Origin of the sequence: Streptococcus gallinaceus (genome assembly GCF_024170225.1) — a bacterium.
Classification (GTDB): domain Bacteria; phylum Bacillota; class Bacilli; order Lactobacillales; family Streptococcaceae; genus Streptococcus; species Streptococcus gallinaceus.
In genome coordinates this window covers 1-57,671 of the sequence record NZ_JALJXU010000009.1, presented here as the reverse complement: position 1 = coordinate 57,671, position 57,671 = coordinate 1, and the positions used below count along the sequence as shown (strand labels likewise).

Genomic DNA, 57,671 nt, shown 5'->3' with positions numbered 1-57,671 from the left:
TTGCGGATTACACGTCAAAAATTGGTCAAGATATCAAAGAAATGAAAATCGCTCTTCCCAAAGAATATTTGGGAGAGGGTATTGATCCAAAAATCAAGGAAAATATCCTAGCAGCGGCCAAGCATTTTGAAAAACTAGGAGCTGTGGTTGAAGAAGTTAGCCTGCCACATAGCAAGTATGGCGTTGCGGTTTACTACATCATCGCCTCATCTGAAGCCTCCTCTAACTTGCAACGCTTTGACGGTATCCGCTATGGTTTCCGTGCTGAGGATGCGACGAATCTAGAAGAAATCTACGTTAATACGCGTAGCCAAGGTTTTGGTGAAGAGGTCAAACGCCGTATCATGCTTGGAACCTTCAGCTTGTCATCTGGTTACTACGATGCTTACTTCAAGAAAGCTGGTCAGGTGCGTACCCTCATTATTCAAGATTTTGAGAAGATCTTCGCGGACTATGACTTGATTTTGGGACCAACAGCACCGACAGTTGCCTTTGATTTAGATAGCCTGACTCACGATCCTGTTGCCATGTACTTGGCGGATCTCTTGACCATTCCAGTCAATTTGGCGGGTCTTCCCGGTATTTCCTTGCCATCAGGATTTGTGGATGGCTTGCCAGTTGGCTTGCAGTTGATTGGTCCAAAATACTCAGAAGAGATCATTTATCAAGCAGCGGCAGCATTTGAAGCCACAACAGATTACCATAAGCAACAACCGATTATTTTTGGAGGTGCCAACTAATGAACTTTGAAACCATTATTGGACTTGAAGTCCACGTTGAATTAAACACCAATTCGAAAATTTTCTCACCAACGCCAGCTCATTTCAGTGATGACCCAAATAGCAACACAAACGTTGTTGACTGGTCATTCCCGGGTGTTTTGCCTGTGATGAACAAGGGTGTTATTGATGCAGGAATTAAGGCTGCGCTTGCTCTGAATATGGATATTCACAAGCACATGCACTTTGACCGCAAAAACTATTTCTACCCAGATAATCCCAAAGCTTACCAAATTTCTCAATTTGATGAGCCGATTGGTTACGATGGCTGGATTGACATCACGCTTGAAGATGGTTCGACTAAAAAAATCCGCATTGAGCGTGCCCATTTGGAAGAAGATGCGGGTAAAAATACTCACAGTACAGACGGTTATTCCTATGTTGACCTCAACCGTCAAGGTGTGCCATTGATTGAAATTGTATCTGAAGCAGATATGCGTAGTCCAGAAGAGGCCTATGCCTACCTGACGGCTCTTAAAGAAATCATCCAGTACACAGGCATCTCTGATGTGAAGATGGAAGAGGGATCTATGCGTGTGGATGCGAATATTTCTCTTCGTCCTTATGGTCAAGAAGCCTTTGGTACCAAGACAGAGTTGAAAAATCTCAACTCATTTAGCAATGTCCGCAAAGGTCTCGAGTTTGAAGTGGAGCGCCAAGCGAAAATCCTTCGTAGTGGTGGACAAATTCAACAAGAAACGCGTCGTTACGATGAAGCCAATAAGGGAACTATCCTCATGCGTGTCAAAGAAGGGGCAGCTGACTACCGTTACTTCCCAGAGCCTGACCTACCGCTTTATGTGATTGACGATGTTTGGATTGAGGACATGCGTCAGGAATTACCAGAATTTCCAAAAGCACGTCGTGTGCGCTATGTGGCAGACCTCGGTCTGTCAGCCTATGATGCAGGTCAATTGACAGCGACCAAGAACTTGTCAGACTTTTTTGAAAAAGCAGTGGCACTTGGTGGCGATGCCAAACTCGTATCTAACTGGCTCCAAGGTGAGGTTGCTCAGTATCTCAATGCGGAGTCAACTAGTCTTGAAAACATCGCCCTAACACCAGAAAACTTGGTGGAAATGATTGCCATTATCCAAGACGGTACCATCTCTTCTAAGATTGCCAAGAAAGTCTTCGTTCACTTGGCGAAAAACGGTGGTTCTGCGCGTGAGTACGTGGAAAAAGCAGGACTTGTTCAAGTCTCTGACCCAGCGGTCCTTATCCCAATTATCCACCAAGTCTTTGCAGACAATGAGGCAGCTGTTGCCGACTTCAAGTCAGGTAAACGCAACGCCGACAAGGCCTTTACAGGCTTCCTCATGAAAGCCACAAAAGGACAAGCCAACCCTCAAGTCGCACAACAATTGTTGGCACAAGAATTGGCTAAACTATTGGATTAAACAAACAATGATAAAAAGAGTGATTGAGCTAGATTTATGTAACTCGAATCACTCTTTTTAGTTATTTCCAATTATATATTCTTCAAATGACTTGTTCGAAAACCGGACAAGCTATTTTTATGTTTGCCTGACTGTTAGGTTAGGTGCTATTTATTTACTGGTCCCACGCAGCGTTAGTTTGGTTGCTAGCTGGATCATACGAGGAATGGTAGGGCTATCTGCGGATAAGATAGCATCTAGACTGGTTAGGGCGCTAGCACCCATTTCCTCCGTAAAAACGGTCACGCAGGACAGAGCAGGATAAACTTGCTTGGCAACGGCTGTATCATTAAAGGCAATGAGGCTAACTTGCTCAGGGACTTGGATACCTGCTTCCTGGAGGGCCCGAAGGGCACCGATGGCCATGGTATCGCTAGCAATGAAAAAGGCTTGTGGAAGTTGGCTTTTTTTTAGGGCTTGGGTCATGAGTTGGTAGCCGCTATCGCTGGTAAATTGCCCGATGAAGACATGTTCGGGCTTGTAGAGTTTTTTGCTGGTCAGGTAGGATTGAAAAGTTTCAAAACGCGGGTCGAGCAGGGGCTGGGACTTGTCCTCTGTCCATTCTTGTCCAATGAGCAGTCCAATCTCTGTCTGTCCCTGTTGGATAAAATAATCAAGGACATTGCGCGTGGTATGCTGAAAGTCAGTCGTAATACAGGTGTGCCCATTGTTCAAGGTATCACTATCGACGAAGACTAGATGCGATGAGATACTTTCAAAAATAGCAATTTGGTGCGGACTGTATTTTCCGATAGCAATGATGCCGTCGACCCCATGGGCATCGCTCAGCGGATGGTCATGAAAAATTCGGACTAAATCATAGCCCAGTTCCAAAGCACGTCGTTCAATGCCAATCCGAATGGAATAATAATAAAGGTCGTTGAGCTCTTCATTTTGCGTGTACCATTGAATGATGGCAATTTTTTTCCGATGTGGATAGGCGAGGATATTTTTCTTGTGGCGGGTATAGCCAAGCTGGTCGGCTATTTGGAAAATTCGCTCGCGAGTAGGAGCACTGACGGACATGCTTTCGTCCTTATTGAGTACGCGCGATACGGTAGCAATGGAGACGCCGGCTAATGTTGCGATTTCTTTGATAGTGGCCATATTGTTTTCCTTTTTTATCTAGTAAAACTAGTATAGCATAGTTGGTAAAACTTTAGTAAAAATATTGACAAGAATACTAGAAAAAAATACAATGAAATAAAAACGGTTACAAAAAGGAGAAGTCCATGAATACAACAGAATTGAATCAAGCATTTCAAGCAATTTTTGCTGAACAAGCAGATGCAACTTTTTTCTCACCAGGTCGGATCAATCTGATTGGAGAACATACGGACTATAACGGCGGGCATGTTTTTCCAGCGGCCATTACGCTAGGGATCTATGGTGCGGCTCGTAAGCGTGATGATCGGACTCTTCGTTTTTACTCAGGAAATTTTGAAGACCTAGGTGTCATTGACGTTTCTCTAGATGAATTGGTGTATAAGAAGGAAGATAACTGGGCTAACTATGCGAAAGGTGTCTTGAAATTCTTGCAGGAAGCAGGTCATGTGATTGACAAAGGGATGGATATCTATATCTTTGGGAATATTCCAAATGGTTCTGGTCTGTCGTCATCGGCTTCCTTGGAGTTGCTGATTGGGCTTATAGCAGAAGAGTTGTTTGACTTGAAGCTGGACCGTCTGGACTTGGTCAAAATCGGCAAGCAAACGGAAAATCATTTTATCGGAGTAAATTCTGGTATTATGGACCAATTTGCTATCGGGATGGGTGCGGACAAGCAGGCCATTTACCTAGATACCAATACTTTGGAATATGAGCTGGTTCCGCTTGATTTGGGCGACAATGTCATCGTCATCATGAATACAAATAAGCGTCGTGAATTGGCGGATTCCAAGTACAATGAACGCCGTGCGGAATGCGAAAAAGCAGTTGAGGAGTTAAATGCGGTCTTGGATATTGAGACTCTGGGTCAACTAGATGCGCAGGACTTTGACGAATACGCTTATCTCATCAAGGATGAAAATCGTCTCAAACGCGCCCGCCATGCAGTTCTTGAAAACCAACGGACACTTCAAGCCAAAGCAGCCTTGTTGGCTGGAGAGTTAGAGAAATTTGGCCGTTTGGTCAATGCCTCTCATGTTTCCTTGGAGCATGATTATGAAGTGACAGGTTTGGAGCTAGATACCCTAGCTCATACCGCTTGGGAGCAAGAAGGTGTATTGGGAGCTCGCATGACAGGAGCAGGATTTGGCGGTTGTGGCATTGCCATCGTTGCCAAAGACAAGGTGGACAATTTCATCGAGCAAGTTGGTCAGAAGTACAGCCAAGTGGTCGGTTATGCGCCAAGTTTTTATATCGCTGAAATCGCAGCAGGTTCACGTGTTCTTTCACGAAACTAGATAGGAAATCAGATGACAGAGACACTTATTGGAAAATTTATTGAGCAGATTATCGAGCATAGTGACTTTACAGAGCTGGATAGTATTTACCTGAAAAATCGAGTCATGGCTCTGGTCGGTGAAGAGGGGGTAGAGTGTCAGACACAGGCTACAAGCCTCATTGACCTCAAGGATGAACTCTTAACTCTTGCTGTTAAAAATGGGAAATCGGGCGAGCTACTAGAAGAACAGGATATCGTCGGAGCTCAGCTCATGGATTTTGTGACACCAAGTCCTAGTCAGGTCAATCAGCGTTTTTGGGATACCTACCAAGCTCATCCTGAGCAGGCCATTGCTGACTTTTATGCCCTCAGCAAACGCAATGACTATGTCAAGGTCAAGGCCATTGAGCGCAATATCTATTTTCCAGCGGAGACAGAGTATGGTGACTTGGAGATTACCATCAACCTATCCAAGCCTGAAAAGGATCCCAAAGCCATTGCAGCAGCCAAGTTGGCCAAGTCGTCTAGCTATCCTGCCTGCCAGCTTTGTATGGAAAATGAAGGCTACCAAGGTCGTATCAATCATCCAGCACGTGCCAATCATCGTGTCATTCGTTATCAGATGGAAGGGGAAACATGGGGCTTTCAATATTCACCCTATGCCTACTTTAATGAGCATTGTATCTTCTTTTACGGTCAGCATGAGCCGATGCAGATTAGTCCAGTGACTTTCAAGCGTCTCTTGGACATCGTTGAGCAGTTTCCAGGTTATTTTGCGGGTTCCAATGCCGACTTGCCGATTGTCGGTGGATCGATTTTGACACATGAGCATTACCAAGGAGGACGGCATACCTTTGCCATGGAAAAGGCAGAGCTGGACAGAGAGTTTACCTTTGCAGGATTTGAGCAAGTGCGAGCAGGGATTGTTAAATGGCCCATGTCTGTCTTACGCCTGACCAGTGTTTCTAAGCAGGACTTGCTGGGCTTGTCAGAAAAAATTCTGACGGCATGGCAGACTTACTCAGACCCAGCAGTCGGTATTTTAGCGTACTCAAACGGACAAGTCCATCATACCATCACCCCGATTGCTCGTCGAAAGGGAGACTTGTTTGAATTAGACTTGGTTTTGAGAGACAATCAAACTTCGGAAGAATTTCCAGATGGTATTTATCATCCCCACCAAGATGTTCAGCACATCAAGAAAGAAAATATCGGGCTGATTGAGGTGATGGGGCTGGCTATTTTACCGCCTCGTCTTAAGGAGGAATTGGCTGTTGTGGCAGATTATTTGCTAGGCAAGGTGGATGCTGTGGCAGATTATCATCAAGAATGGGCTGATGATCTCAAAGCAGCTCATCCAGAAGTAACGGAAGCGACGGTTGCTAGTACCGTTCAGACAGCAGTGGGGCAGGTATTTAGTCGTGTGCTAGAGGATGCGGGTGTCTATAAACGAACAGAAGAAGGGCAAGCCGCCTTCATGCGTTTTGTAGATAGCATTGGTCTTGTTTGATGAGGTAGAAAAAGAACCTAGGGCGTCTGTCCTAGGTTCTCTACTGTTGCAATTTAGGTAGAACTGTTGGTTGACTGAAATGCTAACCCGTTCATTTTAGGAAAAACGTAAAAAAGTGAACAAACCGAAATTCATTGTTCGGAAAGTCTGAATAATTCCCTTTTAAGATGGAAAATTTGTTATAATAGAGACTGCAAATAAAGAAAAGTTAGAAGAAAAAATGAGAAAATATCAGGAAATTTTCAATGATTTGAAAGAAAAAATTATCCAACACGTTTATCCAGTAAACAGTTTATTGCCGACGGAAGAACGGTTGCAAGAGCAATACCAAGCCAGTCGGGCAACCATTCGCAAATCCTTGGAGATGCTGACCGAGCAGGGATTTATCCGACGCCAACAAGGACGTGGCACTCTAGTTATCCAAAGTGAACAGTTGAACTTTCCGCTTTCTGGTCTCAACAGTTACCGCGAAGTGAGTACCAGTATGAATCTCAATGTACATACTCAAATGATTTCGTTGGAAAAGAAAAAGGTGACGTCTTCCTTGGCCAAGCAGTCTGGTTTTAGAACAGGTCAAGAGGTTTGGAAGATTATTCGTATTCGGTACTTGGAAGGCAAACCTGCTATCGTGGATACGGATTATTTCCGGACGGACTTGGTGCCAGAAATGCCTCGAGAAGCTGTTGAAGACTCGATTTATGCTTATGTTGAAGAAGAATTGGGACTGTCTATTGCTTATGCTCGCAAAGAAATTACAGTTGAGCATACGAGTCTTCAAGAAAAAATTTGGTTGGATACGCGAGATGAGAGTTTGGTCTTGATAAAATCAGAAGTCTTTTTAGAAGATGGACCGCAATTTCAATATACGGAAAGCCGACACCGCTTGGATAAGTTCAAATTTATTGATTATGCCCGTCGGAAGAAGTTAAAGAGGGATGCGAATGAAGGAGACAACTAAAGGAACAATCTATACCTTGATTGCCGGTACGGCTTGGGGGATTTCAGGGGTAAGCGGTCAAGTGCTGATTGCAAATGGGATCAGTGTCATTCAGATTACCAGTCTACGTTTGCTGATTGCGGGTTTGTTTTTGTTAGTATTGGCACAAATGACCGCTCCAGACAATCTAAAACGAACCCTTCGTGACAAGCGTGCCTTGCTTCATATTTTTATCTTTGGTATGCTGGGAATGGCGTTTAACCAACTGGCCTATCTGGTTGCCATCCAGCACACGAATGCAGGAACGGCAACGGTTCTCCAGTACCTTTGTCCAGTCTTGGTACTGGCTTATACCTGTCTTCACAATCGACAACGGCCGACACTGGTGGAGGTACTGGCTATTTTATTAGCAATTGGTGGTACGGTCTTGATTGCGACTCACGGGCAAGTAACGAGTCTGGCGGTAACTCCACTGGGGTTATTCTGGGGAATCTTCTCCGCTCTGACCTATGCCATTTATATTATTTTGCCAGTTCGCTTGATTCGCGAATTTGGCAGTTTGACCGTCATGGGACTTGGAATGTTATCTGGTGGATTGGTGATGACACTTGGCTTTCAAACTTGGAATTACAGCCTGCCTTTGACGACAAGTAATCTTTTGGCCCTAGTAGGGATAGTCGGTATTGGAACCATTTTTGCCTACACAGTTTTCTTGGAAGGTGTGAGTAAGGTTGGCTCTGCAAAAGGAAGTCTACTCGCTTCTATTGAGCCAGTAGCATCGGTTTTCTTTTCAGTCTTACTGGTGCATGAACTGTTTTATCCCATGGATTTAGTGGGAATGTTATTGATTTTACTCGCCGTTATGGGAATATCCACCAAGGATTTTCTCTTGCAAAAACGGCAGGTGAACGGAGAGAGAAATGATTAAAGAATTTTGTGCGGAAAATCATACAGATATAGCTGCAGCCATTGCTGCTGGGGCTAAGCGGATTGAATTGTGTGATAATTTGGCTGTCGGGGGAACGACTCCCAGCCCTGGGGTCGTGTCTTATGTCTGTCGCTTGGGGGAAGCGCATCAGGTGTCGGTTATGACCATGATTCGGCCCAGAGGTGGGAATTTTGTCTATACCAAAGACGAAATAGGCATCATGATGGAAGATATTGCCATGGCGCGTGCTTGTGGTACGGATGGTGTCGTTTTTGGTGCTTTAAGGCCTGATCATCAGCTGGATAAAAGTAGCATGGAAGCCCTGATTGAGGCTTCTGAAGGTCTCGAAATCGTCTGCCACATGGCATTTGATTTGCTGACGCCAGCGGACCAATTGGAGGCCATTGATTGGTTAGCTAGCCGAGGCGTGACCCGGATTTTGACCCATGGCGGTCCGGCGGGTACTCGCATTGAGGACAACTTCCATTGGTTGGCGCAATTGGTCAATCATGCACAAGGGAACATTGCTATTCTAGCTGGCGGCGGAGTGAGTTTAGAAAACTACCAAGAAGTCATGGCAAAAACGGGCGTGGCAGAAGTGCACGGCACAAAGATTTGTAAACTATAAAAGTCTCTAAGTTATTTCTTAGAGACTTTTTCTTTCAATGACATATTAGGTAGGTTAACGTGGTATTTGATGACGAGGAGACGGATGACCAGCGCAATGGTGAAGAGGGCTATGTAGACAGGGATTCGTGGCAAATGAAAGTCCAAAACCAAAATATGATAGGCGATACCAGCAAGGAATGCAAGAACTGCGTAGACATCTTCCTTGAGGACGATAGGTGTTTCATTGACCAAGAGATCGCGTAAAATACCGCCACCGACACCTGTTAAAGTGGCAAGGATGCCGGAAGTCATAAAGTTTAAGTGCAATTCAACGCCTGCGCTTGCACCAATGAGGGCAAAAATGGCTAAGCCGATGGCATCGAAAACCAGATTGGTAATAGCTAGAAAACGATACATCTGCTGATGTTGTAATTTGTCGGTTTTTCTCGTGATGACAAAGAGATACATAATCAAGGCCACGGCAATGGCAAGATAGATAGAAGTTGGATCTGTTAGCGCAGCGGGAATGCGAGCAGTCATCATATCGCGAATGATTCCGCCGCCGACAGCGGTTAAAATTCCTAGAAGTGTAATACCGAAAATATCTAGATTTTTATTGAAGCCCTTGACCACGCCAGAGACGGCGAAGGCGATGGTGCCGATGTAGTTACAAATTAAAAGAAACAATTCAAATTCCATGTCATCCTCCCTGTGACATATTAACATAAAATGAAAGGCTTTTCAAGATGGCGTGAAAGTTTGTGAAAAAGATAACTTAGCACTAATTGATAGGCAAGCTTAATAGAGTGAAAAGTCAGCTGGGGCAAGGTTTTTTAGAATTTTTGGACAAGAAATGTTCAGACCAATTATTTGCTATTTGTGAATCTTTGGTCTATCATAGTACAGAAAGAGAAATACATTGGAGGAAAATATGGTATCTATTTCAAAAGAGCAACACTTGGATATGTTTTTGAAAATGCAACAAATCCGCGATGTTGATATGAAACTTAATAAATTGGTTCGTCGTGGCTTTGTCCAAGGGATGACTCACTTCTCAGTTGGTGAAGAGGCAGCTTCAGTTGGTGCAATCGCTGACTTGACAGACCAAGATATTATCTTCTCAAACCACCGTGGTCATGGTCAGACAATCGCTAAAGGAATTGACATCAACGCGATGATGGCTGAGCTTGCTGGTAAAGCAACTGGTTCATCAAAAGGTCGTGGTGGGTCTATGCACTTGGCCAACCTTGAAAAAGGAAACTACGGAACAAATGGTATTGTTGGTGGTGGTTATGCCCTCGCAGTTGGTGCAGCCCTTACTCAGCAATACACTGGCACAAACAACATTGTTATCGCCTTTTCAGGTGACTCTGCAACCAACGAAGGTTCATTCCACGAATCTGTAAACTTGGCTGCTGTTTGGAATTTACCAGTTATTTTCTTCATCATCAATAACCGTTACGGTATCTCAACAGATATTAGCTACTCAACAAAAATTCCTCACCTTTACACTCGTGCAGATGCTTACGGCATTCCAGGTCACTATGTTGAAGACGGAAATGACGTTGTTGCCGTTTATGAAAAAATGCATGAAGTGATTGAGTATGTTCGTGCTGGCAATGGTCCTGCTATCGTTGAGGTAGAATCATACCGTTGGTTTGGTCACTCAACAGCGGATGCTGGTGTGTACCGTACAAAAGAAGAAGTGGACAGCTGGAAAGCCAAAGATCCACTTAAAAAATACCGCGCTTACTTGACTGAAAACAAGATCGTTACAGCTGCAGAGTTGGATGCGATTGAAGCACAAGTCGCTGAAGAAGTTGAAGCATCAGTGAAATTTGCTCAAGAAAGCCCAGATCCAGACATCTCAGTAGCTTACGAAGACGTATTTGTAGATTAAGATGTGAAGACGTTAAAAGCACACAGTAAAAATAGGCGGCCAAGCAGAAGTTTATCAAAACTTCGTTGCGAGACCCCCGCAATGACAACTAGGTAAAAGCCAAGTCATGAAACGTAGGCTTTTGCCAGATGTCAACTGCGTTAGAACTAAGAGGGTAGATTTTACCCAGTGCTTAGTCTGAACTCGATTGAATAAAACAATCAACGCAGGAATCACTCCGGCGGATGCCATTGGTTGACCTGCCTACTTGCGACTACAATTTCGTATTTTATAGGATGACAAATCTAAAATCGGTATTTTATTAGAGGAGAATAGTTAAATGACTGAAACAAAAGTAATGGCCTTGCGTGAAGCCATCAATCTTGCTCAGAGCGAGGAAATGCGTAAGGATGAAACAGTATTCTTGATGGGTGAAGATGTCGGTATCTACGGTGGTGACTTCGGTACTTCTGTTGGTATGTTGGCAGAATTTGGCGAAAAACGCGTTCGCGACACTCCTATCTCTGAAGCGGCTATCGCTGGTTCAGCAGTTGGTGCAGCCCAAACAGGTCTTCGTCCAATCGTAGACTTGACATTCATGGATTTCGTTACGATTGCACTTGATGCCATTGTTAACCAAGCTGCCAAAACAAACTATATGTTTGGTGGTGGTTTGAAAACACCAGTAACTTTCCGTGTTGCATCAGGTTCAGGTATCGGATCAGCAGCTCAACACTCACAATCACTTGAAGCGTGGTTGACACATATTCCAGGTATCAAGGTCGTTGCACCTGGTACAGTAAATGATGCAAAAGGTCTCTTGAAATCTTCAATCCAAGACAATAACCCAGTTATTTTCTTGGAACCAAAAGCGCTTTATGGTAAAAAAGAAGAAGTCAACCAAGACCCAGACTTCTACATCCCACTTGGTAAAGGGGAAATCAAGCGCGAAGGTACAGACGTAACCATCGTATCATACGGTCGTATGTTGGAACGCGTCTTGCAAGCAGCTGAAGAAGTTGCTGCAGAAGGTATCAGCGTTGAAGTGGTGGACCCACGTACCTTGATTCCGCTTGATAAAGAAATCATCATCAACTCTGTTAAGAAAACTGGTAAAGTTATCTTGGTTAATGATGCCTACAAAACAGGTGGATTTATCGGCGAAATCGCATCAATCATCACTGAAAGTGAAGCATTTGATTACTTGGATGCACCAGTTGTTCGTATCGCATCTGATGATGTCCCTGTTCCTTATGCCAATATCCTTGAAAATGCAGTCTTGCCAAACGTAGAAAAAATCAAAGCTGCAATCTACAAACAAGTGAACCGTGGCTAATTGATAGCCGCCCAAAAACATGCGAGAGCTTGTTCAGTAGCAATCGTCATCGTTTTTAAAAGGTTATCCGTTTCAATCTGGCAGGGCGTCAATCCTGCTAGATTTTACATGTTTTAGAAAGAAGGAAAATTCATGGCAGTAGAAATCATCATGCCAAAGCTCGGTGTTGATATGCAAGAAGGCGAAATTATCGAGTGGAAAAAACAAGAAGGCGATGTTGTCAATGAAGGCGACGTTATCTTGGAAATGATGTCTGACAAAACCAGCATGGAATTGGAAGCTGAAGAGTCAGGTGTCTTGATTAAAATCGTTCGCGGCAATGGCGAAGTTGTGCCTGTTACCGAAGTTATTGGTTACATCGGTGCAGAAGGTGAAACAGTTGATGTGGCTGCAGCAGCAAGTCCAGCACCAGCAGCGGCTCCTGTTCAAGAAGCAGCACCTGCGCCAGTTGCTCCAGTAGCAGCTGAAGTAAAACCAGCCGTAGCACCTCAAGGTGGTGGAAAAGTTCGCGCAACACCAGCAGCTCGCAAAGCGGCAAAAGACTTGGGTCTTGACCTAGGAAGCGTTCCAGGAACAGGTGCCAATGGTCGTGTGCACAAGGTTGACGTAGAAGACTTCAAGAATGCACAACCAAAAGCAACACCACTTGCTCGTAAAATGGCTGTAGATAACGGAATTGACTTGGCTGCTATTGCAGGGACAGGTCATTCTGGTAAGGTTACTAAGGAAGATATCCTTGCTCACCTTGCAGCGCAAGCTCCAGCACAAACGGAAGCAGCAGCTAAGACAGCTGAAAAACCTGCTAAAGAATTGCCAGAAGGCGTGGAAATCATCAAGATGTCTGCTATGCGTAAGGCAATTTCAAAAGGAATGGTCAACTCTTACCTTACAGCTCCAACCTTTACGCTCAACTACGATATTGACATGACAAACCTCATGGCACTTCGTAAACAAATTCTTGAGCCAATCATGAACAAAACAGGTCTCAAAGTAACCTTTACAGACTTGATTGGACTTGCTGTTACACGTACATTGATGAAAGAAGAACATCGTTACATGAACGCTTCACTTATCAATGACGCACAAGAAATCGAATTGCACAAATTTGTCAACCTTGGTATCGCCGTAGGTCTTGATGAAGGACTTGTCGTACCAGTTGTTCACGGTGCAGATAAGATGAGCTTGTCAGACTTCGTGGTTGCTTCAAAAGATGTTATCAAAAAAGCACAATCAGGTAAGTTGAAAGGTGCTGAAATGTCTGGTTCAACATTCTCTATCACAAACTTGGGAATGTTTGGTACTAAGACATTCAACCCAATCATCAACCAACCAAACTCAGCAATTTTGGGTGTAGCTTCAACTGTTCAAACACCAGTTGTGGTTGACGGAGAAGTGAAAATTCGCCCAATCATGGCACTTTGCTTGACCATTGACCACCGTATCATCGACGGTATGAACGGTGCCAAATTCATGGTGGATCTCAAAAACTTACTTGAAAATCCATTAGAATTGCTTATCTGAGTGAAATAATTTATATAAATAAGCGAACAAAGTGAGCAAATCAGATTCTTGTCGCTGTGTCTCAAAAATAAGTCATAGAACCAAAGGTTCGCTGATGTCCCCACCACCTTAGACAAGAATCAAAAAGAGTTTTGAAAGGAAAAATTAACATGGCTGTAGAAATTATTATGCCTAAACTTGGCGTTGACATGCAAGAAGGAGAAATCATCGAGTGGAAAAAACAAGAAGGTGATGTTGTCAACGAAGGCGACGTTATCTTGGAAATGATGTCTGATAAGACAAGCATGGAATTGGAAGCAGAAGACTCAGGTGTCTTGCTAAAAATCGTTCGCGGTAACGGCGAAGTTGTTCCTGTCACAGAAGTGATTGGTTACATCGGTGCTGAAGGCGAAGTGGTCGGCGAATCAGCTGCACCAGCTGCTGCTCAAGTAACTCAAGCAACTGCTGACTTGAAAGCTGCTGGACTTGAAGTTCCATCTACACCAGCTGCAGCGGCACAAGCTCCAAAAGCAGACTTGGCTGCAAATGAATACGACATGATTGTTGTCGGTGGTGGTCCTGCTGGTTACTACGCTGCCATTAAAGGTGCTCAACTTGGTGGTAAAGTTGCTATTGTTGAAAAATCTGAATTTGGTGGTACCTGCTTGAATGTGGGTTGTATCCCAACAAAAACTTACCTTAAAAATGCTGAAATCCTAGACGGTATCAAACATGCAGCAGGTCGCGGGATCAACTTGGCATCGACAAACTACACTATCGATATGGATAAAACTGTTGACTTCAAAAACACTGTTGTTAAGACTTTGACAGGCGGTGTTCAAGGTCTCCTTAAAGCCAATAAAGTCACTATCTTCAATGGTCTTGGTCAAGTAAATCCTGACAAGACTGTAACCATCGGTTCTGAAACAATCAAAGGTCGTAGCGTAATTCTTGCAACAGGCTCAAAAGTTTCTCGCATCAACATCCCAGGTATCGAGTCTAAACTTGTCTTGACATCAGATGATATCCTTGATCTTCGTGAAATGCCAAAATCACTTGCTGTTATGGGTGGTGGTGTCGTTGGTATCGAGCTTGGTCTTGTCTGGGCATCATACGGTGTTGACGTAACGGTTATCGAAATGGCTGACCGCATCATCCCTGCAATGGATAAAGAAGTGTCACTTGAACTTCAAAAAATTCTTGCTAAGAAAGGTATGAAGATCAAAACATCAGTTGGTGTTTCTGAAATCGTTGAAGCAAACAACCAATTGACATTGAAACTCAACAACGGCGAAGAAGTTGTAGCTGAAAAAGCCCTTCTTTCAATCGGTCGTGTACCACAAATGAATGGACTTGAAAATCTGAACCTTGAAATGGACCGCAACCGTATCAAGGTTAACGAATACCAAGAAACATCAATCCCAGGTATTTACGCACCAGGTGATGTCAACGGTACGAAAATGCTTGCCCACGCAGCTTACCGTATGGGTGAAGTTGCTGCTGAAAATGCCATGAAAGGCAACCACCGCAAGGCTAACCTTGAATTCACTCCGGCTGCTGTTTACACACACCCTGAAGTGGCTATGGTTGGTTTGACAGAAGAACAAGCGCGTGAACAATACGGCAATATCCTTATCGGTAAAAACAGCTTTACTGGTAACGGTCGTGCCATTGCTTCAAACGAAGCACAAGGTTTTGTAAAAGTTATCGCTGATGCTAAATACCACGAAATTCTTGGTGTACACATCATTGGTCCAGCTGCTGCTGAAATGATTAACGAAGCTGCAACTATCATGGAAAATGAATTGACAGTTGATGAATTGCTCTTGTCAATCCACGGACACCCAACGTTCTCTGAAGTGATGTACGAAGCATTTGCTGACGTATTGGGTGAAGCCATCCACAACCCACCAAAACGTAAATAATCTATTTGTTAAAAGAAGCCTTAGGGCTTCTTTTTTGTTTTAATTTTAGCTAAATAGTCTGATAATTTTAATATAATATTGACTTTTGAAATCGCTTTTGTTAAAGTAAATATAGTTCATGAACAAAATGTTTGAAAGGAGGAAGTGGTGAGAAAGGATAGATGGTTGTTCATTTTGCTCGGTGGGTTGCTGTTGCTTTCCTTGAGTGTCGGATCGAGCTCGGCCTTTTCTTGGGTCGGTCTTTTTAGTGGGGATAAGGGGGCGCTGAGAGTTTTCTTAGAGGCAAGGCTTCCTAGGACAATCTCCATCGTCCTATCCGCAGGCTCGGTCAGTTTATCGGGACTCTTGATGCAGACCGTCACACAAAACCGATATGCAGGGCCGTCTACCACGGGAACGGTAGAAGCTGCACAGCTGGGAATGTTGGTCTCTCTCTTCTTCTTTCCCCAGGCTAATTTATTTCAAAAAATGACCTTTGCCTTTGTGGCAGCAATGGGGGCAAGTCTGCTCTTTTTGACCTTTGTCCGTAAGTGTTCTTTTCATGAAAAATGGATGCTGCCTCTGGTTGGAATCCTGTTTGGTGGGATCATTGGGGCGATTGCAGAGATGATTGCCTATCGTTTTCAATTGGTTCAATCCATGTCTTCCTGGACACAAGGTTCGTATACCATGATTCAGCGCAATCAGTTTGAGTGGCTCTTTTTGACGATAGTAGTCTGCGTGGGGATCTGGTTCGTTACAGAGAGTTTTTCTCTGATGGCACTTGGAGAGTCCGCTAGTCGTAGCTTGGGCTTGCCCTTTCAGAAAATGGAGCAAATTGCTCTCTTTTTAGTTGCTCTATCGACGGCTGTGACGATGATTACAGTGGGAGGCTTGCCATTTTTGGGAGTCATCATACCGAATCTTGTCCGTCAGCGCTATGGGGATTATTTTAGAAAAATCAGAGGCAAAGTGTTCCTTGTCGGTGTCTTGCTGGTCTTGTGCTGCGATATTGTGGCGCGTCTGGTTGTTTGGCCTTACGAGCTCTCAGTTTCAGTCGTCCTTGGTGTCTTGGGTTCTGTCTTTCTAATCCGGGTTCTTTGGAAGGAGGAGAAGCATGCAGCAGCTTAAAGTCAGAACCAAGTTCATTCTGGGAATGTTGATGTTAGTAGTCGTTGTAGGTCTACTGCTGTACTTTTTACCCAAGTCAGCAGGGATGTCGGACTATATTTTCCAGTTGCGATTGAAAAAAATCTTGGTCTATCTAGTGGTAGCTGTAGCGGCAAGTTTTGCGACGATTAGCTTTCAGACGGTAACGGGAAATCGATTTTTAACACCTGCGGTTTTGGGATTGGAGAGTTTGTACGTCTTTATCCAGTCGACCTATCTCTTCTTTTTTTGGAGATGGGCCAATCAACACCAACCATCAGTTCAGGTTGAATTTCTCATTGTTCTAGGTCTCTTATTGCTTTTTTTCGGAGCCTTACAGCCTCTGTTGAAGCAATTGTTATCCAGAGGATTCGGAACGATTTTACTCATCTGTATGTCATTGGGTACACTTTTGCGCAGTCTATCAACCTTTATGCAAATTCTCATGGATCCAAATGAATACGATAAGTTGCAAGGCAAGTTATTTGCGTCCTTCCAGCATGCACATCAAGATGTGTTGGTGTTAGTTGGACTGGCGACTCTTATCTTGGCTTACTATCTCTATCGTCTTTATCCAGTTTTAGATGTCTTACACCTGGGTAAGGAGCAGGCATTGTCTCTTGGTGTGGATGTGGAAGCAGTACAGAGACGTGTTTTGTGGGCGGTTGTTATCCTGACTGCTAGCACGACGGCTATGGTTGGACCGCTTTCTTTCTTTGGGTTTATAGTTGCCAATCTTACCTACCGCCTTGTCAAACAATACCAACACCACTGTCTTTTTTTGGTAGCGACTTGTCTTGGATTTGTTTCTTTGGTGTATGGGCAAATGTTGGTAGAGCGATTTTTCCAATATGCCGTGACAATCAGTATGATATTGGAGCTGTTTGGTGGGAGTTTCTTCCTCTATCTAGTGTATAAGGAGCGTTTGAGATATGATTAAGGTGGAGCAAGTAAGCAAAACTTACGGTCAAGCTCCTGTCCTACAAGTGGACGATTTACAGGTATTTCCGAAGCGATTCACAGCTTTTATTGGGCCAAATGGTGCTGGGAAGTCAACTCTTCTTAGTCTCATGAGCCGGCTGATGAAAAAAGAAGAGGGCTGTCTGTATATCAAAGGACAGGAAATTGATAGTTGGGGTTCCAGAGAATTTGCACAAGAATTAGCCATTTTGAAGCAGCAGATTCATTGCCAATCCAAGCTAACTGTTGAAGAACTGGTTTCTTTTGGACGATTTCCTTACAGTCAAGGTCGTTTGAAAGAGGAGGATTTTGAAAAAATTCAAGCAGCAATAGCCCATATGGGCTTGGACGAATTTCGTGATCGCTATGTTGACCAGTTGTCGGGAGGACAGTTGCAGCGGGTCTTTATTGCCATGGTATTGGCTCAAGATACAGATATTATCTTGCTCGATGAGCCGCTCAATAATCTAGATATGAAGCAAGGTATTCTGATGATGCGTACCTTACGTGACTTGGTAGATAAGATGGGGAAGACGGTTGTTGTCGTTATCCATGACATCAATGTCGCGAGCCAATTTGTTGACCACATGGTCGCTTTCAAAGATGGTCAGGTCTTTTGCCAAGGTAGTCCTAGCCATGTTATGAAAAAAGAAGTCCTAGAGGAAATCTATGACATTAACTTAGAACTGGCCATTATCAATGGCCGGCCGATTTGTTTATATCAATAAGAAATGGAGAAAAAATGAAAAAGAAATTAGCAACAGTAGTAAAAGTTATCTTGATGAGTGTGCTTACAGTAGGTCTTGTGGCTTGTGCAAGCAAAAAAACAGCTGAAAAAGAAAAGCCAGCAGCACAGGAAATCACATTGACCGATGCAAGTGGTCAAGTGACATTGAAGGCAAATCCGAAAAAAATTGTTGTCTTGGATAATGGTGTTGCGGACAGCATTCGTGCACTGGGCTTTGAAGACACAATTGTTGGGATGCCTAAAGACACCTTGCCAGCCTACTTAAAAGATTTTAAAAATAAAAAATCAATCACGAATGTCGGTAACTTAAAAGAAGTAAACATGGAAACTCTTGCTGAATTGGCGCCAGATTTGATTATTGCTTCCGGCCGTACAGCGGATAAGGTGGCAGAATTCAAGAAGATTGCTCCAACGATTTACTTTGCAACCGATAAGGACAAACCTTGGGCATCTATCAAGGGAAATATCCAAGAATTGGCCAAATTATTCGGTGAAAAAGGTCAAGAAAAAGCTAAAAAATCACTCGCAAAATTGGATAAAAAAGTAGAAAAAGTTGCCAAAGCAAACCAAGAAAGCCAAAAGAAAGCTTTGACAGTTCTCTTGAACGAAGGAGCTATCGCAGCTATTCCTGCAACAGGTCGCTACGGCCTTCTCTATAAGGACCTAGGCTTCAAAGCGACAGAGATGGTAGTAGAAGACGCAGCGAAAGCTGGGAAACACGGGGCGATGATTTCATTTGAAGGTATCCATCAATTGAACCCAGATTTAATCTTTGTAGTTGACCGTAGCTTGGCTATCGGTAGCGATCATTCTAAAAATGAATCTGCGTTGAAAAATGACTTGGTTCAAGCAACAAATGCAGGTAAAAACAAAGGAATTGTTTCATTAACAGCAGACCTATGGTACTTATCAGGAGGTGGCTTGGAGTCAACTGAGCTGATGATTGATGAAGTCGCAGCCTATGCTGGAAAATAAAAAGAATCCAGAAGTCAAAACTTCTGGTCTCTTTCATTTCTACACGAACATTCAAGGAGACAAATTTTCGGTTCATATCTTCCGAAATCAAGTTTTTTTCTGTTATAATAATCCTGTAAATGCTAACAAGATGAAGAGGAGTTTCACATGAAATACATCGTCAACCAATCAAATGATCCAGCTTACAATATTGCCTTGGAGGCTTATGCCTTTCGTGAATTGAAAGAGTTGGATGAAATTTTCATTCTTTGGATCAATGAGCCAGCCATAATCGTTGGGAAACACCAAAATACCATTCAAGAAATCAATAAGGAATTTACAGATGCTCATGGCATTCATGTCGTGCGTCGTCTGTCAGGTGGTGGGGCGGTTTACCATGACCTTAACAACCTCAACTACACCATCATTTCCAATAAAGCAGATGAGGGAGCTTTTGACTTTAAAACTTTCTCAAAACCTGTGATTGATACACTAGCAAAATTGGGCGTCAAGGCTGAATTTACAGGACGTAACGACCTTGAAATTGACGGGCAAAAATTTGCAGGAAATGCCCAAGCTTATTTCAACGGACGCATGATGCACCACGGTTGCTTGCTCTTTGATGTGGATATGTCTGTCCTTGGGCAAGCCCTTAAAGTTTCAAAAGATAAAATCGAGTCCAAAGGTGTTAAATCTGTTCGTGCGCGTGTGACTAATATTGTAGATCACTTGGAAGACAAGATCACGGTACAAGAGTTTAGCGATGCCATTCTAAACCAGATGAAGGAAGAATATCCTGATATGGAAGAATACGTCCTCAATGAAACAGAATTGGCTGCTATCCAAAACTTGCGTGACCAGCAATTTGCAAACTGGGACTGGACATACGGAAAAGCACCTGAATACACAGTTGAGCGTGCGGTACGTTACCCAGCTGGTAAAATCACTTCTTATATCCAAACAGAAAAATCTCTTATCGCTTCCATTAAAATCTACGGGGACTTCTTTGGGATTGAAGACGTAGCAGACATCGAAGAATTATTAGTCGGTACTCGCTACGAATACCAAGATGTCTTGGAAAATCTCAAAACCATTGACACAACTCGCTATTTCTCACGAATGACAGTGGAAGAAGTTGCCAAAGCCATCGTTGCCTAGTGATAGGAAAATCTAAAATCTACAATAAAAATCATCTATTAGTCAAATAGGTGATTTTTCGTTATAATAGAGGAGTTCTTTGGACAAATAGGACTATTTAGGAGATATCATGAAACAACATTCAATCAAAACAGTTGTCGCAACAGGGATCGGAGCAGCTTTATTCGTTGTGATTGGTCTAGTTGTCAACATTCCAACCTTTGTACCCAATACAAATATCCAACTCCAATACGCAGTGCAGTCACTCTTTTCAGTCATTTTTGGCCCTGTTGTTGGCTTTTTAATTGGTTTTATCGGGCATACTGTCAAAGATTCTGTCAGCTACAGCCCATGGTGGTCATGGATTTTGGCTTCAGGTTTGCTAGGATTCTTGATCGGATTATTGAAAAAACGTCTGCGCGTGGAGGAAGGTATCTTTACCTCTAAGGACATTCTGTTATTTAATGGAACGCAGATTATTGCCAATGTAATTTCTTGGGGACTTGTGGCGCCCTTACTGGATATTATTATCTACCAAGAGCCAGCAAATAAAAGCTTTACCCAAGGCTTGATTGCAGGGATTGCCAATGCTGTAACAATTGGTGTTGCAGGGACACTTTTGGTAAAATTCTACGCGAACTCACGGACACAGGCAGGCAGCCTATCCATTGATAAATAAGAAAGGGACTAGTTTAACTAGTCCTTTTTTTCTACTTTTTTGTAGTTACTGAGTAATTCTGTGACAGATTTTGCGAGTTTTGTAGAAGATGGTGCAAGGTCGAAACCGTCGTCATCTCCAGTTTGAACTTGGTAGCTTCCCTCTTTTTTGACGAGTTGAGGTTGGTCTTCGTAGTCGTCTGTCAATGCAGTTTCCTTTAGTTGGAAATATTGTTTTTTCTTGACATCGGCAAGGGTTTCAAATGCAATGCTGATTTCTTTTGTGGGTTTGAGATAGATATCGTCCCCCTCTCGCTTGTAGTCTCCTTGATAGTAGTAGAGAGTTGGGTAGACCTCTTCCGGATAGTTTTCTTCTTGGATTTCCTCTAACTCCTCTTCGCTTTCATAATCCGTGTCATCTACTAAGTAGATATAGTGACGGTCGTCGATGAGGCTGAGTTCACCGTACATTTCGTAGGTTTTTCCGATTTTTATTTCCTTGACTAGAGGTTCGTCGGTTTGCTGAGAGGTTGGTGCTTGTCGAGAAAGAGCGTAGCCAATCGCCATGCCCATTCCTGTGACTAGTAAGAGTCCAAGGGGCAGGTAAATCGTTTTTTTTCTGAATTTAGTGTTCATTTTTCTTGGTCTCCTCTACCAGTTTTTGAAATAGTTGAATGCTATTTTTGACACGATCAGCAGCAGATTGTTTTGCGATGGCAAAGTTTCCGTCAGGATTGAAATAGGAATTTTCCCATTTTTGCCGTTGAGTAGCTGCTTTAGGGTCTTTTAAGCGATTTGGTGTTCGAAAATGAAGGGCTGTTTTTTTAGAAAAGTTTTTCCGAAATTCCGGGTCGTGGATGCGGATGGGTTTGACATCTAAGGTGCGGTGCAGGGCGTTATTTTCATTTGCATAGTTGTAACTTGCCCCGTTGATGACTCCGTTTTCGGTAATCTTTTCGGCATCCACTTCATTGAGGAAATTTCCTGCCTCATCCAAGATAAATTCGCTATAGAAATCCATGACGATTTTGAAATTCACTTGGTTGATATTGTCGGGATGATGGATAGTGACAATGCCTGTACCATCTACTGTCACGGCGATTTTGTTATGAAGTCGTGCAGATTCGCCGTAATTATAGTCGTAGTAGTAATCGGACTCAACGATTCCGGTTTGCTCGAGGAAGGAATTCATCTCATCCATGTCTTTCATGTAGACAGCTAGAGCTTGGGCATCGGTCATTCCTTTTTTCTTGTAGTTGGTTCGCACCCATTGGGCTTGTTGAGAAGAGATGACATAGCGGAATTGATGAACCTTTCGTGCCAAAATGTCGGACTCATCAGAGAGACTGTTTTTAGGAAATGCGACTTGTACTGTTTTGGAAAAATATTTCCAAAAGTTATCGTCTGGTTCGAGTTGAGTGTCGAACTTGGCAATCAATTGCTGTGTTTGGCTTGGTTGACCAGACAAGTCCTCCGGCATTCTAACGATGTCCATGGTTTTCTCTAATAAAAATCGGGCAACTTTACGAGACTTTTTATAAGGTGAATGCGTCCAGAGGTCTGAAAAGGCTGTGGAGCCAAAAATCTTGGTTTCGGCAAACCGCTGGTCCAGATAGGCGAAGATATCCTTGTCTGATGTTTGACGTTCCATTTGATAGAGGTAGCCCTTCCAGATGGCCTTGTTTGACCAGCCGTCCTTTTGCAGTTGCTGAATTTGTTGAGTTAACTTGGCCTTGACGTTTTCTTGTTGGTCGTCAGATAACAGATCTTTGTGGATAGTCACATAGACCTGTGGTGCTTTTGCCAATGCCTTTTTGGGCTTATCATTGCGGATGTATTTAAAAGGAGAAGCTGACTGGTCAGCCTTTAGTTCCGTTCGGTAGAAGAAGTAACCAGCCCAGACTCCCAATCCAAAAATGACGATACTGATGAGTAAAATCCATTCTTTTTTCATACTTTTAGTATAGCATAGTGACTTGATTTTCAGTCAAATTATTTCCTATCTCTTGTCAAAATCGGTACAATAGAAAGGTAACATTAAAAGATTGAGAGAAATTAGAAATGTCTAACGATATTCGTGTATTGCTTTATTATAAATATGTTCCCATTGAAAACGCACAAGAATATGCTCAAGAGCACTTGGATTTTTGTAAATCAATCGGACTCAAAGGTCGTATCTTGATTGCAGATGAGGGGATTAACGGTACCGTTTCTGGTGACTACGAAACAACTCAAAAGTATATGGACTGGGTTCACAGCGATGAGCGCTTTGCAGACCTTTGGTTCAAGTTTGACGAAGAGCCACGCGATGCCTTCAAGAAAATGTTTGTTCGCTACAAAAAGGAAATTGTTCACCTTGGTTTAGAAGACAATGATTTTGATAGCGACATCAATCCGCTTGAAACAACGGGTGAGTACCTCAACCCGCAACAATTTAAAGCTGCCTTGTTGGACGAGAATACAGTTGTTCTTGACACGCGTAATGATTACGAGTACGACCTTGGTCACTTCCGTGGTGCTATCCGCCCTGACATTCGTAACTTCCGCGAATTGCCACAATGGGTGCGTGATAACAAAGAAAAATTCATGGAAAAACGTGTCGTTGTCTACTGTACAGGTGGCGTACGTTGTGAAAAATTCTCTGGATGGATGGTTCGCGAAGGCTTTAAAGATGTCGGCCAGCTTCACGGCGGTATCGTGACTTACGGAAAAGACCCTGAAGTGATGGGCGAACTCTGGGATGGTGCTATGTATGTATTTGACGAGCGTATCTCTGTGCCAATCAACCGCGTCAATCCAACAGTCATCGGACGCGACCATATTACTGGCGAAGAATGCGAACGTTATGTAAATTGTGCAAACCCATACTGTAACGAACAAGTCTTCATGTCTGAAGAAACAGAACATGCCTATGTTCGTGGTTGTTCAGCAGCATGTCGTGCGCATGAGCGCAACCGCTATGTCGAAGAAAACGGCTTGTCTCGCGAAGAATGGGCAGCTCGTTTGGAAGCCATCGGTGAAGAATTACCAGAAGTCGTTGGTACTTAAAAAATCAAAGCAAATCAGCCTGTCTGATTTGTTTTTTTGTTATACTATAGGTATGAATAAAGAAGAATTAATGGAAGTCATCGGGCGGTTCTGCGACCAAAAATCATCGGTTACCATTCGGATTTGCGGGCATGGAGCGTCTGGGAAGTCGACCTTAGCGGCTGACTTAGCACAGTATTTAGGAAAAGAAGAGGTCAATGTCCTGGCTGGAGACCTCTATGTTATTCCGGGGCAGATTAGCGACCAGGCTTTCCTACGTTATGAGATGGAGGGGCAAGCGGTAGAAGCCTCCATCACAGCCTGTCATCCCGCTCGACATGAATTGATCAGTCTTAAACGGGATATTTCAGCCCTATCAAGAGGAATGGACCTCTTGACACCGGACATGCCGTGGCAAAAAGAGGAAATCCTCAAAGGACAAAAGCCCATTACGATTGTAGAAGGCATGTCACCAACTTTTCTGGAAAAGGACTTGTTTGACCTGTCCATCTACATCTATACTGATGCAGAGACTGAGTTGGCAAGAAAGCTGGCGCGTGATGTGGCAGAACGAGGCCGGATTCCCGATTTTGTCCAGAAAAATGCAGATCGCAGAAGAAGGCAATATCAGCTTTACATGGAACCCTATAAGAATGAATTTGATATTCTCATTAATGATTCGCAGGGCCAATTTCTCATCGAGGCGAATTCCTTTAGAAATTAAGGAATCCTAGCCTTTTTTATTACCCCTTTTTACGCTATAATAGTAACATGAAAAAAATCATTGAATGCAAGGATTTTACCTTTCAATACCTGACGCAACAAGAGCCGACCTTGAAAGATGTAAATCTGGAAATTTATCAAGGGGAAAAAGTCTTAATTCTGGGGCCATCTGGCTCAGGCAAGTCGACCTTAGGCCAATGTCTGAATGGACTTATTCCCAACACCTATAAAGGAAAAGCAAGTGGGCAATTTCTAATGAATGGACAAGACGCTTTTAGCATGTCTATCTATGAAAAGTCATTGCTGGTGTCAACTGTTTTACAGGACACAGATGGTCAATTTATCGGCCTATCCGTGGAAGAAGATTTGGCCTTCTCCTTAGAAAATGATATGGTAGCCCTCCCTGAGATGCAGTCTCGTGTATCGGACTGGGCTGACCGCTTGAATTTGCAGAACTTGATTGGCCATCGGCCACAGGATTTATCTGGTGGACAGAAGCAACGTGTTAGTTTGGCGGGTGTCTTGATCGATGAAAGTCCAATTTTACTTTTTGACGAACCCTTGGCTAATCTAGACCCGCAAGCGGGGCAAGATACGATTGATTTGATTGACCGTTTGCATCGGGAAGAAGGTGCGACCACCATCATTATCGAGCACCGATTGGAAGATGTTTTACACCGCTCTGTTGACCGAATCGTCTTGATGAATGAAGGACGCATTGTCTTCAATGGTAGTCCTGACGACTTGCTTGCAACGACTCTACTAGCTGAAAATGGTATCCGTGAGCCGCTCTATATCTCAACTTTGCGGACTTTGGGCTACCCGATTGAAACCTCAAAACATCTCAGTCGACTAGAAAAGTTAGACCTAACCTCGCTCCAGCATCCCTCATTACCATTTGTGGACATTCATGAGAGCGATGGTCCACTCTTGTTAGAAGCCATTGTTCTGTCCTATGCCTATGATCAGGGAGCAGCCTTAGAGCAGATTAGTTTTGAACTTCGCAAAGGAGAACGCCTTGCAATCGTTGGGAAAAATGGTGCAGGCAAGTCTACGCTTGCCAAGGTACTTTGTGGATTTTTAGAAGCGCAAGGCCAATTGAAGTGGCAAGGTCAGTCTATCTCGAATGACTCCGTCAAGGAACGAGCAGAACGAATTGGCTATGTCCTGCAAAATCCAAATCAGATGCTTAGCCAGGCCATGCTGTTTGACGAGGTGGCGATGGGCTTACGACTCCGCCATGTTTCCGAAGAAGAAGTGACAGAGCGCGTCCATGCGGTACTGAAAACGTGCGGCCTTTATGCCTATCGGAATTGGCCCATCACAGCCCTGTCCTATGGACAGAAAAAACGCGTTACGATTGCCTCTATCCTGGTGTTGAATCCAGAAATTATCCTTCTAGATGAGCCGACGGCGGGTCAGGATAAGCGAAATTACACTGAAATCATGGAATTTCTCACTGAGCTCAACCGACAAGGACATACCATCATTATGATTACGCATGACATGCAGCTCATGTTGGATTATTCGGATAGGGCTTTGGTGATGGTGGACGGACAGATTATTGAAGACGCGAGTCCTGCTGAGATCCTGAGTGATCCGCTATTGATTCGGCAGGCTAATCTAAAAGAAACCAGCATTTTTACCCTGGCTGAGCGCTTGGGAGTGGACCCGTTACAGTTGACATATCTGTATATGCAGGAAGGAGGTAATCAATGAGCCAACAACGATTGATTGGTTACCAAAAAGGAGACAGTTTTATCCACCGTTTATCGGCTGTAACCAAGCTACTCACCTTTCTGATTGTCTCTATTTTGGTCATGGTGACCTATGATACGAGACTGATATTTGGATTGGGAATTCTGTCCTTGTGTTTATTTAAATGGTCGCGGATTCGCCTCAAAGATGTGTCCTTTGTGCTCATCTTGGCAATTGTATTTGCCCTCTTGAATGTCGTCATGGTCTATTTCTTTGCGCCAGAATACGGAGTGGACCTCTACGGTCAGCGGACAGTTCTATGGCAAGGAATCAGGCACTACACCCTAACGAGTCAGGAATTGTTTTACTTAGCAAATCTTGCCCTCAAGTATTTTTCAACGGTGCCACTTGCTCTGATCTTTTTGATGACAACCCATCCGAGCCAATTTGCCTCCAGTCTCAATCGGATTGGGGTCTCTTATCGGATTGCCTATGCTGTCAGCTTAACGATGCGCTACATTCCTGATATCCAGGAGGAATTCTACACGATTCGCCTTTCTCAAGAAGCGCGTGGTCTAGAATTGTCGAAAAAGGCGCCCCTCTTGCAGCGGATAAAAGGAAATCTCGTCCTCATCACACCTCTGATTTTCTCATCGCTTGAACGCATTGATACCGTTTCAACGGCTATGGAACTGCGTCGCTTCGGGAAAAATAAAAAGCGGACTTGGTACAGTTACCAACAGATGAATAAGGTCGATTACCTGATTCTATTGTTTCTAGTTGCACTCATCTGCCTGACAGTTGGCCTACTTATCCACAATCACGGTCGATTTTACAATCCATGGGCTGCCAGTTTCTAAGATAAATGAAACAACAAACTTTCCTTGGAAAGTTTGTTGTTTTGTATGTCACCGATGATTAGTTTTACGCTTCGGAAAAATTTATATGAGCATATACAAAGTAACCCTCAAGACATGCAATAGATTACAATTATATTTTAATTAGTTTAATGATTTTATAAATTAATTATTATAAAATATTTGAAAAATAATATATTTGGTTATTTAGGGCCAAGAGGGGGATATATGAGAAAAAGAAGACGTAAAAAGACTCTTTTCAACATACAACAACACTTTGGTATTCGCAAGTTTGCGATAGGTGCAGCATCTGTACTGATTGGTTTAGGCCTAGTTGGCGCTAAACAGGTGAATACAGTATTGGCCAATGCTCCAAAATCAAACTCATCATTTATCTCAGCAGCAGTAGATACGGAGGAACGAAAACGCTAATTAAGAATTATCGGTGCAAAAGACTTGGCAGGAGGAATTCTAGATGTTATAAATATCATTGATGAAGCAGAACGCAGCCGTCAATTGGGTATTATTGCTAAAACAAAAGAAGCAGTAGCGCCCAAAGAAGGTCCAGCTACCTCAGATCTTGCAGGTGGTATCTCAGCTGCCTCAGATAATATTGATGAAGCAGAGTGCAACCGTCAACTTGAAGCTATCGCAAATAATAAAATTGAAACATTGAAAAATGATTCAACAGGTATCGCAATCTCAGGTAGCCACAAAGCATTGAACGGAGCAGAAAGAATTGAAATCGTCCGTCAGGCAGATGCAATTACTCCAGCCCTTCAAGGGAAAGAGTACGACTTGTACGACATCAACTTGTATAATGCTGCAGGAGAAAAAGTACAGATTACGGCTCCTGTGACAGTGACTATTCCAACTACTAAGCAAGCGACTGCTGTTTATTATGTATTGTTGGATGCGGCAGAAAATTTGGCTATTTCTAACGCGACAGCAACATCTGTATCATTTGAAGTAAGCCACTTTAGTGAATACGCTGTTGTCTACGGTGAAGCAAAACTAGATGTTGCCCCTATTTTGTCAAAAGTAGAAAGTGTAGTAACAGGTAAAAAAGTAGAAATTTCAGCTTCTACTATGCCAGAAACTGAAAAAGAAGCGAAGGAAGCAGACGTAGCTCACATTAGTGCAGAAAGTAACTGAGATAATCAATGCAGCTCAAAATATGGAAGAAGCACACGCTTCAGCAGATAAAGCGTGTGCTGCAATCGGTGCTATCACAGTAAGCCAACCGCAAGTAGCACCACAAGAAGTTGTTGAAACAAAAACAGAACCAACTCAAGTAACCGCAACACCAGCGGTTGAAGTGACTGAGAAAAAAGTTCTCCCACAAGCAGGTGAGACGAAATCACCAGTATTGTACGGACTTGATATCCTTCTTGCTTTGGTAAGCTTAGTAGGAGCTATCGTAACAGGTCGCAAAAGAAGCTAATTTACCTTAACGAAGTCATTTGTTTGGTCAAAGCAGAAAAATCCCTCTTAGAGGGATTTTTTAGTACCAAAAAAGACTGAAATCAAGGTTCAGTCTATAAAGGTCGTTTATTTGGCAAACCAGCTTTACGCGGGTATTTGTTGGGTGTTTCTTTCTTTTTATCAACGATAGTCAGGTTGCGCGGGTCGCCATTTGGCAGGTTGTAATCCACATTTTCTAACACCTTGGCAAAAAGGAGAGTAAGAGCGTTTTTGGCCTCAAGCAATTCATCACCGGCGTTAGAAGCTTTTAGAGCGATGAGGCGACCGTTGACCTTGAGGTAGGGAATGGTCAGCTCCGACAGGACCTGCATGCGGGCAACGGCGCGAGCAGTAACCATGTCAAATTGTGCGCGAAAAAGCTTATCTTGGGCGAAATCCTCCGCCCGTCCGTGGTAGAAATGTACCTTATCTAAACCAAGTTCCTCGGCCAATAAGTTTAAAAAGTTGATGCGTTTATTGAGGGAATCAATAATCGTCACATCAAGGTTTGGATAGATGATTTTCATGGGAAGACTAGGAAATCCAGCCCCTGCCCCGATATCGAGCAGACGAATGTCTTCATTTTTGATATGCCCTTGCAAAATCGGTGCGATAGAATCATAGAAGTGCTTGAGATAGACTTCTTCCAAATCTGTAATGGCTGTCAAGTTTATTTTTTGATTCCACTCGACCAAAAGCTCAAAATAACGATGAAATTGCTGCTTTTGCTGGTCGGTTAAGGAGATATTTGCTGCTTCTAATGCGGTGTAAAATTCTTCTGGTTTCATATACCTATCTTATCACAAAGAGGAGAAAATGAAAAACATAGAATCCAACTGGCTTCTATGTTTTCTATTATTGACCACTCGTTGCTTGAGAACTTGCTGAGCTGGTGCTCGTTGTTTCGGTAGTAGAGGCAGTGGTTGTAGCAGATGATTCTGTGCTGCTTACCTCGGTTATTGAAGTCGATGAACTTTGCTCAGTACTAGCTACACTTGAGCTAGCGGCAGTCGTATTGCCTTGGTAGTTGTAACTGTTTTTGTAGGAATTGTAGCTACCGGTCTTACCACGCATATAGAGATAAATGCCGGATTGGTAGAGGCCGTCTGGCATTTCCCAGTCAGTCGCAGTTTCTACGGGGTTCAGATAGCTCATCATATTGCGATAAACATCAGTAGCCACTAGCATACCATTGTCTAACACTGGTGTAGAACGATTGGTATATCCTGTCCAGACTGCCATAGCATACTTGGTAGAGAAACCAACGAAGTTTTCATCAGGAACCACCATGGTACTATAATTAGCGGCTTCATTCACTGCTAAAATTTTTGTGATTTCATCGTCTGAATAGTTAGAAGTACCTGTCTTACCGGCCATAGGAACTCCAGAAACAGCACCATTCAGACCATTTCCGTATGTCATAACTGATTTTAAGGTATCTGTCATGATGTAGGCTGTTTCCGCTGACATTACTTTCTTGCTGTCAGCAGCGTACTCTTTGACAGTATCGTCGCTAAAGACAATTTTATTCACATAATAAGGCTTATTGTAAGTTCCACCGTTAGCAAATGATGCGTAGGCAGCAGCCATTTTTTCAGTGCTAGCGCCGTATTTATTGGTGGCATCTGTTGTGTTACTTGAGATGGCATTTGAGTAGAGGAGGTCGGGGTAGTAGATTCCAACACTGTTAAGGAAGGAATTTGCTTTACCTAAACCAGTTGCTTCCAACATCTTAACCGCTGGGATATTTCGTGAATATTGGAGGGCAGTACGGAATGTAATATTGCCGTAGTAGCCATGATCCCAGTTGTAGACAGGAGTTGTTGAACCAGGATAATTATATGGTGCATCGGCAATCACATCTGCTGTGGAAGCCAGTACGCCATTTTCAAAGGCAGGAGCATAATCTGTAAGAGGCTTCATAGTCGAACCAAAGTCGCGGTTGGTTTCCACTGCTTGGTTGGTACCAAATGAAACATTGCTCGATTGATTTCGTGAACCAAGTTGGGCAACGACACGTCCGTTTGTGACATCGACAACTGTCGAAGCTACTTGGAGCGTATTGTCAGGGAAGTTGACATAGTCAACAGAATTATAGATATCCCACAATTGTTTTTGAGCAGCTGAGTCCACATTGGTATAAACGCTCATACCGGTTGTTAGTAGGTTGTAGCCTGTCTTTTCCTGAACTTCTTCGATAACTTCTTTAAGGTAATTGTCCAAGTAAGCTGGGTAGGCTGCTGTTGATGAGAGGGACTGAAGTCCGTCTGTTACAGGAGTAGCGGTTGCTTCCTTGTATTGTTTTTGGGTGATGTATTTTTTTTCTAACATCTGAGACAAGACAAGGTCACGACGGTGTTTGGCGGCTTCTGGCTGTGTATAAGGGTCGTACTGGTTCGGCGCTTGCGGCATTCCTGCTAACAGTGCCAATTGGGCAAGGGAGAGTTGGTTTAACTCTTTATCGTAGTAGGTATTAGCAGCGGTTTTCATACCGTAGTTACCATTCGACATGTAGACCTTGTTGACGTAATAGGTCATGATTTCTTGTTTGGTATTGCGGCGTTCCAACTGCATCGCCAGCCAGGCCTCTTGTATCTTACGCTTGATATTTTGGTCTTGAGTAGAAGTCGAGAAGTAGGTCAATTTAATTAATTGCTGATCGAGAGTAGACCCACCTTGAAGGCTGGAACCGTTCAGATTGTGAAGGAGGGCTCCAGCAATCCGGACCACATCTACACCACGGTGATTGAAGAAACGTTGGTCTTCGATAGACACAATCGCATTGACCAAGTCAGTCGGAATTTCAGATGTTTTGGCATTGGAACGTCTTTCTGAACCCAAGTCTGCGATGAGATTACCATCTTTGTCATAAACTTTACTAGAAGTAGTTGCCGTTAGGGCTTTTTCGGTCAAGGCTGGCGTCGAAGAAAGGTAGTAGGCAGCGAGCCCAGCACCAGCTAGAAAGGCGATTAAAAATCCAGTCAACAGCACATTAGCTGCAATCGTAAGGATTTTTTTAAGGTTCGTATTATTCAATGGATTCACCACCTAAAAGATTTTTTTCAACAATGTTGAGATAGGGAAGACTAGGAAAGGTCCCCATACTCAATGCAAAGCCATGCTGCCGGATATACTCAAGGGGCATGGACCGTCGTCCTTGGTCGATACGATAAAAATCAATCAAGGGTTTGGCAGGTAAAAGATAGGTCTCTTTCAGACTTGAAAAATGAAGGAGGACGAAGCAGATACCCTGTTGGTCGAGCACTTGTTGCATGTGTTCAATCTGGTGAGCATGGAAATTTTTCATGGGCATAGCTGTTTTTTGCCGAGTTTCCTTGGCTTCAAAATCAATATAATGTCCTTGAAAAACGCCAGAATAGTCCGTTGTGGAGGCTTGGCGGAAGTAGGCTTCTACAATCTTTGCCCGACTTCGCTTAGGATAGTCCACTTTCACAATTTGAACAGGCGTAGGCTTTTTATGAATAACAGCAATATTGTGAGCCAAGTAGTATTGGTTGCTATCGTTGATGGCTGCCTCAAAGGTCATTCCACGGTTGGCAAAGTCCACTTGTTTTTTCTTCGGAACATTCGGTGTTTGACTTTGTGATTTTCGAACACCATGTGGATAATTGACCATATGACTCCTTCTTGATACACTATTATCAGTATATTATATCATAAAATGAGAAGTAGGTTCAAGTAAAGCGTATGAAGACAGTGCTAGTTTCGGGTTACCGGCACACAGATTTGGGGATTTTTTCAGACAAGGACCAGCGGCTACCTATTATAAAAAAGGCGATTCGAGAAGACCTGATTCGTTTATTGGAAGATGGAGCAGAATGGTTTATTTTTACTGGGAACCTCGGTTTTGAGTATTGGACGCTAGAAGTCTTAAAAGAATTAAAATCAGAAGGATATGAGTGTCAACTTGCAACGATTTTTTGTTTTGAAAATCATGGAGAAAACTGGAATGAAGCCAATCAACTGAAACTGTCATCCTTTAAGGCAGTTGATTTCACAAAATTTGCCTTCCCCCACTATCAAAATCCAGGACAGTTTAGAGATTATAATCGTTTCTTGCTGGAAAATACAGAAGGTGCTTATTTATTTTACGATAATGAAAATGAAACAAATTTGAAATATTTGGTTCATGACATGGTAAAAAAAGACGGATATACTAGAAAAACGCTTACTTTTGACCGACTAAATGAAGTTGCCGAAAATTTTGAAGAAAATGAGTAATTTAGCTTGATTTTTACTTTGATTTTTTAATATAATAGAGGTAGCGACATTTTTATAGAACGAGGAGTGAGGAATGGCAAGTATTAAGTACACAACTAAAGACATTTTTGAGCAAGATTTCAAGTCAAGTTTCCGTGGTTACGACCAGGATGAGGTGAATGATTTCTTGGATGACATCATGAAAGACTATGATGCCTATGAAGCAATTATCAAAGAATTAAAAGGTGAAATTGCTCGTCTCAAAGCCGTTTCTGCAAATAGCTCACGTCCAAGTTCATCGGCTGTTGAAGCGACAGATACTTTGCGTACAGAACGCACATCATCTGCTACCAACTTTGACATTTTGCGTCGATTAAACCGATTGGAAAAAGAAGTCTTCGGCAAGCAAATCGCTCAAGACTAATATATCGTGCAATTTTTGGATAATCGCGTGATAGCAAACTATCATGAGGAAAGTCCATGCTAGCACTGGCTGTGATGCCGGTAGTGTTTGTGCTAGGCGAATGCATAAGCCTAGGGACGTCTTCGGGCGTTACGGCGATCGAAAGGACTAAGTCTTCGGATAAGTTTGAATAGGTCTGAAAGTGCCACAGTGACGGAGTTCTCAGGGAAACGTGAGAAGTGGAACGCGGTAAACCCCTCAAGCTAGCAACCCAAACTTTGGTAGGGGCATGGGAAAGACGGAAAAGCATTTTTATGGAACGAATTTCCTGACTGGAAACAGTAGACAGATGATTATCGAAGGTGGTAGTGCCTAGTACCACTGGAACAAAACATGGCTTATAGAAAATTGCATAATAGGTATAGTCTAGGACGAAAGTACCTAGACTTTCTGATTTTAGAGAAATATATCGGGGAGTGGCTGACGGTGTTTGATTTGATAAAAAATCGGCGAGTGATCCTCCCTTTTGAAATAGAGGACATATGAAAAAACAATTTAATTTGATTGCGACAGCAGCTGCAGGTTTAGAGGCAGTTGTGGGACGCGAACTACGCAACTTGAACTATGATTGTCAGGTTGAAAATGGACGCGTTCGTTTCGTCGGAGACCAAGCCGCGATTATGGAGACCAATTTGTGGCTCCGCTCTGCAGACCGCATCAAGATTGTGGTAGGACAATTTCCTGCCCGCACTTTTGAGGAGCTCTTCCAAGGCGTCTTTGGGCTGGATTGGGAGAATTACTTGCCTTTAGGTTGTAAATTCCCGATTTCGAAAGCAAAATGTGTCAAGTCAAAATTACACAATGAGCCTTCTGTACAGGCTATTTCCAAAAAAGCAGTTGTTAAGAAGTTGCAAAAACATTTTTCGCGCCCGGAAGGTGTTCCTTTGCAAGAAGTCGGAGCAGAATTCAAGATTGAAGTTTCTATTTTAAAGGATATAGCAACTGTTTTGATTGATACGACAGGGTCAAGCCTCTTCAAGCGCGGCTATCGTGTGGAAAAAGGTGGTGCGCCGATCAAGGAAAATATGGCGGCAGCTATTTTGCTCTTGTCCAACTGGTACCCAGACAAACCCCTGATTGACCCAACCTGTGGTTCAGGAACTTTCTGTATTGAAGCCGCTATGCTTGCGCGCAATATGGCACCTGGTCTCAAGCGTTCATTTGCTTTTGAAGAGTGGAACTGGATGGACGCGGCCTTGATGGAGCAGAAGCGAAAAGAAGCCCAGGAAGCCATTAAGTCTGATTTCCAATTAGACATTTCAGGATTTGACATTGATGGCCGAATGGTTGAGATTGCTAAGAAAAATGCCTTTGCAGCTGGTGTGGAAAATGATATTACCTTCAAGCAGATGCGGTTGCAGGATTTGCACACGGATAAGGTCAACGGGGTTATTGTCTCCAATCCACCATACGGGGAACGGCTTTTGGACGACGAGGCAATTGTCAAGTTGTATCGCGAAATGGGGGATACCTTCGCACCGCTGAAAACCTGGTCTAAGTTTATTTTAACTAGTGACGAATTATTCGAGCAACGGTATGGCAGTCTAGCAGACAAGAAAAGAAAATTATATAACGGGACCTTGAAAGTGGACCTCTATCAATATTTTGGTCAACGTGTGAAACGAGTTCAACTCGAACAGGAATAGGAGGAAGCATTGTGGCAGAAAAAGACGAAGAAGTATTGGATTTTGAAAAAGCCAAGGAAATGACAGTTGGCGAAGCAGCGCGCAGACAAGAAGACTTGGAAGTGGGCATTTCGGAAGATGATAATATCTTGGATCGCTATATCAAAAAGCACCGCGAGGCAATTGAGGCGGACAAGTTTGAGACAAAAGTTCATATACCCATCATCAAGGAAGAAGACTTGACGGTAGGTGAAAAAATAGAAGAACTGGGTATCCATAAAGTTCAAGCCAAGGAAGACATTGACCTTCCTGTTGAAGAAAAGGTCGTTGAGGAAGCAATGGCTGTCATCGAGCCAGTCCCTGTTCTTGCTCCTAAACCAACTCCCACCCCAGTAGTCGATGAGGAATGGGAAGTGTCGACTGAGGAGGAGGCCCCTGCACCGGATTCTAAGAAAAAAATCTGGATTTGGGCTGCTTTAGTGGCTCTGTTTGTGGGAATTTTAGCCTCAGTATTTGTCTGGATGAATGGTAGTGACAAAAATACGAAGACGACCGTTTCTTCTTCGACCACAAGCCAATCTAGTACGACTAGTTCCAGCGCAGCAGATGTAGCTGTTACTAACTTTGAAAATCTCTATAAGACATTTTTCACTGACGCAAGCCTGAAAAACTTGAAAAATAGTCAATTTGGGAAATTAGCTGACTTGAAAGCCTTATTAGATAGGATTGATAACAAGTCAACAGCTTACAAAGACGCAAAAGCTAAGTATGATAACTTAGAAAAAGCCATCAAGGCTGTTCAAGCGCTCAATGGTCAGTTTGACAAGGCTGTCATCCAGGATGGTCAAGTGGATACCAGTGCGACTGTAAAAGAAGGGCAAAACCTAACTGCAGCGGCGACAGGACTGGAAAGTGTTGATGCAGCGATTGCTTCAGCAGTAAACTTTGGTCGTTCCCAACAGGCTAACGCCTCAGCAGCTAAATCAGCGGCAAGCACAGCACCAGCACCAGCTACTCCAGCAGAGACACCTTCTTCTGCACCATCAGCTACGACAACACCAGCACCGGCACCAGCTACTCCAGCAGGAACGACTTCGGCTGTTATTGCTGGGGACAATCCATTGTATGGTATCGCGATTCCAGCAGGAGTAACCTTGCAACGTGAATTGAGCCGTGTGCCTTATGATTGGGACAAAATCAACAACGATCCAACCAATGAAGCTTGGAATTTCAATGAAGGAGTTCTGGAAAAAATCATTGCAACCTCTCAAGCACGTGGCTACGTTTCTGGCAATCAATATATCCTTGAAAAGGTCAATATCATCAACGGCAAAGGCTACTATAACCTTTACAAACCAGATGGTACCTACCTCTTCTCCATCAATGCAAAAACTGGCTATTTCGTAGGAAATGGTTCTGGTCACGCGGATGCCTTGGATTTTTAATCAAAATTGAAAGAACCTAGGAAAAATCCTAGGTTCTTTTTGCAAACAAAAAAACGCTGACTTTCCAGCGTTTTGATTATTAGACAATGTGACGCTCAAAGGCATCGTCTGAGATACCTTGTGAGAGGATAAGTTTCGCCCATTCACGTGCAGAATGCAGACTGTGGTCCTTGTAATTGCCGCAAGACTCAATAGTCGTACCGGGTACATCGTCCCAAGTAACCGCCTCAGCAATCGCTTCTAAGCTCGATTTGATAACTTTGGCAATGTCGGTTGAACTGTGTTTACCCCACATAATCATGTGAAAACCTGTCCGGCAACCAAATGGTGAGCAGTCGATCATTCCATCAATGCGCTCACGAATCAATTTTGCCAAGAGGTGTTCAATGGTATGAAGACCGGCAGTATCCATGGAGTTGGCATTTGGTTGGATCAGGCGAATATCAAAGTTGGTAATCACATCGCCTTTGGGACCAAACTCCTCAGAAATCAAACGAACATAGGGTGCTTTTACAATAGTATGGTCAAGTTCAAAACTTTCTACGATAACTTCTTTAGACATCATTTCCTCCTAGGTATATATCGATTATACCACAAGTCGATTGAAATCGCTCTCTATTTTTCAAGGGAAAAGATAAATTCCATTTGTGAAATCGTTTGAAATATGATAGAATGTAGAAGGACTTTTTTGTAGAAAAGCCTATTAAAAAATTGAGGTGGAACATGAACATAGTAAACCTTGGATTGGGACTTGTTGCTGTTCTCGTCGGTTTAGTGATCGGATATATCACGGTTTCCCTAAAAATGAAATCTGCCAAAGAAACGGCAGAGTTGACACTTTTGAATGCTGAACAAGAAGCAAGCAATATCAGAGGAAAAGCGGAACAAGAGGCAGAAAGTATTGTAAAAACTGCTGAGCGTGACCGCCAATCTTTGAAAAAAGAAATGCTTTTAGAAGCGAAGGAAGAAGCACGTAAATATCGTGAAGAAATCGTGGAAGAATTTAAATCGGAACGTCAAGAATTGAAGCAAACGGAAGTCCGTTTGGCTGAACGTGCGACAAACTTGGACCGTAAAGATGATAATTTAACCACCAAAGAGAAGACTTTGGAGAAAAAAGAACAAAGTCTGACAGATCGCACTAAACACATTGATGAGCGCGAAGAACAAGTTGCCAAATTAGAAGAGCAAAAAGCTCAAGAACTTGAAAAAGTAGCTTCATTGAGTCAAGATGAAGCGCGCGACATTATCTTAGTGGAGACACGGGATAAATTAACCCACGAAATCGCGACACGCATCAAAGAAGCGGAACGCGAAATCAAAGAGCGTTCGGATAAGACTGCCAAGGAATTGTTGGCACAAGCCATGCAACGTATCTCTGGTGAGTATGTGGCAGAGCAGACCATTACCTCTGTTCATTTGCCAGATGACCAGATGAAGGGACGGATTATCGGACGCGAAGGTCGCAATATCCGTACCTTTGAAAGTTTGACCGGGATTGACGTCATCATTGATGATACGCCAGAAACGGTTATTCTATCAGGTTTTGATCCAATTCGTCGTGAAATTGCGCGGATGACCATGGAAGCTCTCTTACAGGATGGTCGTATTCACCCAGCTCGTATTGAAGAGTTGGTTGAGAAGCACCGTGTAGAGATGGACAATCGTATTCGTGAATATGGTGAGGCTGCTGCTTATGAAATCGGTGCACCAAACCTACACCCAGACTTGATTAAGATTATGGGACGTTTGCATTTCCGTACCTCTTATGGCCAAAATGTCCTTCGTCACTCCATTGAGGTAGCGAAACTCTCTGGAGTATTGGCTGCCGAACTTGGTGAGAATGTCAACTTGGCTCGTCGAGCTGGATTCCTTCATGATGTGGGGAAAGCCATTGATCGCGAAGTGGACGGAAGTCACGTCGAAATCGGTACTGAATTGGCTAAGAAATACAAGGAAAATCCTGTTGTAGTCAATACAATTGCCAGTCACCATGGTGATGTCGAAGCAGAAAGCACAATCGCAGTGATTGTTGCCGCAGCCGACGCCCTTAGCGCAGCTCGTCCGGGTTCACGTCGTGAATCTATGGAATCTTACATTAAACGTCTGCAAGATTTAGAAGAAATTGCTAACAGTTTTGACGGAATTAAGCAAGCTTACGCTATCCAAGCTGGTCGTGAAGTGCGCATCATCGTTCATCCAAATAAAATCAGTGATGATAAGGTGACAATCTTGGCACACGATGTACGTGAAAAAATTGAAAACAACTTGGATTATCCAGGAAATATCAAAATCACCGTCATCCGTGAAACACGAGCAACAGACATTGCAAAATAATCAAAAAAGAGATGCTGATTCGTCAGTATTTCTTTTTTATTAAAAAGTTTCTTCTTTTATATTGACTTATTGCCAATATACTGTTAAAGTTAGTCTTGTATTAAGTTTTTTGAGATATTTATTTGTTTTACCAGTAGTACCTCTTCAAAGTTTTTACAAAATAAATAAAAAGAGGTATCTCAAAATGGCACAAGGAACTGTAAAATGGTTTAACGCAGAAAAAGGCTTCGGCTTTATTTCAACAACTGAAGGACAAGATGTTTTTGCTCACTTCTCAGCAATCCAAGGTGATGGCTTTAAAACGTTAGAAGATGGACAAAAAGTTGAGTTTGATATCGAGCAAGGACAACGTGGTCCTCAAGCTGTGAATATCACAAAACTAGCATAATCAAAGTTGCGGCAATTGCTGCAACTTTTTTCTGTGAATAATGAAAACAACTTCGAAAACAACTTGAAATAAGGTGTGTGGTCATCAACTAGTAAATGAAAAAAATAGTGATGAACGCTTGAAATATCAGTACTTTTTTGCTAGACTAGAATGAAAGATTTAAAAGGAGATGTCATGACAGAGCGTGGGTTACTAATTGTATTTTCAGGACCGTCCGGTGTCGGCAAAGGCACAGTTCGCAAAGAAATTTTTTCAACGCCAGATCACAAGTTTGAGTATTCTGTATCAATGACAACACGTCCACAACGTCTAGGTGAAGTAGATGGTGTGGATTATTTCTTCCGTTCACGTGAAGAGTTCGAAGACTTGATACGCCAAGGGCAAATGCTAGAATACGCTGAGTACGTTGGAAATTACTATGGGACACCATTGACTTACGTAAACGAGACCTTGGATCGTGGAATTGATGTTTTCTTGGAAATTGAAGTGCAGGGTGCTCTTCAAGTGAAGCAAAAAGTGCCAGATGGCGTGTTTATCTTTTTGACACCACCAGATTTGGATGAATTAAAAGATCGCTTGGTTGGGCGTGGAACGGATAGTCAAGAAGTGATTGCCAAACGGATTGAACGTGCGAGAGAAGAAATTGCTCTCATGCGTGAGTATGATTATGCCGTTGTCAATGATCAAGTTCCGCTTGCAGCAGAGCGTGTCAAACGCATTATTGAAGCAGAGCATTTTCGTGTGGACCGCGTGATTGGTCGCTATGATGAAATGATGAATGAGCAGTTAACAGCTCGTTAAACTATTTAGAAAAGAGAACAGTATTATGATATTGAAACCTTCGATTGATACCTTGTTGGATAAGATACCATCAAAGTATTCTTTGGTTATTTTGGAAGCAAAACGTGCTCATGAATTGGAAGCTGGTGCAAGAGCAACACAAGAATTTACATCTGTAAAATCAACTCTCCGTGCCTTGGAAGAAATCGAGTCAGGTAACGTAATTGTTCACCCAAATCCAGAGGAAAAACGTGAAGCAATGCGTCGCCAAGCAGAGGTAGAACGCCTTCGTTTGGAAGAAGAAGAACGTAAAATCAAAGCACAAATCGCTAAAGAAAAAGAAGACGGCGAAAAAATTTAAGGAATGGAAAACTCAGTTGGTCAGTCAGCTGGGTTTCTTTTCTAAAAAAATAGCTAGAAAGGAGAAATATGTTAGCAGAGGTTATTGTTGATGTCCCCCTGATGCAAACTGACCAGCCCTATTCTTATGAAATTCCAGAAGAATTTGCGCAGATGCTACAAGTTGGGATGCGGGTTCATGTTCCTTTTGGAAAGGGCAATCGCTTGATTCAAGGGCTTGTAGTTGGTTTTTCTGAAAGATCAGAGCAGACAGATTTGAAGGCTATTGTAGAGGTCTTGGATTTTTCTCCTGTGCTCAATCAGGAGCAGTTGTGGTTGGCTGAACAGATGCGAAAAACAGTCTTTGCCTATAAAATCACCATTCTGAAAGCCATGTTGCCCAATTTGCTCAATTCTTCTTATGACAAGATTTTGAGGCCGGCGGAAGGGTTGACTGCTGCAGATGAGGCGGAGTTTTTCCAAGGGCAGGCTCAGGTCCATTTCTCGACGTTGGATCCTCAAGTGCAGGGTCGGGCTATGCGTCTGGCGCAAGCTGGGAAAGTTACGGTTGAATACCTTGCTAAGGACAAGCAGCAGGTCAAGACTGAAAAATGGTACCGCGTCAATGCTGAAAAATTGGCTCAGTTTGAGTTTGGAAATCGTGCCAAAAAGCGGCTGGCCTTACGTGACCAATTGCTGGTGCAAGAAGGGGAGTATCCATTGGCTTCCTTGCGAGAAGAGTATTCAGCAGATATTCTCAAATTTTTCCGAGAAAATGACTTAATAAGCGTGTGGGAAAAAGAGGTTAGTCGAACCAAAGAGTATTTTTCTGGAATTGAAATCAGTCAGGCCTTGCAACTCAATCCGGAACAAGCCATTGCCGTCAAGGAAATTTTGTCTCAAGTTGGTCAGGAGAGCCAGACCTACTTGCTTGAAGGGGTGACAGGAAGTGGAAAGACGGAAGTATATCTGCAAGTGATTGACCAAGTGCTACAGGCAGGCAAGGCGGCCATTATGCTAGTACCTGAAATTTCATTGACTCCTCAGATGACCAATCGCTTTATTGCGCGTTTTGGTCAGAAAGTGGCCATTTTACATTCGGGATTGTCGGATGGCGAAAAGTACGACGAGTGGCGGAAAATTCAGCGTGGAGATGCCCAGGTTGTTGTGGGTGCCCGTTCGGCCATTTTTGCGCCCTTGAAAAATGTGGGGGCCATCATTATTGATGAAGAGCATGAGTCGATCTACAAGCAGGATAGTAATCCGCGTTACCACGCTAGAGATGTGGCTAAGCTACGGGCTGACTATCACAAGGCCGTTTTGGTGCTGGGGTCTGCGACTCCTAGTTTGGAAAGTCGTGCTCGGGCTAGTCGTGGAGTTTATGGTTTCTTGACCTTGACTCAACGTGCCAATCCTAAGGCAAGTTTGCCGACGATTGAAGTGATTGATTTTAGAGACTATATTGGTCAGCAAGAGGCGGGAAATTTCACGCCGGTATTGGTGGATAAGATTCGAGAGCGGTTGGATAAAAAGGAGCAAATTGTCTTGATGCTCAACCGTAGAGGTTACTCGTCCTTTGTCATGTGTCGGGATTGTGGTGCGGTTGACCAATGTCCAAATTGTGATATTTCACTGACCTTGCACATGGATACCAAGACCATGAATTGCCATTATTGTGGTTTTCAAAAGGCGATTCCGGCGACCTGTCCGTCTTGTGCTAGTCGCTCCATTCGCTACTATGGTACAGGAACTCAGAAAGCTATGGATGAATTGCAGACGCTCTTGCCGGATGCGAGAATTCTCAGGATGGATGTTGATACGACTCGGAAAAAAGGAGCTCACGAAACCTTACTTCAGCAATTTGAAGCACAGGAGGCGGACATTCTCTTGGGAACGCAGATGATTGCTAAGGGCTTGGATTTCCCAAATGTTACATTGGTTGGGGTACTCAATGCAGATACAGCGCTGAATTTACCCGATTTCCGTTCGTCAGAGCGGACATTTCAACTGTTGACTCAAGTAGCTGGTCGGGCTGGTCGAGCAGACAAGGAAGGAGAAGTGGTTATCCAGACCTACAATCCAAATCACTACGCTATCTCCTTTGCTAAAAATCAAGATTATGAAGGTTTTTACACCTATGAAATGGGTATCCGTCGTAGCCTCGGCTACCCGCCCTATTATTTCACGATTGGCTTGACCCTGTCTCATAAGTCCGAAGAAGCGGTGGTGAAAAAATCCTATGAAATCGTCAGTCTCTTGCGCCAGCAGTTGTCGGATGGTATCCGGATATTGGGTCCGACGCCCAAACCCATTGCGCGGACGCACAATCTCTATCATTACCAAATTTTGCTCAAATATCGCAAGGAAGAAAATTTAGAGCAGGTCTTAAATCAGATTTTGGACTGGGGGCAGTTGGCGGACAACAAAGATATGCGACTGGTCATTGATAATGAACCGCAGAATTTGATGTAGAGCCAAAACAGTTATTTTAAGGAAAAGTATGAAAATACAAATTGAACAATTATCCCGATCCTATCGTGTTAGAAGATTGACAGAACAGGATGTTGCGAGCATTCTTGAACTTGAGCGGGGAAATTCTTTATACTATCAGTACAGTCCGCCTGCGCCTAGTCAAGCAAGCGTGGTAGAGGATATGCAGGCTCTGCCAGTGGGGAAAACAATGGCAGATAAGTATTTTCTCGGATTTTTTCAAGGTCGGGCACTGGTGACAATCGTGACCTGATCGCACATTATCCACAAGAAGATATCGTATTTATTGGCTTTTTCATGGTAGACTGTCATCAATCTGGGAAAGGTATAGGTACTAACATTCTGAAGGAAATGTTGGTTGGATTGCGAAACAATGTTTTTTGTTATGCGAGGTTGGGGTATATGGCTGGAAATCAGCAAAGTTAAAACTTCTGGGAGAAATGTGGATTTGTAGAAACGGGTATTCAGATCAAGAATGACCAAGGAATCGTGATTGTTTTAAGCCGAGAGTTGTGAGGAGAGTAGGTGTTGATAACGATGAAAAAATGTCTATTTATCCGTGGCAATTCGGCTAGTGGCAAAACAACTTTGGCAAAGTTGATCCGAGATCAGGCGCTGTGTTCGGCATTTTTGATTTCTCAGGATACGGTTCGTAGGGAGATGCTGGCCTGCAAGGATGGACCGGCGACGCCTGCTCTAGCTATCCTGCAGGAAATGTTAGCGATTGGTCACAGGGAGTTTGAATTGGTTATTGTAGAGGGAATTTTACGAAGTGATTGGTATGCTCCTCTTTTTCAGCAGGCAAGAGACCTGTATCAAGAAAATGTACTAGCCTATTATTTTGACCTTTCTTTTGAGGAGACTCTACTGCGGCATGAGACCAAGCCACAGGCTCGAGAATATGGAGAAGATGTCTTGCGATCATGGTGGTTGGAAAAGGACTATTCTTCTTATTTGCGGGAAGAGTTGATTGATAGGACAAGTACTTTAGAAGACATAGCTGAAATCATCTTAAGAAAATTGTGAGCAGAGAACCTGGGAGTCAGTCCTGGGTTCTTGATTTTTTATAATTTTAACAGTTTGACATAAGGGGTGACTGACTATTCTGATTCTTTGCAAGGCAAGTATCGACAAAATCGATTTCTAAGAAATTACGATTGAGTCTCACTCTCTTTTTCGGTCTAACTTGCGGCCAGTTAATCTTCTTAAGAGTAAAATAAGCTAGAAAATGGTATAATGAAAGGATAGAAATGAAGCGAGGAAATACATGACCAAGGTAATTTTTATGGGAACGCCTCAATTTGCGGCGACAGTTTTAGAAGGAATTTTAACAGATACACGCTACCAAGTTCTAGCTGTTGTGACACAACCTGATAGAGCAGTTGGTCGGAAGAAAGTGCTGAAAATGACACCTGTCAAAGAAGTTGCGCTTGCCAATAATTTACCTGTCTTTCAGCCTGAAAAATTGTCTGGAAGCCAAGAAATGGCAGATATCATGGCTTTGGGAGCGGACGGGATTATTACGGCAGCTTTTGGTCAATTTTTACCGATAACATTATTGAATTCGGTTGATTTTGCAGTCAATGTTCATGCGTCACTTTTGCCAAAATACAGAGGTGGAGCGCCGATTCATTATGCTTTGATCAATGGTGACGAGCGCGCAGGTGTGACTTTGATGGAAATGGTCAAAGAAATGGATGCCGGTGATATGATTGCCAGTGACAGCATTGTTATTGAAGAAGCGGACAATGTCGGCACTCTTTTTGAAAAGTTGGCAGTGGTTGGTCGTGACTTGCTCTTGAATAAGTTACCAGATTACCTATCAGGGCAATTACAACCTACCCCACAAGATGCTAGTCAAGTCAGCTTCTCACCAAATATTCAACCAGAAGAAGAACGATTAGATTTAACAAAGACAGCTCGTCAGATCTTCAACCAAGTACGCGGTATGAGTCCTTGGCCAGTTGCCCACACTCTCTGGAAGGGTGAACGGTTCAAGGTCTATGAAGCGGTAGAAGTAGATGGCTCGGGTCTGCCAGGACAAGTAATCGCCCGCACTAAGAAAGACTTGGTTCTAGCCACTGGTCAGGGGGCTATTTCTCTTAAAACAGTGCAACCAGCAGGAAAGCCCAAGATGTCTGTAGCAGATTTCTTGAATGGAGCTGGACGTGATGTGCAGGTAGGAGAACAATTTGGTGAGTAAGAATAATCAAACCGCTCGCAGTTTGGCTCTGACTGTATTGACTCAAATTTTTGACGATGGAGCTTATAGCAATATTGCACTGAAGCAGGAACTGGACAAGTCTCCATTGACTAGTCAGGATAAGGGACTAGCAACGGAGTTGGTCTACGGTACTGTAGCACGAAAATTGACCTTGGAATGGTATTTGTCACACTATATTGCAGACAGGGATAAGCTGGACACCTGGGTTTATTATCTGCTGATGCTGAGCCTCTATCAGCTGCTTTATCTGGATAAAATACCGACTCACGCCTTGGTCAACGAAGCGGTAAATTTAGCCAAGCGTGGCAAGGGGACAGACAAGTTTGTCAATGCCATCTTGCGAAAAATAGTTTCTCAAGACTTACCAGAGATTGCGACCATCAAGCGAAAAAATAAACGTCTATCCATCCAGTATTCAGTTCCGATATGGCTGGTTAAACTCCTCTCAGAAGAGTACGGGGATGAGCGAGCAGAGAAGATTATGGCTAGCTTGTTCGAGCGAAACAAAGCCAGTGTCCGAGTTGTGAAGCAAGAGGAGCGACCTCGTTTGCAAGAAGAATTAGCTGCTGAGCTATCCCAGTTGTCACCAGTTAGTCTTGTTGCTCCAAGTGGACATTTTGCAGCCAGTGAAGCCTTTGCAAATGGAGAAATTACCATCCAGGATGAAACCAGTCAGCTGGTCGCCCCAACGTTGAAGTTGGAAGGGCAAGAGCACGTCTTAGATGCTTGTGCAGCTCCCGGTGGGAAGACCATGCACATAGCTTCTTATCTAACCACTGGGCAGGTGACCGCACTTGACCTCTACGACCATAAACTAGCTCTTATTGCAGAAAATGCTGAGCGCCTAGGGGTTGGAGATAAGGTCCTTATTCAAAAATTGGATGCCAGACAAGTTGCCCAGCATTTTGGCCCAGATAGCTTTGATAAAATATTGGTGGATGCACCGTGTTCGGGGATTGGGCTCATTCGTCGCAAACCAGATATCAAATACAATAAAGAAATGGCAGATTTTTCTAGTTTGCAGGAAACGCAGCTAGAGATACTGGACAGTGTTTGCCAAAGCATTAAAAAAGGTGGTATAATAACCTACAGTACTTGCACCATTGTCCAAAAAGAAAATCAAGAAGTCGTCCAAGAATTTTTAAGACAGCATCCAAATTTTGAACAAGTCATGCTCGAACATCCTTGTTCAGATATTTTAGTGGATGGATGCATCTTGATTACACCAGAACAGTATCAGACAGATGGATTTTTCATTAGTCAAGTACGGAGAATATCCTAAATTAGAGGAGGAAGCTGATTTTTCAGCAAAAAGACAGTATGGAATATGCTTTATTAACAGATGTTGGTCAAAAGAGATCAAATAACCAAGACTATGTCAACCGTTATACAAACCGTGCAGGAGTTGATTTGATTATCTTAGCAGATGGTATGGGCGGTCACCGTGCAGGTCATATCGCTAGTGAAATGACAGCGACAGATCTTGGGGCGGCATGGGTTGATGCACAACTCAACACCCTCAATGATGTCCGTGAATGGTTTGTAGATGTGATTGAAAAAGAAAATCAAAAAATCTACGAACTCGGTCAAACAGAAGAATATAAGGGCATGGGAACAACGCTTGAAGCTGTTGTTGTCATCGAGCAACAAATGATTTATGCCCACATCGGTGATTCACGTATTGGGATTGTTCGCAATGAAGAATACGTGCAATTAACAAGTGACCATTCCTTGGTAGGCGCTTTGGTGCGTGCAGGTCAATTGACCGAAGAAGAAGCGAGTCGCCACCCGCAAAAGAATATTATTACGCAATCAATTGGGCAGCAAGATCCAGTTGAGCCAGATATCGCGATCAAAAAACTGGAAGTGGGAGACTATGTCCTCGTTAACAGTGATGGGTTGACAAATATGATTTCAACCGGAGATATCCGTGATATTTTGGTCAGCGAAGTGCCACTTGCTAATAAAGCTGAGAGTCTCATTCGCTTTGCCAATAATGCAGGAGGAACAGATAATATCACCGTTGCGCTTCTTCATCTAACGGAGGAGGCCTAATCCATGATTCAAATTGGAAAGATATTTGCAGGTCGCTATCGGGTCGTTCGGCAGATCGGTCGTGGTGGCATGGCGGATGTCTATCTGGCTAGGGATCTGATTTTAGATGGTGAAGAAGTGGCTGTTAAGGTCCTTCGAACTAATTATCAGACGGATCAGATAGCCGTCCAACGTTTCCAGCGGGAAGCGCGTGCTATGGCGGATTTGGATCACCCTAATATTGTCCGTATCTCAGATATTGGTGAAGAAGATGGTCAACAATATCTGGCGATGGAATACGTTGACGGATTGGACTTGAAGCGCTACATTAAGGAAAATGCTCCCTTGTCAAATGACGATGCGGTTCGGATCATGGGGCAAATTCTTTTAGCTATGCGTATGGCGCATACGCGCGGGATTGTTCACCGTGACCTCAAGCCGCAAAATGTCCTCTTGACACAAGATGGGATAGCAAAAGTGACCGACTTTGGGATTGCAGTTGCCTTTGCAGAGACAAGTCTGACACAGACCAATTCGATGTTGGGTTCTGTGCATTACCTCTCGCCTGAGCAAGCGCGTGGTTCGAAGGCGACGGTTCAAAGTGACATCTATGCTATGGGGATTATCCTCTTTGAGATGTTGACAGGTCGGATTCCTTATGATGGAGATAGTGCGGTTACGATTGCCCTCCAGCATTTCCAAAAGCCACTTCCATCTGTTCGTGCGAGCAATCCGCAAGTGCCGCAAGCATTGGAAAACGTCGTCCTAAAAGCTACCGCAAAAAAATTAACAGATCGTTATAAAACGGTCGCAGAAATGTATGCGGATCTGGTTTCATCTTTATCAAGTAGCCGAAAAAATGAGAAAAAAGTCGAGCTATCAGACAATAAAGTAGACACTAAAACACTTCCTAAGTTGAGCCAATCAACTACGGAAGTAAAGCCAGTTAAAGCAAAATCACCAGCTAAGAACAATGCTAAACAAGCAGAAGCGGAGAAGAAAACTGACAAAATCAAACGCCGGATGCGTACACGCTACAAGGTCTTGATTGGAGCAATTTTCCTGTTGGCAGCTGCCTTTGTAACAATTTTGCTCAGTACACCAGCTACGGTTAAAGTTCCAGATGTAGCCGGCTTAACGCGTGACCAAGCCGTTGACAAGATTGAATCAGCTGGTCTTAAAATTGGTCAGATAAAAGAAGAAGCCTCTTCAGATGTTGAAGCTGGGAAGGTGATTCGGACGGACCCGGCCGCCAAAACTTCTCGTCGTGAAGGTAGTGCAGTAGATTTGTTTATCGCAGTAGAAGAAGCTGTTACGGTCCCAGATGTATCAGGTAGTGACTTGGAGACGGCCAAGGTCAAATTGCAGGAACTTGGTTTTAAAGTTGGGGAAGTGAAGTATAAAAATAGCGAATCTGTTGCAGAAGGCAATGTCATCAGTACAGATCCAAAAGCCAATACTTCTAAATCCAAAGGAAGCACGATCAATCTAGTAGTCTCTTCAGGAGTTGAAACAGTGACTGTTCCAGATGTGGCAGGAATTAGCCAATCTGCAGCAAAAGATGCATTGACAGCTGCTGGATTAACCGTCGGTACAGTGACGGAGAATGCTAGCGATACTGTGGCAGCTGGTTTAGTGATTAGCACAGATCCTGCTGCTAAAGCTCAAGTTGCTAAGGGAAGTACAGTTAATTTGGTTATTTCCAAAGGCGCAGCCATTACCATGCCAGATTTTGGTTATATGAAAGTTAGCTATGCAGAAGCACGTCGTCAGTTGCAAGCGTTGGGTGTTTCCGTTTCTGCCATTGAAAAGCAAACAGATTCAACGGTCACAGCTTCTACATCGGACATGGTTCTCAGTCAATACCCGTCTGCAGGATCGGTTATTGATGGAACAGTCACGCTTTATGTATCTGTAGCAAGCACAAGCGGTACAACAAGTACGACCGGAAGTTCATCAACGACAACAACTACTACAGGCTCAACCACAAGCGAATAACAATAAAGGATCTAGGATTATCTAGATTCTTTTTCTTCATAATGAGAGTTTAGAAGGAAGTTTCTTCTTTTGTGAAAGGAGGCAAAATTACGACTTCTCTCTAAAATTTGTTACAATAATAGAGTGAGGAATAGTCATGAAGAAAGTACAGTTTTTTTTATTAGTTGAGGCCTTTATTTTTACCCTGGCCTTATTTGATATATTGGCCAGCGAGACAGCGCGTATCTTGTTGCTCCTGGCAGCACTCTTGTTGGTAATTTGGTACTTTACCAGTCGAAAGGTCAATAGCCTCCTGATAACCAGTGCCAATATTTTAATTTTGTTGGTCTTTGTACTCAATCCATTTTTCATCGTTGGTGTTTTGATTGCCTTGCTGTATGTGGTGGTAAACTTTTTTGCCCGAAATGAAAAGAAAAATCAATATACCCACATTATCATGGATGAAGAGACAGTATCTGTTGATCGCAAGAAAAATAAATGGCTGGGGAATCAGATACATACACGAGACCATTATGGTTTTGAGGATATCAATATCATTCGATTGTTTGGAAATGATGTGGTAGACCTGGATGAGACGGTCTTGGTCGGTCGGGATAATATTGTTATGGTCCGAAAAGTATTTGGTCGAACGAAAATAGTTGTTCCAATTGATGTAGAGGTCAGCTTGTCGGCAACCAGCCTCTATGGTCAGGTTCGATTTTTAGGATTATCCGAATGGGATCTGCGCAATGAAAGTTTTTCTATTTCCAGCTCACATTACAAGGAATCGCATAAGCGAGTGAAAATCGTCAATAACAGCCTCTTTGGCGATGTGGAGGTGGTCCGCGTATGACAAAACGAACCTTTCTCCTTCTGATTTGGTATGCAGCTCTGATTATCTTGGTTGTCCTAGCAGCCATTTTTCCTCTGTTGCACTTATCCATTTGGGATGTTTCTCTCTGGATTGCCACCGATCAGCTGATTTTTACCTTGATTTTACTGGTCCTTGTCTTGGCATTCTTTCTTTTTATCTTGGTTCAATCCTCGGCTATTACCGCAACTCAGCTTATGCGGCAAAAATTACGGTCTATTTTGCAGAATAAAAGTATTCGTACAAGTTCAGAAGAGGATCAGCTCTTATTGGATTTGTCGGACAAGGTGCGAAATTTAACCAAGCAAGTTCAACTGATTGACAACCAAGACTTAGTTAGGCGAGAGGAAATTGTAGAGGGTGAACGCAAGCGGATTGCTCGCGATTTACACGATACAGTTAGCCAAGAGTTGTTTGCGACGAGTATGATTTTGTCAGGTTTATCTGCAAATCTAGACCAGCTACCAGCGGAGACCTTGTCACAGCAACTGGGCACCGTCAAGGACTTGATAGAATCAGCCCAGAAAGACCTACGCATATTATTACTGCATTTGCGACCAAGTGAATTAGCAGGAAAAAATTTGGTAGAGGGATTCGAAGTGATTTTGAAGGAAGTTAGTGATAAAAGCACTATTCAAGTTACCTTCCATCATGAAATTGACCATCTGCCCAAGTTGATAGAAGAGCATTTGTTCCGCATTGGTCAAGAAATTATCAGTAATACCTTGCGACATGCCAAGGCTGAGCACCTCGATGTCTATCTGGTACAGCATGAGACAGAAGTACAGCTGAAAATGTCTGATGACGGCCTTGGATTCGAGCAGACGGATGAAAAGGATATGAGTTATGGCTTGCAGAATATCCAAGACCGTGTGGAGGATATGGCTGGAACAGTTAAAATTCGAACAGCCCCTCAGCGAGGTGTGGCCATTGATATTCGTATTCCACTTTTGAAAGGAAAAGAAGATGAGTAAAATTCGAGTATTACTGGTCGACGACCATGAGATGGTCCGACTAGGATTGAAAAGTTTTTTAAATTTACAGCCCGATGTTGAGGTTGTGGCAGAGGCAAATGATGGCGAGCAGGGCTTGGAGATGGCCTTGGCTGAAAAGCCAGATGTTATTGTCATGGATTTGGTCATGCCCAAGATGACAGGAGTTGAAGCGACGCTTGCTATCTTGGAAAAATGGCCTGAAGCAAAGATTGTCATTTTGACCTCTTATCTGGATAATGAAAAAATTTATCCAGTTCTGAATGCGGGAGCCAAAGGCTACATGCTCAAAACATCTAGCGCAGATGAAATTGTCCAAGCTATTCGCAAAGTTTCGCGGGGAGAATTGGCCATTGAGACAGAGGTGGAGAAAAAGGTAGAACACCACCGCAAACATCCAGCCTTGCATGAAGGTTTGACGGCTCGTGAACGCGAGATTTTGACCCTCTTGGCCAAAGGTTACGATAATCAGCGGATTGCTGATGAATCCTTCATTTCCCTAAAAACAGTTAAAACCCATGTGTCCAATATCTTGTCCAAGCTTGAAGTAAGCGACCGCACACAGGCGGTTGTCTATGCATTTCAACATGGACTGGTGGCACAAGAGGATGAATAGTGGTATACTATTGAAAGAAAGTAAGAGAAGGGAGATTCATGGACGCTAAGTTAAAATACCGAGCCAAGAAAATCAAGTTGGTGATTTTTGATATTGATGATACCTTGCGTGTAAAAAATACAGGCTATATCCCAGCGACAATCCCACATGTCTTTGAATCCTTGCGAAAAAAAGGAATCGAAACAGGGCTGGCTTCCGGTCGTGCCAAGTACGGAGTAGTACCTGAGTTAGCCGCACTCAAGCCAGACTATTTTGCTATGATGAATGGCAGTTTGGTAGAAGATAAAAAAGGAAACATTATCTACGACAATCCCATTCCTCGGGAATTGGTGGAATCCTACATTGCTTGGTCTCAAGAAATCGGCATTGCTTATGGCTTTATGGGGGCAGAGGCAGCAGCAATTTCTGAGAGAAATGATGCAGTTCAAGAAACTATTGATATCGTTTATGATGATTTAGAAATCAATCCAGATTTTTATCAAGGCAAGGATATCTACCAGATGTGGACCTTTGAGCCCAATGGATTCGAAGCTATCTTGTCAGAAGAACTGGCTGAACTCAAGAGTGTCCGTTGGGAAACACGCTCATCTGATATCCTTTTGAAGACAGCCTCTAAGGCTACAGGAGTCGCAAAATTAGTAGAGCATTTAGGATTAAAACCTGAAAATGTACTGGTTTTTGGTGATGGTCTCAACGACATTGAACTGTTTGACTATGCCGGTATCAGTATTGCCATGGGAGAATCCCATCCAGCACTAGCAGCAAAAGCGGATTACATTACAAAAAAATTAGAAGAAGATGGCATCTATGATGCCTTGGAGAAATTAGGAATGGTAGAAACAATTAGAAATTATCCACAACTTGACCTTGCAAATGCAGAAGGACCAATTGCAACAATTCAAACCAATCATGGTGACCTTAAAATCAAGCTTTTCCCAGAACAAGCACCAAAAACAGTGGCCAACTTTGTCGCTCTTTCAAAAGATGGTTATTATGATGGTGTTATTTTCCACCGTATTATCAAAGACTTTATGATTCAAGGTGGCGACCCAACAGGTACGGGTATGGGTGGACAATCCATCTATGGAGACTCTTTTGAAGATGAATTTTCAATGGAAGTTTTCAACCTACGTGGTGCTCTTTCAATGGCTAATGCAGGTCCAAATACAAATGGTAGCCAATTCTTTATCGTTCAAAACACCAACTTCCCCTACTCAGCTAAAGAATTAGAACGTGGTGGCTGGCCAGCAGAAATCGCAGCCCTCTATGCAGAAAATGGCGGCACACCTCACTTGGACCAACGTCATACTGTTTTCGGTCACTTGATGGATACAGATTCATTTGCAGTTTTGGATGCTATTGCAGCGGTAGAGACTGGTTCACAAGACAAACCTCTTGAAGACGTGGTTATTCTTGGCGTGACAATCGAGGACTAGGATGAAAATCGGAGATAAAATCCAAGGAATCATCACAGGTGTACAGCCCTACGGTGCCTTTGTCGAATTAGAAGATGGAACAACTGGTTTGATTCATATCTCTGAGATAAAGACAGGCTTTGTAGACAATATCCACGATCATCTGAAAATGGGACAACAAGTTCTTGTTCAGGTGGTGGATTATGATGAATTTTCGAAGAAAGCCAGCCTATCACTTAGAACCTTGGAAGAAGAAAAGCAAAAATTTCCGCGTCGTCATCGTTTTACGAATGACCGCAATAAATTTGGTTTCCAGCCCTTAGAAGAAGCTATGCCAACATGGATTCAGGAAGCCAAAGACATGTTAGCACAAGAAAACAAGTGAAATCATCTGATTTCACTTGTTTTTATTTTAGTCTTCAAATTGATAGAGGGCAGTTGATAGATAGCGTTCTCCGTTATCTGGAGCTAAGGCTAATACTTTTTTCCCTTTTCCAAGTTTTTTGGCAACTTCAATGGCACCAAAGATAGCAGCAGAGGCAGAAATACCGATGAGGAATCCGTCCTGTCCACCAAATGTCCGACCAAAAGCTAAGGCGTCGTCAGATTTGATACGTAATACATGGTCATAAGAACTTGTATCTAAAGCTCCTGGGATAAAACCAGTTGAGATACCTTGAATTTTATGTGGACCAGGTTTGTCTCCTGACAAGACAGCTGACTCATCTGCTTCCAAACCATAAATTTGGATGTCAGGATTTGCTTTTTTGAGCGCGCGAGAAACACCAGTGATCGTACCACCAGTACCGATACCAGCTACAAAGGCATCTAGACCTGTTGGACCGAAGTCTTCCAGAATTTCAGCTCCTGTTGTTAATTCATGAATTTCTGGGTTGGCAGGATTTTCAAATTGCAATGGGACCCAAGCACCGCGTTCAGCAGCGATTTCTTTTGCCTTTTCAATGGAACCTTTAATGCCTTCAGAACCAGGTGTAAGGACCAATTCAGCGCCATAGGCTTGAACGATTTTACGGCGCTCGACACTCATTGTCTCAGGCATCACAATGACCACTTTGTATCCTTTAGCAGCACCGACCCAAGCGAGCCCAATCCCTGTATTTCCAGAAGTTGGCTCCACAATTGTATCGCCTGGCTTGATGATACCGCGTTTTTCAGCATCTTCAATCATGTTGAGAGCGATACGGTCTTTAACAGACGAACCTGGGTTGAAAGCCTCTAGCTTCACATAAACATCTGCTGCATCTTCAGGGACGATATTGTTCAATTTAACAACAGGTGTTTTTCCGATAAGTTGTGTAATATTTTGATAAATAGCCATAGTATTCCTCCAATTCTTGTAGGTTCAGTATACCCCCTGTACTTATTTTTGTAAAATATAAAAAAGCTATCGAGATGATAGCTGTTTTTAATTTATGGGGATTTCAACCACACGAACTGACGTCTCAGTTGCATGAATTTTACCATGATAGTAGTCCCTTAGACTGTTAATAGTTGTCTGAGTGTCTTCCTTGTCAACGTAGAGAGTTGTTGTTACAGTTTCTAAAAATTGGGTGTCATATTCGACCAATCCATTTTCAGAACACCATTTGGCAAAATCTTGGTATTGTGCGTAGGATAAAGTGACCTGAATCCCCTGTTGCTCTTTGACTAAAACGCAGCCAATCTTTTTGACTGCTTCAGCCACTGCTCCAGCGTAAGCACGGATCAGCCCTCCAGCCCCCAACTTTATACCGCCAAAATAACGCGTCACCACAGCCACAACATCGGTTAGCTCATGATTTTCTAAAACTGTCAGCATGGGAACTCCGGCTGTTCCTGAAGGCTCCCCATCATCGGAAGAACGTTTGGTACTAGACTGTTCTCCCAAGATAAAAGCAGAGCAGTTGTGATTAGCCTTGTAGTGTTCCTTTCTTAAGGAGTTGATAAATTCACGTGCCTCTTCTTCGCTAGTTACCCGTTTTAGATGGCAAATAAACTGCGATTTTTTTATGTCAATCTGAATGACACCATCTTCTTTAATCGTCTTGTATTTCTTCATAAGAAAATTGTACACATTTTTGTAGGACTTATCAAGTTTTCCTATCAATTTACGAATAATCAAGTATGAACATAAATGAAGATTATCTCGGTCGTTGGTTTACCAAGTATCAATTGACTGAGGAAGAGCGACGATTGGCAGAAATCATAGCGCCGGATCCCAAGGCTTGTTTACGCTGTGCAACTCCTTACCCTGTTGAAAATCGTCTCCCAAACGGTGCTTTCTATTGCAGAGAGTGCATCTTACTTGGACGAGTACGCAGTGACCAAGAAATCTATTATTTTCCGCAGAAGTCTTTTCCCAGACAAGATTCTTTATTATGGAAGGGGCAACTGACTAAGTGGCAGGCAGATATTTCGACAAAACTTTGTGCCAACATTGCAGCAAGGCAGCCAACTTTGGTCCATGCCGTGACAGGTGCTGGTAAGACGGAAATGATTTATGAAGCGGTAGCACAAGTGATTGACCAAGGCGGTAGTGCCTGCTTGGCAAGTCCTCGAATTGATGTCTGCATCGAACTGTATAAGCGGTTGAAAAGAGATTTTGCGTGTTCTATTTCACTTTTACATGGAGAGTCCGAACCCTACTTTCGGACACCGCTTGTGATTGCGACCACTCACCAGCTACTGAAGTTTTACCGCGCCTTTGACTTGATTTTGATAGATGAAGTTGATGCCTTTCCTTATGTAGACAATCCAGTTCTCTACCAAGCTGTTGACAATGCTGTCAAAGAAAATGGTGTCCAAGTCTTCTTGACAGCCACTTCTACAGCCGAGTTAGATAAAAAGGTAAAAAAGAAGGAGTTGGAGCGATTGCGTCTTCCTAGACGTTTTCATGAAAATCCGCTAGTCGTTCCAAGTAAGGTTTGGATACATCAATTTGACAAGCAATTATCTAAAAATCAACTTCCGGCGGTGATTAAAAAAGCTATTGCTGATCAGCGGAAGACAGGCTTTCCCTTGCTTATTTTTGTTCCAGAAATTACAAAAGGGAAAGAACTTTCTTCTATTATAGGACACTATTATCCAAAGGAAAAAATAGGCTTTGTTTCCAGTCAAACAGAAAATCGCTTGGAAATCGTAGAGCAATTTCGTAGCGGTGAAATTGGAATCCTTATCTCAACGACCATTTTAGAACGAGGAGTGACTTTTCCTTGTGTGGATGTTTTTGTTTTACAAGCCAATCATCGATTGTACACTTCATCCTCTCTAGTCCAGATTTCAGGTCGAGTGGGTCGGAGTGTGGAAAGACCGACGGGGCTCTTGTTTTTCTTCCTGGAGGAAACAAACAAAGCAATTGATAATGCTATAAAAGAAATTAAGTTGATGAACAAGGAGGCTGGTTATTGATGAATTGTTTACTATGCGGTGCGGCAGTAGCAGGTAGGCAAACATTTTCAGAACTTTATTTTCTCCGAGTAAGAGAAGAGGTTCTCTGTTTATCGTGCCAAATGTCTTTTGAAACAATACCTGATCAACACTGCCAACGATGTTATAAGGGGATGACAGATGAGATTTGTGAGGATTGCATCAAATGGGAAAAGCAGGGAAAAATCATTGATCACGTCAGTCTTTATCAATATAACGAAGCGATGAAATCCTATTTTAGTCGCTATAAGTTCGAAGGGGATTATCTTTTAAGAAAAATATTTAGCAAAAAATTGCAAAAAGTATTAAAAAATTACCAAGACTATACCCTAGTCCCGATTCCTGTCAGTCAAAAACGAGAAGAAGAGCGTGGTTTCAATCAGGTTAAAGGTCTATTAGATGCAGCAAGACTTCCCTATCAAGAATTGTTGGAAAAATATGAGACAGAAAAGCAATCGGAAAAAACACGTCAGGAACGATTGAAATTAGAGCAACCATTTTATGTGGTTTCATATAAACAAGTGCCAGAAAAGATTTTATTAATTGATGATATCTATACGACAGGTGTGACTTTTGAAAGGGCAAAAGAGGCTATATTGAAAAAAGGAAAGAAAGAAATCAAGACGTTTTCATTGGCAAGGTGAGAAAACGCTTGCATTATTTATAGAAAGTGATATAATAAAAGGGAAGAAAGGCGAAAGCCGAGAAAGAGGTACTCATATGATTAAATTCAGTATTCGTGGTGAAAACCTTGAAGTGACAGATGCACTCCGTCGCTATGTTGAAGATAAGGTAGCAAAAATTGAAAAGTACTTCAATGAAGAGCAAGAATTGAATGCTAAGGTGAATTTGAAAGTTTACCGTGAAAAAACTTCTAAAGTTGAAGTAACTATTCCGCTTGGTTCTATCACGCTTCGAGCAGAAGATATTTCTCAGGATATGTATGGCTCAATTGACCTTGTAGTAGATAAAATCGAACGTCAAATTCGTCGCAATAAAACAAAGATTGAAAAGAAAAATAGACAAAAGGTTGCGATTAGCCAAATCTTTACAGCAGAACTAGAAGAGCAAGCAGCAGTAGAAGAAGTTAAAGTTGTTCGCACAAAACAAGTTGATGCGAAACCAATGGACTTAGAAGAAGCAAAATTGCAATTAGAACTATTGGGACATGACTTCTTCATCTATGTAGATGCAAAAGACCATACGACAAATGTGCTTTACAAACGCGAAGATGGAGATCTTGGACTGTTAGAAGTACGCAATTAAAAATTCGCCCCAATAAGGGGTGAATTTTTTTGAAAAAAAGTCAAAAACAGTGTTGACAGTAGTGAGGTAGTCTGATATACTAATTAAGTTGTCTCGTGAGGGGCGGCGGTCATGAAAAAAGTTTCTAAAAAAGTTAAACAAAAGTGTTGACAAGAAGAAGCAAACATGATAGACTAAGATA

Annotated in this window: 57 protein-coding genes and 1 other RNA gene (1 of these 58 running past the window's edge); 48 read left to right on the top strand and 10 right to left on the bottom strand. The window is 42.9% G+C overall.

Annotation, left to right across the window (positions count from 1 at the left end; genetic code table 11):
* Together gatA and gatB are read left to right on the top strand one after the other, a co-directional pair.
* Positions 1-740, top strand: the 3' portion of a protein-coding gene (gatA, locus tag J2T50_RS09625) for an Asp-tRNA(Asn)/Glu-tRNA(Gln) amidotransferase subunit GatA (RefSeq protein ID WP_253366120.1). The gene continues 727 nt to the left of window position 1, outside the view; 740 of the gene's 1,467 nt are visible here — the last part of the coding sequence; its start codon lies off the left edge, out of view; its stop codon occupies positions 738-740.
* A complete protein-coding gene (gatB, locus tag J2T50_RS09620; protein WP_253366118.1) occupies positions 740-2,179 on the top strand; it encodes an Asp-tRNA(Asn)/Glu-tRNA(Gln) amidotransferase subunit GatB in 1,440 nt (479 codons plus the stop codon). The genes gatA and gatB overlap by 1 nt, the downstream gene beginning before the upstream one ends.
* 150 nt (positions 2,180-2,329) lie before the next feature.
* On the opposite strand, the gene J2T50_RS09615 is transcribed toward gatB, so the two are convergent.
* Complete coding sequence (locus J2T50_RS09615; RefSeq protein WP_253366116.1) at positions 2,330-3,325, bottom strand: LacI family DNA-binding transcriptional regulator; 996 nt, start codon at positions 3,323-3,325, stop codon at positions 2,330-2,332.
* Positions 3,326-3,450: 125 nt separating this feature from the next.
* On the opposite strand from J2T50_RS09615, the gene J2T50_RS09610 reads away from it, so the two are divergent.
* The 5 genes from J2T50_RS09610 to J2T50_RS09590 all read left to right on the top strand — a co-directional run bounded on the left by J2T50_RS09610 (position 3,451) and on the right by J2T50_RS09590 (position 8,607).
* On the top strand, positions 3,451-4,623 hold the full coding sequence (locus J2T50_RS09610; protein ID WP_253366114.1) for a galactokinase: 1,173 nt from the start codon (positions 3,451-3,453) through the stop codon (positions 4,621-4,623).
* 12 nt (positions 4,624-4,635) lie between these two features.
* Positions 4,636-6,114, top strand: coding sequence for a UDP-glucose--hexose-1-phosphate uridylyltransferase (galT, locus tag J2T50_RS09605; protein WP_253366112.1), 1,479 nt, complete (start codon positions 4,636-4,638; stop codon positions 6,112-6,114).
* 220 nt (positions 6,115-6,334) lie between these two features.
* On the top strand, positions 6,335-7,072 hold the full coding sequence (gene treR / locus J2T50_RS09600) for a trehalose operon repressor (RefSeq protein ID WP_253366110.1): 738 nt from the start codon (positions 6,335-6,337) through the stop codon (positions 7,070-7,072).
* Positions 7,056-7,979 (top strand): DMT family transporter, encoded by a 924-nt coding sequence (locus J2T50_RS09595; RefSeq protein WP_253366108.1) that lies wholly within the window; start codon positions 7,056-7,058, stop codon positions 7,977-7,979. The genes treR and J2T50_RS09595 overlap by 17 nt, the downstream gene beginning before the upstream one ends.
* Positions 7,972-8,607 carry a copper homeostasis protein CutC gene (locus J2T50_RS09590; protein WP_253366106.1) on the top strand — a complete coding sequence of 212 codons (636 nt, stop codon included), beginning with the start codon at positions 7,972-7,974 and terminating at the stop codon, positions 8,605-8,607. The genes J2T50_RS09595 and J2T50_RS09590 overlap by 8 nt, the downstream gene beginning before the upstream one ends.
* Positions 8,608-8,618: 11 nt before the next feature.
* Here J2T50_RS09590 and J2T50_RS09585 read toward each other — a convergent pair whose 3' ends face one another.
* A complete protein-coding gene (locus J2T50_RS09585; RefSeq protein ID WP_253366104.1) occupies positions 8,619-9,287 on the bottom strand; it encodes a trimeric intracellular cation channel family protein in 669 nt (222 codons plus the stop codon).
* Between the two features lie 232 nt (positions 9,288-9,519).
* Here J2T50_RS09585 and J2T50_RS09580 point away from each other — a divergent pair, with 232 nt between their 5' ends.
* The 10 genes from J2T50_RS09580 (at position 9,520) to J2T50_RS09535 (ending at position 20,834) form a co-directional block, all read left to right on the top strand.
* A complete protein-coding gene (locus J2T50_RS09580) occupies positions 9,520-10,488 on the top strand; it encodes a thiamine pyrophosphate-dependent dehydrogenase E1 component subunit alpha (RefSeq protein ID WP_253366102.1) in 969 nt (322 codons plus the stop codon).
* A 319-nt stretch (positions 10,489-10,807) separates the two neighbouring features.
* On the top strand, positions 10,808-11,803 hold the full coding sequence (locus J2T50_RS09575; protein ID WP_253366100.1) for an alpha-ketoacid dehydrogenase subunit beta: 996 nt from the start codon (positions 10,808-10,810) through the stop codon (positions 11,801-11,803).
* A 132-nt stretch (positions 11,804-11,935) separates the two neighbouring features.
* Positions 11,936-13,324, top strand: coding sequence for a dihydrolipoamide acetyltransferase (locus J2T50_RS09570; RefSeq protein WP_253366098.1), 1,389 nt, complete (start codon positions 11,936-11,938; stop codon positions 13,322-13,324).
* 149 nt (positions 13,325-13,473) lie between these two features.
* A complete protein-coding gene (lpdA, locus tag J2T50_RS09565) occupies positions 13,474-15,228 on the top strand; it encodes a dihydrolipoyl dehydrogenase (protein ID WP_253366096.1) in 1,755 nt (584 codons plus the stop codon).
* Positions 15,229-15,375: 147 nt separating this feature from the next.
* Positions 15,376-16,338, top strand: a complete 963-nt coding sequence (locus tag J2T50_RS09560; RefSeq protein WP_253366094.1) for an iron chelate uptake ABC transporter family permease subunit — start codon at positions 15,376-15,378, stop codon at positions 16,336-16,338.
* Positions 16,325-17,296 carry an iron chelate uptake ABC transporter family permease subunit gene (locus tag J2T50_RS09555; RefSeq protein WP_253366091.1) on the top strand — a complete coding sequence of 324 codons (972 nt, stop codon included), beginning with the start codon at positions 16,325-16,327 and terminating at the stop codon, positions 17,294-17,296. The genes J2T50_RS09560 and J2T50_RS09555 overlap by 14 nt, the downstream gene beginning before the upstream one ends.
* Entirely contained in the window at positions 17,292-18,044 is a 753-nt protein-coding gene (locus J2T50_RS09550; RefSeq protein WP_366515786.1) for an iron ABC transporter ATP-binding protein, read from the top strand. Before J2T50_RS09555 ends, J2T50_RS09550 begins: the two co-directional genes overlap by 5 nt.
* A 14-nt stretch (positions 18,045-18,058) precedes the next feature.
* Positions 18,059-19,039: a siderophore ABC transporter substrate-binding protein gene (locus J2T50_RS09545; protein ID WP_253366087.1), complete on the top strand. Its 981-nt coding sequence runs from the start codon at positions 18,059-18,061 to the stop codon at positions 19,037-19,039.
* 147 nt (positions 19,040-19,186) lie between these two features.
* Positions 19,187-20,176, top strand: a complete 990-nt coding sequence (gene lplA, locus J2T50_RS09540) for a lipoate--protein ligase (protein ID WP_253366085.1) — start codon at positions 19,187-19,189, stop codon at positions 20,174-20,176.
* Between the two features lie 109 nt (positions 20,177-20,285).
* Positions 20,286-20,834: an ECF-type riboflavin transporter substrate-binding protein gene (locus tag J2T50_RS09535; protein ID WP_253366082.1), complete on the top strand. Its 549-nt coding sequence runs from the start codon at positions 20,286-20,288 to the stop codon at positions 20,832-20,834.
* Positions 20,835-20,851: 17 nt separating this feature from the next.
* Here J2T50_RS09535 and J2T50_RS09530 read toward each other — a convergent pair whose 3' ends face one another.
* Together J2T50_RS09530 and J2T50_RS09525 are read right to left on the bottom strand one after the other, a co-directional pair.
* Positions 20,852-21,448: a hypothetical protein gene (locus J2T50_RS09530; RefSeq protein WP_253366080.1), complete on the bottom strand. Its 597-nt coding sequence runs from the start codon at positions 21,446-21,448 to the stop codon at positions 20,852-20,854.
* Positions 21,438-22,766, bottom strand: coding sequence for a DUF3114 domain-containing protein (locus J2T50_RS09525; RefSeq protein WP_253366078.1), 1,329 nt, complete (start codon positions 22,764-22,766; stop codon positions 21,438-21,440). The genes J2T50_RS09530 and J2T50_RS09525 overlap by 11 nt, the downstream gene beginning before the upstream one ends.
* A gap of 107 nt (positions 22,767-22,873) precedes the next feature.
* Here J2T50_RS09525 and trhO point away from each other — a divergent pair, with 107 nt between their 5' ends.
* From trhO to J2T50_RS09490, 7 genes are all read left to right on the top strand, one after another.
* On the top strand, positions 22,874-23,860 hold the full coding sequence (gene trhO, locus J2T50_RS09520) for an oxygen-dependent tRNA uridine(34) hydroxylase TrhO (protein WP_253366076.1): 987 nt from the start codon (positions 22,874-22,876) through the stop codon (positions 23,858-23,860).
* Between the two features lie 52 nt (positions 23,861-23,912).
* Positions 23,913-24,563, top strand: a complete 651-nt coding sequence (locus J2T50_RS09515; protein WP_253366074.1) for a uridine kinase family protein — start codon at positions 23,913-23,915, stop codon at positions 24,561-24,563.
* A gap of 47 nt (positions 24,564-24,610) precedes the next feature.
* Positions 24,611-26,281 (top strand): ABC transporter ATP-binding protein, encoded by a 1,671-nt coding sequence (locus J2T50_RS09510; protein WP_253366072.1) that lies wholly within the window; start codon positions 24,611-24,613, stop codon positions 26,279-26,281.
* Positions 26,278-27,120, top strand: coding sequence for an energy-coupling factor transporter transmembrane component T family protein (locus J2T50_RS09505; protein ID WP_253366070.1), 843 nt, complete (start codon positions 26,278-26,280; stop codon positions 27,118-27,120). Before J2T50_RS09510 ends, J2T50_RS09505 begins: the two co-directional genes overlap by 4 nt.
* Before the next feature lie 225 nt (positions 27,121-27,345).
* Positions 27,346-27,549, top strand: coding sequence for a YSIRK-type signal peptide-containing protein (locus tag J2T50_RS09500; protein ID WP_253366068.1), 204 nt, complete (start codon positions 27,346-27,348; stop codon positions 27,547-27,549).
* Positions 27,550-27,573: 24 nt separating this feature from the next.
* On the top strand, positions 27,574-28,272 hold the full coding sequence (locus J2T50_RS09495; protein WP_253366066.1) for a hypothetical protein: 699 nt from the start codon (positions 27,574-27,576) through the stop codon (positions 28,270-28,272).
* Positions 28,256-28,561, top strand: coding sequence for a hypothetical protein (locus tag J2T50_RS09490; RefSeq protein ID WP_253366065.1), 306 nt, complete (start codon positions 28,256-28,258; stop codon positions 28,559-28,561). Before J2T50_RS09495 ends, J2T50_RS09490 begins: the two co-directional genes overlap by 17 nt.
* 94 nt (positions 28,562-28,655) lie before the next feature.
* Here J2T50_RS09490 and rsmG read toward each other — a convergent pair whose 3' ends face one another.
* From rsmG to recU, 3 genes are all read right to left on the bottom strand, one after another.
* Positions 28,656-29,369, bottom strand: coding sequence for a 16S rRNA (guanine(527)-N(7))-methyltransferase RsmG (gene rsmG, locus J2T50_RS09485; protein ID WP_253366063.1), 714 nt, complete (start codon positions 29,367-29,369; stop codon positions 28,656-28,658).
* A gap of 67 nt (positions 29,370-29,436) precedes the next feature.
* On the bottom strand, positions 29,437-31,617 hold the full coding sequence (gene pbp1a / locus J2T50_RS09480; RefSeq protein WP_253366061.1) for a penicillin-binding protein PBP1A: 2,181 nt from the start codon (positions 31,615-31,617) through the stop codon (positions 29,437-29,439).
* Positions 31,610-32,218 (bottom strand): Holliday junction resolvase RecU, encoded by a 609-nt coding sequence (recU, locus tag J2T50_RS09475; RefSeq protein ID WP_253366060.1) that lies wholly within the window; start codon positions 32,216-32,218, stop codon positions 31,610-31,612. The genes pbp1a and recU overlap by 8 nt, the downstream gene beginning before the upstream one ends.
* Before the next feature lie 71 nt (positions 32,219-32,289).
* Between recU and J2T50_RS09470 the strand changes: the two genes are divergently transcribed.
* The 5 genes from J2T50_RS09470 (at position 32,290) to J2T50_RS09450 (ending at position 36,335) form a co-directional block, all read left to right on the top strand.
* Entirely contained in the window at positions 32,290-32,823 is a 534-nt protein-coding gene (locus J2T50_RS09470) for an SLOG family protein (RefSeq protein WP_253366059.1), read from the top strand.
* A 73-nt stretch (positions 32,824-32,896) separates the two neighbouring features.
* The gene (gene gpsB, locus J2T50_RS09465) at positions 32,897-33,226 is read left to right on the top strand and encodes a cell division regulator GpsB (protein ID WP_253366058.1); all 330 of its coding nucleotides are present in this window, start codon (positions 32,897-32,899) and stop codon (positions 33,224-33,226) included.
* A gap of 11 nt (positions 33,227-33,237) precedes the next feature.
* Positions 33,238-33,611, top strand: an RNA gene (rnpB, locus tag J2T50_RS09460) — RNase P RNA component class B.
* Positions 33,612-33,747: 136 nt separating this feature from the next.
* On the top strand, positions 33,748-34,911 hold the full coding sequence (locus tag J2T50_RS09455) for a THUMP domain-containing class I SAM-dependent RNA methyltransferase (protein ID WP_253366057.1): 1,164 nt from the start codon (positions 33,748-33,750) through the stop codon (positions 34,909-34,911).
* 11 nt (positions 34,912-34,922) lie between these two features.
* Entirely contained in the window at positions 34,923-36,335 is a 1,413-nt protein-coding gene (locus J2T50_RS09450) for a cell division site-positioning protein MapZ family protein (RefSeq protein WP_253366056.1), read from the top strand.
* Between the two features lie 79 nt (positions 36,336-36,414).
* Here J2T50_RS09450 and J2T50_RS09445 read toward each other — a convergent pair whose 3' ends face one another.
* Positions 36,415-36,897: an S-ribosylhomocysteine lyase gene (locus tag J2T50_RS09445; RefSeq protein WP_253366054.1), complete on the bottom strand. Its 483-nt coding sequence runs from the start codon at positions 36,895-36,897 to the stop codon at positions 36,415-36,417.
* A 161-nt stretch (positions 36,898-37,058) separates the two neighbouring features.
* On the opposite strand from J2T50_RS09445, the gene J2T50_RS09440 reads away from it, so the two are divergent.
* The 16 genes from J2T50_RS09440 (at position 37,059) to J2T50_RS09365 (ending at position 53,183) form a co-directional block, all read left to right on the top strand.
* The gene (locus J2T50_RS09440; protein ID WP_301282865.1) at positions 37,059-38,672 is read left to right on the top strand and encodes a ribonuclease Y; all 1,614 of its coding nucleotides are present in this window, start codon (positions 37,059-37,061) and stop codon (positions 38,670-38,672) included.
* A gap of 184 nt (positions 38,673-38,856) precedes the next feature.
* Positions 38,857-39,060, top strand: a complete 204-nt coding sequence (locus J2T50_RS09435) for a cold-shock protein (RefSeq protein WP_253366052.1) — start codon at positions 38,857-38,859, stop codon at positions 39,058-39,060.
* 174 nt (positions 39,061-39,234) lie between these two features.
* Positions 39,235-39,861: a guanylate kinase gene (gene gmk / locus J2T50_RS09430; RefSeq protein ID WP_253366136.1), complete on the top strand. Its 627-nt coding sequence runs from the start codon at positions 39,235-39,237 to the stop codon at positions 39,859-39,861.
* A 25-nt stretch (positions 39,862-39,886) separates the two neighbouring features.
* Entirely contained in the window at positions 39,887-40,201 is a 315-nt protein-coding gene (rpoZ, locus tag J2T50_RS09425) for a DNA-directed RNA polymerase subunit omega (protein ID WP_253366050.1), read from the top strand.
* A 68-nt stretch (positions 40,202-40,269) separates the two neighbouring features.
* The gene (locus J2T50_RS09420) at positions 40,270-42,651 is read left to right on the top strand and encodes a primosomal protein N' (RefSeq protein WP_253366048.1); all 2,382 of its coding nucleotides are present in this window, start codon (positions 40,270-40,272) and stop codon (positions 42,649-42,651) included.
* Positions 42,652-42,679: 28 nt separating this feature from the next.
* Complete coding sequence (locus J2T50_RS09415) at positions 42,680-42,922, top strand: GNAT family acetyltransferase (RefSeq protein WP_253366046.1); 243 nt, start codon at positions 42,680-42,682, stop codon at positions 42,920-42,922.
* A 284-nt stretch (positions 42,923-43,206) separates the two neighbouring features.
* Positions 43,207-43,695, top strand: a complete 489-nt coding sequence (locus tag J2T50_RS09410; RefSeq protein WP_253366044.1) for an AAA family ATPase — start codon at positions 43,207-43,209, stop codon at positions 43,693-43,695.
* Positions 43,696-43,936: 241 nt separating this feature from the next.
* On the top strand, positions 43,937-44,872 hold the full coding sequence (fmt, locus tag J2T50_RS09405) for a methionyl-tRNA formyltransferase (RefSeq protein WP_253366042.1): 936 nt from the start codon (positions 43,937-43,939) through the stop codon (positions 44,870-44,872).
* Complete coding sequence (gene rsmB, locus J2T50_RS09400; RefSeq protein WP_253366040.1) at positions 44,862-46,175, top strand: 16S rRNA (cytosine(967)-C(5))-methyltransferase RsmB; 1,314 nt, start codon at positions 44,862-44,864, stop codon at positions 46,173-46,175. Before fmt ends, rsmB begins: the two co-directional genes overlap by 11 nt.
* A gap of 38 nt (positions 46,176-46,213) precedes the next feature.
* A complete protein-coding gene (locus tag J2T50_RS09395; RefSeq protein WP_253366038.1) occupies positions 46,214-46,948 on the top strand; it encodes a Stp1/IreP family PP2C-type Ser/Thr phosphatase in 735 nt (244 codons plus the stop codon).
* A 3-nt stretch (positions 46,949-46,951) separates the two neighbouring features.
* The gene (gene pknB / locus J2T50_RS09390) at positions 46,952-48,925 is read left to right on the top strand and encodes a Stk1 family PASTA domain-containing Ser/Thr kinase (protein ID WP_253366036.1); all 1,974 of its coding nucleotides are present in this window, start codon (positions 46,952-46,954) and stop codon (positions 48,923-48,925) included.
* Positions 48,926-49,061: 136 nt separating this feature from the next.
* On the top strand, positions 49,062-49,757 hold the full coding sequence (gene liaF, locus J2T50_RS09385; RefSeq protein ID WP_253366034.1) for a cell wall-active antibiotics response protein LiaF: 696 nt from the start codon (positions 49,062-49,064) through the stop codon (positions 49,755-49,757).
* Positions 49,754-50,749, top strand: a complete 996-nt coding sequence (locus J2T50_RS09380; protein ID WP_253366032.1) for an envelope stress sensor histidine kinase LiaS — start codon at positions 49,754-49,756, stop codon at positions 50,747-50,749. Before liaF ends, J2T50_RS09380 begins: the two co-directional genes overlap by 4 nt.
* Positions 50,742-51,383 (top strand): response regulator transcription factor, encoded by a 642-nt coding sequence (locus tag J2T50_RS09375; RefSeq protein ID WP_253366030.1) that lies wholly within the window; start codon positions 50,742-50,744, stop codon positions 51,381-51,383. The genes J2T50_RS09380 and J2T50_RS09375 overlap by 8 nt, the downstream gene beginning before the upstream one ends.
* A gap of 38 nt (positions 51,384-51,421) precedes the next feature.
* On the top strand, positions 51,422-52,819 hold the full coding sequence (locus J2T50_RS09370) for a Cof-type HAD-IIB family hydrolase (RefSeq protein ID WP_253366028.1): 1,398 nt from the start codon (positions 51,422-51,424) through the stop codon (positions 52,817-52,819).
* Between the two features lies 1 nt (position 52,820).
* Complete coding sequence (locus tag J2T50_RS09365) at positions 52,821-53,183, top strand: S1 RNA-binding domain-containing protein (RefSeq protein ID WP_253366026.1); 363 nt, start codon at positions 52,821-52,823, stop codon at positions 53,181-53,183.
* 27 nt (positions 53,184-53,210) lie between these two features.
* On the opposite strand, the gene cysK is transcribed toward J2T50_RS09365, so the two are convergent.
* Both cysK and J2T50_RS09355 read right to left on the bottom strand, forming a co-directional pair.
* Complete coding sequence (gene cysK, locus J2T50_RS09360; protein ID WP_253366024.1) at positions 53,211-54,137, bottom strand: cysteine synthase A; 927 nt, start codon at positions 54,135-54,137, stop codon at positions 53,211-53,213.
* Positions 54,138-54,224: 87 nt separating this feature from the next.
* On the bottom strand, positions 54,225-54,857 hold the full coding sequence (locus tag J2T50_RS09355) for a YigZ family protein (protein ID WP_253366022.1): 633 nt from the start codon (positions 54,855-54,857) through the stop codon (positions 54,225-54,227).
* A gap of 65 nt (positions 54,858-54,922) precedes the next feature.
* Here J2T50_RS09355 and J2T50_RS09350 point away from each other — a divergent pair, with 65 nt between their 5' ends.
* The 3 genes from J2T50_RS09350 (at position 54,923) to hpf (ending at position 57,490) form a co-directional block, all read left to right on the top strand.
* On the top strand, positions 54,923-56,206 hold the full coding sequence (locus tag J2T50_RS09350; protein WP_253366020.1) for an ATP-dependent helicase ComFA: 1,284 nt from the start codon (positions 54,923-54,925) through the stop codon (positions 56,204-56,206).
* The gene (locus J2T50_RS09345) at positions 56,203-56,868 is read left to right on the top strand and encodes a ComF family protein (RefSeq protein ID WP_253366018.1); all 666 of its coding nucleotides are present in this window, start codon (positions 56,203-56,205) and stop codon (positions 56,866-56,868) included. The genes J2T50_RS09350 and J2T50_RS09345 overlap by 4 nt, the downstream gene beginning before the upstream one ends.
* A gap of 76 nt (positions 56,869-56,944) precedes the next feature.
* Positions 56,945-57,490, top strand: a complete 546-nt coding sequence (gene hpf, locus J2T50_RS09340) for a ribosome hibernation-promoting factor, HPF/YfiA family (protein ID WP_253366016.1) — start codon at positions 56,945-56,947, stop codon at positions 57,488-57,490.
* The last annotated feature ends 181 nt before the right edge of the window (positions 57,491-57,671 follow it).

Bases quoted from the DNA above. Each gene is read 5' to 3' on its own strand.
- gatB (WP_253366118.1), top strand. From the start codon at position 740: ATGAACTTTGAAACCATTATTGGACTTGAAGTCCACGTTGAATTAAAC.
- J2T50_RS09615 (WP_253366116.1), bottom strand. From the start codon at position 3,325: ATGGCCACTATCAAAGAAATCGCAACATTAGCCGGCGTCTCCATTGCT.
- J2T50_RS09610 (WP_253366114.1), top strand. From the start codon at position 3,451: ATGAATACAACAGAATTGAATCAAGCATTTCAAGCAATTTTTGCTGAA.
- galT (WP_253366112.1), top strand. From the start codon at position 4,636: ATGACAGAGACACTTATTGGAAAATTTATTGAGCAGATTATCGAGCAT.
- treR (WP_253366110.1), top strand. From the start codon at position 6,335: ATGAGAAAATATCAGGAAATTTTCAATGATTTGAAAGAAAAAATTATC.
- J2T50_RS09595 (WP_253366108.1), top strand. From the start codon at position 7,056: ATGAAGGAGACAACTAAAGGAACAATCTATACCTTGATTGCCGGTACG.
- J2T50_RS09590 (WP_253366106.1), top strand. From the start codon at position 7,972: ATGATTAAAGAATTTTGTGCGGAAAATCATACAGATATAGCTGCAGCC.
- J2T50_RS09585 (WP_253366104.1), bottom strand. From the start codon at position 9,287: ATGGAATTTGAATTGTTTCTTTTAATTTGTAACTACATCGGCACCATC.
- J2T50_RS09580 (WP_253366102.1), top strand. From the start codon at position 9,520: ATGGTATCTATTTCAAAAGAGCAACACTTGGATATGTTTTTGAAAATG.
- J2T50_RS09575 (WP_253366100.1), top strand. From the start codon at position 10,808: ATGACTGAAACAAAAGTAATGGCCTTGCGTGAAGCCATCAATCTTGCT.
- J2T50_RS09570 (WP_253366098.1), top strand. From the start codon at position 11,936: ATGGCAGTAGAAATCATCATGCCAAAGCTCGGTGTTGATATGCAAGAA.
- lpdA (WP_253366096.1), top strand. From the start codon at position 13,474: ATGGCTGTAGAAATTATTATGCCTAAACTTGGCGTTGACATGCAAGAA.
- J2T50_RS09555 (WP_253366091.1), top strand. From the start codon at position 16,325: ATGCAGCAGCTTAAAGTCAGAACCAAGTTCATTCTGGGAATGTTGATG.
- J2T50_RS09545 (WP_253366087.1), top strand. From the start codon at position 18,059: ATGAAAAAGAAATTAGCAACAGTAGTAAAAGTTATCTTGATGAGTGTG.
- lplA (WP_253366085.1), top strand. From the start codon at position 19,187: ATGAAATACATCGTCAACCAATCAAATGATCCAGCTTACAATATTGCC.
- J2T50_RS09535 (WP_253366082.1), top strand. From the start codon at position 20,286: ATGAAACAACATTCAATCAAAACAGTTGTCGCAACAGGGATCGGAGCA.
- J2T50_RS09530 (WP_253366080.1), bottom strand. From the start codon at position 21,448: ATGAACACTAAATTCAGAAAAAAAACGATTTACCTGCCCCTTGGACTC.
- J2T50_RS09525 (WP_253366078.1), bottom strand. From the start codon at position 22,766: ATGAAAAAAGAATGGATTTTACTCATCAGTATCGTCATTTTTGGATTG.
- trhO (WP_253366076.1), top strand. From the start codon at position 22,874: ATGTCTAACGATATTCGTGTATTGCTTTATTATAAATATGTTCCCATT.
- J2T50_RS09515 (WP_253366074.1), top strand. From the start codon at position 23,913: ATGAATAAAGAAGAATTAATGGAAGTCATCGGGCGGTTCTGCGACCAA.
- J2T50_RS09510 (WP_253366072.1), top strand. From the start codon at position 24,611: ATGAAAAAAATCATTGAATGCAAGGATTTTACCTTTCAATACCTGACG.
- J2T50_RS09505 (WP_253366070.1), top strand. From the start codon at position 26,278: ATGAGCCAACAACGATTGATTGGTTACCAAAAAGGAGACAGTTTTATC.
- J2T50_RS09500 (WP_253366068.1), top strand. From the start codon at position 27,346: ATGAGAAAAAGAAGACGTAAAAAGACTCTTTTCAACATACAACAACAC.
- rsmG (WP_253366063.1), bottom strand. From the start codon at position 29,369: ATGAAACCAGAAGAATTTTACACCGCATTAGAAGCAGCAAATATCTCC.
- recU (WP_253366060.1), bottom strand. From the start codon at position 32,218: ATGGTCAATTATCCACATGGTGTTCGAAAATCACAAAGTCAAACACCG.
- J2T50_RS09470 (WP_253366059.1), top strand. From the start codon at position 32,290: ATGAAGACAGTGCTAGTTTCGGGTTACCGGCACACAGATTTGGGGATT.
- gpsB (WP_253366058.1), top strand. From the start codon at position 32,897: ATGGCAAGTATTAAGTACACAACTAAAGACATTTTTGAGCAAGATTTC.
- J2T50_RS09455 (WP_253366057.1), top strand. From the start codon at position 33,748: ATGAAAAAACAATTTAATTTGATTGCGACAGCAGCTGCAGGTTTAGAG.
- J2T50_RS09445 (WP_253366054.1), bottom strand. From the start codon at position 36,897: ATGTCTAAAGAAGTTATCGTAGAAAGTTTTGAACTTGACCATACTATT.
- J2T50_RS09440 (WP_301282865.1), top strand. From the start codon at position 37,059: ATGAACATAGTAAACCTTGGATTGGGACTTGTTGCTGTTCTCGTCGGT.
- J2T50_RS09435 (WP_253366052.1), top strand. From the start codon at position 38,857: ATGGCACAAGGAACTGTAAAATGGTTTAACGCAGAAAAAGGCTTCGGC.
- gmk (WP_253366136.1), top strand. From the start codon at position 39,235: ATGACAGAGCGTGGGTTACTAATTGTATTTTCAGGACCGTCCGGTGTC.
- rpoZ (WP_253366050.1), top strand. From the start codon at position 39,887: ATGATATTGAAACCTTCGATTGATACCTTGTTGGATAAGATACCATCA.
- J2T50_RS09420 (WP_253366048.1), top strand. From the start codon at position 40,270: ATGTTAGCAGAGGTTATTGTTGATGTCCCCCTGATGCAAACTGACCAG.
- J2T50_RS09415 (WP_253366046.1), top strand. From the start codon at position 42,680: ATGAAAATACAAATTGAACAATTATCCCGATCCTATCGTGTTAGAAGA.
- J2T50_RS09410 (WP_253366044.1), top strand. From the start codon at position 43,207: ATGAAAAAATGTCTATTTATCCGTGGCAATTCGGCTAGTGGCAAAACA.
- fmt (WP_253366042.1), top strand. From the start codon at position 43,937: ATGACCAAGGTAATTTTTATGGGAACGCCTCAATTTGCGGCGACAGTT.
- J2T50_RS09395 (WP_253366038.1), top strand. From the start codon at position 46,214: ATGGAATATGCTTTATTAACAGATGTTGGTCAAAAGAGATCAAATAAC.
- pknB (WP_253366036.1), top strand. From the start codon at position 46,952: ATGATTCAAATTGGAAAGATATTTGCAGGTCGCTATCGGGTCGTTCGG.
- liaF (WP_253366034.1), top strand. From the start codon at position 49,062: ATGAAGAAAGTACAGTTTTTTTTATTAGTTGAGGCCTTTATTTTTACC.
- J2T50_RS09380 (WP_253366032.1), top strand. From the start codon at position 49,754: ATGACAAAACGAACCTTTCTCCTTCTGATTTGGTATGCAGCTCTGATT.
- J2T50_RS09375 (WP_253366030.1), top strand. From the start codon at position 50,742: ATGAGTAAAATTCGAGTATTACTGGTCGACGACCATGAGATGGTCCGA.
- J2T50_RS09370 (WP_253366028.1), top strand. From the start codon at position 51,422: ATGGACGCTAAGTTAAAATACCGAGCCAAGAAAATCAAGTTGGTGATT.
- J2T50_RS09365 (WP_253366026.1), top strand. From the start codon at position 52,821: ATGAAAATCGGAGATAAAATCCAAGGAATCATCACAGGTGTACAGCCC.
- cysK (WP_253366024.1), bottom strand. From the start codon at position 54,137: ATGGCTATTTATCAAAATATTACACAACTTATCGGAAAAACACCTGTT.
- J2T50_RS09355 (WP_253366022.1), bottom strand. From the start codon at position 54,857: ATGAAGAAATACAAGACGATTAAAGAAGATGGTGTCATTCAGATTGAC.
- J2T50_RS09350 (WP_253366020.1), top strand. From the start codon at position 54,923: ATGAACATAAATGAAGATTATCTCGGTCGTTGGTTTACCAAGTATCAA.
- hpf (WP_253366016.1), top strand. From the start codon at position 56,945: ATGATTAAATTCAGTATTCGTGGTGAAAACCTTGAAGTGACAGATGCA.